The sequence below is a fragment of the Pseudomonas sp. 22490 genome, assembly GCF_052044465.1.
GTDB classification, from domain to species: domain Bacteria; phylum Pseudomonadota; class Gammaproteobacteria; order Pseudomonadales; family Pseudomonadaceae; genus Pseudomonas; species Pseudomonas aeruginosa.
This window is the reverse complement of record NZ_JBQENS010000004.1, coordinates 225,272-280,125: the sequence shown is the minus strand read 5'-3', so window position 1 is coordinate 280,125 and position 54,854 is coordinate 225,272. Positions and strand designations below refer to the sequence as shown.

At 67.2% G+C, this 54,854-nt stretch carries 59 protein-coding genes (2 of these 59 running past the window's edge); 16 read left to right on the top strand and 43 right to left on the bottom strand.

The annotated features are described in order from the left end of the window. The 5 genes from ACTJJX_RS06765 to ACTJJX_RS06745 all read left to right on the top strand — a co-directional run. Positions 1-287 carry the end of an urea transporter gene (locus tag ACTJJX_RS06765; protein ID WP_003122928.1) on the top strand. It extends 628 nt beyond the left edge of the window, so the window shows 287 of its 915 coding nt (coding positions 629-915); its start codon lies off the left edge, out of view; the stop codon is at positions 285-287. A gap of 65 nt (positions 288-352) precedes the next feature. Continuing rightward, a complete protein-coding gene (locus ACTJJX_RS06760; RefSeq protein WP_003083179.1) occupies positions 353-1,204 on the top strand; it encodes an ion transporter in 852 nt (283 codons plus the stop codon). Beyond that, positions 1,191-1,817 (top strand): HD domain-containing protein, encoded by a 627-nt coding sequence (locus ACTJJX_RS06755; protein WP_012614337.1) that lies wholly within the window; start codon positions 1,191-1,193, stop codon positions 1,815-1,817. Before ACTJJX_RS06760 ends, ACTJJX_RS06755 begins: the two co-directional genes overlap by 14 nt. 123 nt (positions 1,818-1,940) lie before the next feature. Continuing rightward, positions 1,941-3,596 carry a mucoidy inhibitor MuiA gene (muiA, locus tag ACTJJX_RS06750; RefSeq protein WP_003117788.1) on the top strand — a complete coding sequence of 552 codons (1,656 nt, stop codon included), beginning with the start codon at positions 1,941-1,943 and terminating at the stop codon, positions 3,594-3,596. Positions 3,597-3,724: 128 nt separating this feature from the next. Beyond that, a complete protein-coding gene (locus ACTJJX_RS06745; protein ID WP_003087175.1) occupies positions 3,725-4,723 on the top strand; it encodes a sulfate ABC transporter substrate-binding protein in 999 nt (332 codons plus the stop codon). Positions 4,724-4,804: 81 nt separating this feature from the next. On the opposite strand, the gene ACTJJX_RS06740 is transcribed toward ACTJJX_RS06745, so the two are convergent. Further along, positions 4,805-5,161: a DUF1937 family protein gene (locus tag ACTJJX_RS06740; protein ID WP_003083172.1), complete on the bottom strand. Its 357-nt coding sequence runs from the start codon at positions 5,159-5,161 to the stop codon at positions 4,805-4,807. A 59-nt stretch (positions 5,162-5,220) separates the two neighbouring features. Further along, positions 5,221-6,456, bottom strand: a complete 1,236-nt coding sequence (gene eutH / locus ACTJJX_RS06735) for an ethanolamine utilization protein EutH (RefSeq protein ID WP_003083171.1) — start codon at positions 6,454-6,456, stop codon at positions 5,221-5,223. Between the two features lie 346 nt (positions 6,457-6,802). Between eutH and ACTJJX_RS06730 the strand changes: the two genes are divergently transcribed. From ACTJJX_RS06730 to ACTJJX_RS06715, 4 genes are all read left to right on the top strand, one after another. Further along, the gene (locus ACTJJX_RS06730) at positions 6,803-7,579 is read left to right on the top strand and encodes a DeoR/GlpR family DNA-binding transcription regulator (RefSeq protein ID WP_016851825.1); all 777 of its coding nucleotides are present in this window, start codon (positions 6,803-6,805) and stop codon (positions 7,577-7,579) included. A 184-nt stretch (positions 7,580-7,763) separates the two neighbouring features. Continuing rightward, entirely contained in the window at positions 7,764-9,173 is a 1,410-nt protein-coding gene (locus tag ACTJJX_RS06725; protein WP_016851826.1) for an NAD(P)/FAD-dependent oxidoreductase, read from the top strand. Next, positions 9,160-10,398 (top strand): NAD(P)/FAD-dependent oxidoreductase, encoded by a 1,239-nt coding sequence (locus ACTJJX_RS06720; protein WP_003114295.1) that lies wholly within the window; start codon positions 9,160-9,162, stop codon positions 10,396-10,398. The genes ACTJJX_RS06725 and ACTJJX_RS06720 overlap by 14 nt, the downstream gene beginning before the upstream one ends. A 20-nt stretch (positions 10,399-10,418) precedes the next feature. Continuing rightward, complete coding sequence (locus tag ACTJJX_RS06715; RefSeq protein ID WP_003122935.1) at positions 10,419-11,834, top strand: glycerol kinase; 1,416 nt, start codon at positions 10,419-10,421, stop codon at positions 11,832-11,834. Positions 11,835-11,841: 7 nt separating this feature from the next. Here the strand turns inward: ACTJJX_RS06715 and ACTJJX_RS06710 are convergent, their stop codons facing one another. Both ACTJJX_RS06710 and ACTJJX_RS06705 read right to left on the bottom strand, forming a co-directional pair. Further along, complete coding sequence (locus ACTJJX_RS06710; RefSeq protein WP_016851827.1) at positions 11,842-12,942, bottom strand: DmpA family aminopeptidase; 1,101 nt, start codon at positions 12,940-12,942, stop codon at positions 11,842-11,844. Between the two features lie 13 nt (positions 12,943-12,955). Next, positions 12,956-14,323, bottom strand: a complete 1,368-nt coding sequence (locus ACTJJX_RS06705; RefSeq protein WP_016851828.1) for an APC family permease — start codon at positions 14,321-14,323, stop codon at positions 12,956-12,958. Between the two features lie 200 nt (positions 14,324-14,523). Between ACTJJX_RS06705 and ACTJJX_RS06700 the strand changes: the two genes are divergently transcribed. Then, positions 14,524-15,330, top strand: a complete 807-nt coding sequence (locus ACTJJX_RS06700) for a helix-turn-helix transcriptional regulator (RefSeq protein ID WP_003083150.1) — start codon at positions 14,524-14,526, stop codon at positions 15,328-15,330. 3 nt (positions 15,331-15,333) lie between these two features. Here ACTJJX_RS06700 and ACTJJX_RS06695 read toward each other — a convergent pair whose 3' ends face one another. The 10 genes from ACTJJX_RS06695 to ccmA form a co-directional block, all read right to left on the bottom strand. After that, entirely contained in the window at positions 15,334-15,750 is a 417-nt protein-coding gene (locus tag ACTJJX_RS06695; RefSeq protein WP_003087156.1) for a hypothetical protein, read from the bottom strand. 26 nt (positions 15,751-15,776) lie between these two features. Next, positions 15,777-17,000 carry a c-type cytochrome biogenesis protein CcmI gene (ccmI, locus tag ACTJJX_RS06690; RefSeq protein WP_003083145.1) on the bottom strand — a complete coding sequence of 408 codons (1,224 nt, stop codon included), beginning with the start codon at positions 16,998-17,000 and terminating at the stop codon, positions 15,777-15,779. Then, positions 16,997-17,464 carry a cytochrome c maturation protein CcmH gene (ccmH, locus tag ACTJJX_RS06685; RefSeq protein WP_003114292.1) on the bottom strand — a complete coding sequence of 156 codons (468 nt, stop codon included), beginning with the start codon at positions 17,462-17,464 and terminating at the stop codon, positions 16,997-16,999. Before ccmH ends, ccmI begins: the two co-directional genes overlap by 4 nt. Continuing rightward, positions 17,461-18,003, bottom strand: coding sequence for a thiol:disulfide interchange protein DsbE (gene dsbE, locus ACTJJX_RS06680; RefSeq protein WP_003083138.1), 543 nt, complete (start codon positions 18,001-18,003; stop codon positions 17,461-17,463). Before dsbE ends, ccmH begins: the two co-directional genes overlap by 4 nt. A 3-nt stretch (positions 18,004-18,006) precedes the next feature. Next, positions 18,007-19,980: a heme lyase CcmF/NrfE family subunit gene (locus ACTJJX_RS06675; RefSeq protein ID WP_003107324.1), complete on the bottom strand. Its 1,974-nt coding sequence runs from the start codon at positions 19,978-19,980 to the stop codon at positions 18,007-18,009. Further along, entirely contained in the window at positions 19,981-20,469 is a 489-nt protein-coding gene (gene ccmE, locus ACTJJX_RS06670; protein ID WP_003107323.1) for a cytochrome c maturation protein CcmE, read from the bottom strand. Continuing rightward, the gene (gene ccmD / locus ACTJJX_RS06665) at positions 20,466-20,642 is read right to left on the bottom strand and encodes a heme exporter protein CcmD (RefSeq protein WP_003083136.1); all 177 of its coding nucleotides are present in this window, start codon (positions 20,640-20,642) and stop codon (positions 20,466-20,468) included. Before ccmD ends, ccmE begins: the two co-directional genes overlap by 4 nt. Continuing rightward, positions 20,639-21,397: a heme ABC transporter permease gene (locus ACTJJX_RS06660; protein ID WP_003118689.1), complete on the bottom strand. Its 759-nt coding sequence runs from the start codon at positions 21,395-21,397 to the stop codon at positions 20,639-20,641. Before ACTJJX_RS06660 ends, ccmD begins: the two co-directional genes overlap by 4 nt. A 122-nt stretch (positions 21,398-21,519) precedes the next feature. Beyond that, complete coding sequence (gene ccmB / locus ACTJJX_RS06655; RefSeq protein WP_003083130.1) at positions 21,520-22,191, bottom strand: heme exporter protein CcmB; 672 nt, start codon at positions 22,189-22,191, stop codon at positions 21,520-21,522. After that, positions 22,188-22,889 carry a cytochrome c biogenesis heme-transporting ATPase CcmA gene (ccmA, locus tag ACTJJX_RS06650; protein WP_003161803.1) on the bottom strand — a complete coding sequence of 234 codons (702 nt, stop codon included), beginning with the start codon at positions 22,887-22,889 and terminating at the stop codon, positions 22,188-22,190. The genes ccmB and ccmA overlap by 4 nt, the downstream gene beginning before the upstream one ends. Positions 22,890-23,174: 285 nt before the next feature. Here ccmA and fliK point away from each other — a divergent pair, with 285 nt between their 5' ends. From fliK to ACTJJX_RS06630, 4 genes are all read left to right on the top strand, one after another. Continuing rightward, positions 23,175-24,653, top strand: coding sequence for a flagellar hook-length control protein FliK (gene fliK, locus ACTJJX_RS06645; protein WP_003083123.1), 1,479 nt, complete (start codon positions 23,175-23,177; stop codon positions 24,651-24,653). Then, positions 24,650-24,985, top strand: coding sequence for an EscU/YscU/HrcU family type III secretion system export apparatus switch protein (locus ACTJJX_RS06640; protein WP_003083121.1), 336 nt, complete (start codon positions 24,650-24,652; stop codon positions 24,983-24,985). The genes fliK and ACTJJX_RS06640 overlap by 4 nt, the downstream gene beginning before the upstream one ends. A 100-nt stretch (positions 24,986-25,085) precedes the next feature. After that, positions 25,086-25,640 carry a GNAT family N-acetyltransferase gene (locus ACTJJX_RS06635; protein WP_003083119.1) on the top strand — a complete coding sequence of 185 codons (555 nt, stop codon included), beginning with the start codon at positions 25,086-25,088 and terminating at the stop codon, positions 25,638-25,640. Positions 25,641-25,747: 107 nt separating this feature from the next. Further along, positions 25,748-26,089 carry a hypothetical protein gene (locus ACTJJX_RS06630; RefSeq protein ID WP_003117799.1) on the top strand — a complete coding sequence of 114 codons (342 nt, stop codon included), beginning with the start codon at positions 25,748-25,750 and terminating at the stop codon, positions 26,087-26,089. A 65-nt stretch (positions 26,090-26,154) separates the two neighbouring features. On the opposite strand, the gene ACTJJX_RS06625 is transcribed toward ACTJJX_RS06630, so the two are convergent. The 4 genes from ACTJJX_RS06625 to ACTJJX_RS06610 form a co-directional block, all read right to left on the bottom strand. Continuing rightward, positions 26,155-26,892 carry an SDR family oxidoreductase gene (locus ACTJJX_RS06625; RefSeq protein WP_003083112.1) on the bottom strand — a complete coding sequence of 246 codons (738 nt, stop codon included), beginning with the start codon at positions 26,890-26,892 and terminating at the stop codon, positions 26,155-26,157. A gap of 133 nt (positions 26,893-27,025) precedes the next feature. Continuing rightward, positions 27,026-27,748, bottom strand: a complete 723-nt coding sequence (locus ACTJJX_RS06620) for a polyphenol oxidase family protein (protein WP_003083110.1) — start codon at positions 27,746-27,748, stop codon at positions 27,026-27,028. A gap of 57 nt (positions 27,749-27,805) precedes the next feature. After that, complete coding sequence (locus tag ACTJJX_RS06615) at positions 27,806-28,222, bottom strand: hypothetical protein (RefSeq protein WP_003083108.1); 417 nt, start codon at positions 28,220-28,222, stop codon at positions 27,806-27,808. A 90-nt stretch (positions 28,223-28,312) separates the two neighbouring features. Further along, positions 28,313-29,284, bottom strand: a complete 972-nt coding sequence (locus tag ACTJJX_RS06610; RefSeq protein WP_003083105.1) for a helix-turn-helix transcriptional regulator — start codon at positions 29,282-29,284, stop codon at positions 28,313-28,315. A 108-nt stretch (positions 29,285-29,392) separates the two neighbouring features. Between ACTJJX_RS06610 and ACTJJX_RS06605 the strand changes: the two genes are divergently transcribed. After that, positions 29,393-30,079 carry a glutathione S-transferase family protein gene (locus ACTJJX_RS06605; RefSeq protein ID WP_016851829.1) on the top strand — a complete coding sequence of 229 codons (687 nt, stop codon included), beginning with the start codon at positions 29,393-29,395 and terminating at the stop codon, positions 30,077-30,079. A gap of 33 nt (positions 30,080-30,112) precedes the next feature. Here the strand turns inward: ACTJJX_RS06605 and ACTJJX_RS06600 are convergent, their stop codons facing one another. The 25 genes from ACTJJX_RS06600 to ACTJJX_RS06480 all read right to left on the bottom strand — a co-directional run bounded on the left by ACTJJX_RS06600 (position 30,113) and on the right by ACTJJX_RS06480 (position 54,627). After that, positions 30,113-30,520: a DUF2802 domain-containing protein gene (locus ACTJJX_RS06600; protein ID WP_003083101.1), complete on the bottom strand. Its 408-nt coding sequence runs from the start codon at positions 30,518-30,520 to the stop codon at positions 30,113-30,115. A gap of 30 nt (positions 30,521-30,550) precedes the next feature. Continuing rightward, the gene (locus ACTJJX_RS06595; protein WP_003083098.1) at positions 30,551-31,030 is read right to left on the bottom strand and encodes a chemotaxis protein CheW; all 480 of its coding nucleotides are present in this window, start codon (positions 31,028-31,030) and stop codon (positions 30,551-30,553) included. Between the two features lie 45 nt (positions 31,031-31,075). After that, complete coding sequence (locus ACTJJX_RS06590) at positions 31,076-31,966, bottom strand: CheW domain-containing protein (RefSeq protein WP_003083094.1); 891 nt, start codon at positions 31,964-31,966, stop codon at positions 31,076-31,078. 91 nt (positions 31,967-32,057) lie between these two features. Continuing rightward, the gene (locus ACTJJX_RS06585; protein WP_003083092.1) at positions 32,058-32,846 is read right to left on the bottom strand and encodes a ParA family protein; all 789 of its coding nucleotides are present in this window, start codon (positions 32,844-32,846) and stop codon (positions 32,058-32,060) included. Between the two features lie 94 nt (positions 32,847-32,940). Further along, positions 32,941-33,831, bottom strand: a complete 891-nt coding sequence (gene motD / locus ACTJJX_RS06580; RefSeq protein WP_003083090.1) for a flagellar motor protein MotD — start codon at positions 33,829-33,831, stop codon at positions 32,941-32,943. 12 nt (positions 33,832-33,843) lie between these two features. Beyond that, complete coding sequence (locus ACTJJX_RS06575) at positions 33,844-34,584, bottom strand: flagellar motor protein (RefSeq protein ID WP_003083089.1); 741 nt, start codon at positions 34,582-34,584, stop codon at positions 33,844-33,846. Positions 34,585-34,672: 88 nt separating this feature from the next. Then, on the bottom strand, positions 34,673-35,779 hold the full coding sequence (locus ACTJJX_RS06570) for a protein-glutamate methylesterase/protein-glutamine glutaminase (RefSeq protein ID WP_003083085.1): 1,107 nt from the start codon (positions 35,777-35,779) through the stop codon (positions 34,673-34,675). A 53-nt stretch (positions 35,780-35,832) separates the two neighbouring features. Beyond that, positions 35,833-38,094 carry a chemotaxis protein CheA gene (locus ACTJJX_RS06565; RefSeq protein WP_016851830.1) on the bottom strand — a complete coding sequence of 754 codons (2,262 nt, stop codon included), beginning with the start codon at positions 38,092-38,094 and terminating at the stop codon, positions 35,833-35,835. 200 nt (positions 38,095-38,294) lie between these two features. Continuing rightward, a complete protein-coding gene (locus tag ACTJJX_RS06560) occupies positions 38,295-39,083 on the bottom strand; it encodes a protein phosphatase CheZ (RefSeq protein WP_003083075.1) in 789 nt (262 codons plus the stop codon). A 19-nt stretch (positions 39,084-39,102) separates the two neighbouring features. After that, complete coding sequence (locus ACTJJX_RS06555; RefSeq protein WP_003083073.1) at positions 39,103-39,477, bottom strand: chemotaxis response regulator CheY; 375 nt, start codon at positions 39,475-39,477, stop codon at positions 39,103-39,105. A 101-nt stretch (positions 39,478-39,578) separates the two neighbouring features. After that, positions 39,579-40,322, bottom strand: a complete 744-nt coding sequence (gene fliA / locus ACTJJX_RS06550; protein WP_003083070.1) for an RNA polymerase sigma factor FliA — start codon at positions 40,320-40,322, stop codon at positions 39,579-39,581. Continuing rightward, positions 40,319-41,161, bottom strand: a complete 843-nt coding sequence (fleN, locus tag ACTJJX_RS06545) for a flagellar synthesis regulator FleN (RefSeq protein WP_003083064.1) — start codon at positions 41,159-41,161, stop codon at positions 40,319-40,321. The genes fliA and fleN overlap by 4 nt, the downstream gene beginning before the upstream one ends. Positions 41,162-41,299: 138 nt before the next feature. Next, complete coding sequence (gene flhF, locus ACTJJX_RS06540) at positions 41,300-42,589, bottom strand: flagellar biosynthesis protein FlhF (protein ID WP_003083061.1); 1,290 nt, start codon at positions 42,587-42,589, stop codon at positions 41,300-41,302. Positions 42,590-42,672: 83 nt separating this feature from the next. After that, a complete protein-coding gene (gene flhA, locus ACTJJX_RS06535; RefSeq protein ID WP_003083059.1) occupies positions 42,673-44,796 on the bottom strand; it encodes a flagellar biosynthesis protein FlhA in 2,124 nt (707 codons plus the stop codon). Between the two features lie 138 nt (positions 44,797-44,934). After that, positions 44,935-46,278, bottom strand: a complete 1,344-nt coding sequence (locus ACTJJX_RS06530; RefSeq protein WP_010793988.1) for a TPM domain-containing protein — start codon at positions 46,276-46,278, stop codon at positions 44,935-44,937. A gap of 32 nt (positions 46,279-46,310) precedes the next feature. Then, on the bottom strand, positions 46,311-47,579 hold the full coding sequence (locus tag ACTJJX_RS06525; protein ID WP_003118682.1) for a TPM domain-containing protein: 1,269 nt from the start codon (positions 47,577-47,579) through the stop codon (positions 46,311-46,313). 72 nt (positions 47,580-47,651) lie between these two features. Continuing rightward, positions 47,652-48,788 carry a flagellar biosynthesis protein FlhB gene (gene flhB, locus ACTJJX_RS06520; protein WP_003083056.1) on the bottom strand — a complete coding sequence of 379 codons (1,137 nt, stop codon included), beginning with the start codon at positions 48,786-48,788 and terminating at the stop codon, positions 47,652-47,654. Between the two features lie 2 nt (positions 48,789-48,790). Next, positions 48,791-49,567: a flagellar biosynthetic protein FliR gene (fliR, locus tag ACTJJX_RS06515; RefSeq protein ID WP_003083054.1), complete on the bottom strand. Its 777-nt coding sequence runs from the start codon at positions 49,565-49,567 to the stop codon at positions 48,791-48,793. Then, positions 49,567-49,836: a flagellar biosynthesis protein FliQ gene (fliQ, locus tag ACTJJX_RS06510; RefSeq protein ID WP_003083053.1), complete on the bottom strand. Its 270-nt coding sequence runs from the start codon at positions 49,834-49,836 to the stop codon at positions 49,567-49,569. The genes fliR and fliQ overlap by 1 nt, the downstream gene beginning before the upstream one ends. A 44-nt stretch (positions 49,837-49,880) precedes the next feature. Continuing rightward, positions 49,881-50,648 (bottom strand): flagellar type III secretion system pore protein FliP, encoded by a 768-nt coding sequence (gene fliP / locus ACTJJX_RS06505; RefSeq protein WP_003083052.1) that lies wholly within the window; start codon positions 50,646-50,648, stop codon positions 49,881-49,883. Beyond that, complete coding sequence (gene fliO / locus ACTJJX_RS06500) at positions 50,645-51,097, bottom strand: flagellar biosynthetic protein FliO (RefSeq protein WP_003083051.1); 453 nt, start codon at positions 51,095-51,097, stop codon at positions 50,645-50,647. The genes fliP and fliO overlap by 4 nt, the downstream gene beginning before the upstream one ends. Before the next feature lies 1 nt (position 51,098). Continuing rightward, positions 51,099-51,572 (bottom strand): flagellar motor switch protein FliN, encoded by a 474-nt coding sequence (gene fliN, locus ACTJJX_RS06495; RefSeq protein WP_003083049.1) that lies wholly within the window; start codon positions 51,570-51,572, stop codon positions 51,099-51,101. A gap of 27 nt (positions 51,573-51,599) precedes the next feature. Next, entirely contained in the window at positions 51,600-52,571 is a 972-nt protein-coding gene (gene fliM / locus ACTJJX_RS06490) for a flagellar motor switch protein FliM (RefSeq protein ID WP_003083045.1), read from the bottom strand. A gap of 7 nt (positions 52,572-52,578) precedes the next feature. Continuing rightward, complete coding sequence (gene fliL, locus ACTJJX_RS06485; protein WP_003083042.1) at positions 52,579-53,100, bottom strand: flagellar basal body-associated protein FliL; 522 nt, start codon at positions 53,098-53,100, stop codon at positions 52,579-52,581. A gap of 243 nt (positions 53,101-53,343) precedes the next feature. After that, on the bottom strand, positions 53,344-54,627 hold the full coding sequence (locus ACTJJX_RS06480) for a flagellar hook-length control protein FliK (protein WP_016851831.1): 1,284 nt from the start codon (positions 54,625-54,627) through the stop codon (positions 53,344-53,346). Between the two features lie 187 nt (positions 54,628-54,814). Between ACTJJX_RS06480 and ACTJJX_RS06475 the strand changes: the two genes are divergently transcribed. Then, positions 54,815-54,854: the 5' portion of a UPF0149 family protein gene (locus tag ACTJJX_RS06475; protein WP_016851832.1), read on the top strand. 548 nt of this gene lie beyond the right edge of the window; the window shows 40 of its 588 coding nt (coding positions 1-40); it begins with the start codon at positions 54,815-54,817; its stop codon lies beyond the right edge, outside the window.

The window sequence follows — 54,854 nt, the reverse complement described above, 5'->3', positions numbered from 1 at the left end:
CGCTGGCCTGGCTGCTGGGCTACGACTGGGCGAGCGCGCTCGCCGGGTTCTACGGCCTGAACGCCGCCCTTGCCGGGCTGGCCCTGGCCTTGCGCTACCGCAGCGTCTGGCCGCCACTGCTCGGCATGGGCCTGGCGGTGGCGCTGCAACCGCTGTTCGGCCTGCTCGGCCTGCCGGCGCTGACCGCACCGTTCATCCTCGCCTGCCTGCTTTGCATCGGCGGCGAGCGCCTGTACCTGCGCCTGGCCGGCAGCCTCGGCGCGCGCCTCGGCCGGCGACGCTCCTGAGCGGGGGAACGCTGGCGCCGGCGGGCTAGTCTGGTAAGGTGCCGCATCCATCATCAGGAGCCACGATGAGCGCACCCGACAGCTGGCGCGAACGCCTCTACATCGTCATCTTCCAGACCGACACCCGCGACGGCCGGCGCTTCGACAGCGCGCTGCTGCTGGTGATCCTGGCCAGCCTGCTGGTAGTGATGATCGACAGCATCGACGAAATCCACCAGGACTACGGCGACCTGCTGGCCTACATCGAATGGGGCTTCACCGGCATCTTCCTGGTGGAATACCTGCTGCGCCTGTACTGCTCGCCCAAGCCGCTGCGCTATGCCTTCAGCTTCTACGGCCTGGTCGACCTGCTGGCGATCCTCCCCGGCTTCCTCGCCCTGCTCTACCCCGACGCCCAGTACCTGCTGATCGTCCGGGTGATACGCATGCTGCGGATCTTCCGCGTGCTCAAGCTACGCCAGTACCTGAGCCAAGCCAATTTCCTGCTCACCGCCCTGCGCGGCAGCAAGCAGAAGATCATCGTGTTCTTCCTCACCGTGATGACCCTGGTCACCGTGTTCGGCGCGCTGATGTACGTGGTCGAAGGCCCGGAGCACGGTTTCACCAGCATCCCCCGCGGCATCTACTGGGCGATCGTCACCCTGACCACGGTCGGCTTCGGCGACATCACCCCGAAGACCCCGCTCGGCCAGGCCATCGCCAGCCTGGTGATGCTCACCGGCTACTCGATCATCGCGGTGCCCACCGGGATCTTCACCGCCGAACTCGCCACCGCGATGCGCCAGGACCCGGCCAACCTGTTGCAGCGGGATTGCCCGGTGTGCCGCAAGGCGACCCACGAAGTGCAGGCGGCATTCTGCTGCCGCTGCGGCAACCCGTTGTTCCCTCGCGAGGAAGGCAGCCATGGGAAGTCTTGACCGGCAGCGCTGGGACGCCCTCTGGCAGCGACTCGGCGGCAACCCGCCGGCGGATGCCTTCGACGCGCTGCTGGCGGCCTATGGCGGGGCCGACCGGCACTACCACAGCGATCGCCACATCCTCGCCTGCCTGGAGCACTTCGACCGCTGGCGCCAACTGGCGCGGCGGCCGGACCTGGTGGAGCTGGCGTTGTGGACCCACGACCTGGTCTACGACACCCAGCGCCAGGACAACGAGGCCGCCAGCGCCGCCAGCACCGAGCGCTGGCTCGACCAGGCCGGGCTGGCGGCGCTGCGGCCGGCCCTGCGCGAACTGATCATGGCCACCTGTCACCAGGCGCCGCCGGGAGACGCCGACGCAGCCCTGGTGGTGGATATCGACCTCGCCATCCTCGCCGCGCCGGCGCCGGTCTACGCGCGCTACGAGGCGGACGTCCGCGCCGAATACGCCTGGGTGCCGGAACCGCTGTTCCGCGCCGGGCGCGGCAAGTTGCTGCGCCAGTTGCTGGAGCAACCGGCGCTGTACCACTGCGAACCGCTGCGGCAACGCTGGGAGGCCGCCGCCCGCGCCAACCTGCGCGGTGCCCTGGAGCGCCTGGAACAGCCGGCCTGAGCCGCACGGGAAAATTTCTTCGCGCCGCTTAACCCGTCTTTCGCCGCGCTTGCGTCTCAGGCAGCAGGAAGGGACCGCACGCACGGGTTCCTCGCCCCTCCATCCGCCCAAGGAAGAGATATCGTGAATCGACTCGCCGCCTCTCCGCTCCTGTTCGCCGGCCTGTTCGCCAGCGCTCCGTTGCTGGCCGCGCCACAAGCGGTCGACAGCCGCATCAGCGCGGTCACCGTCTACGCCGACCGTGCCGTGGTCACCCGCACCGCCCGCCTGCAATTGCCCAAGGGCCAGCATGAGATCGCCCTGGAGCAACTGCCCTTCCAGCTCGACGACACCAGCCTGCGCGCGTCCCTCGGCGCCAGCGCCGCCGCCACCCTGCTCGACGTCAGCAGCGCCGCGCAACGGGTCGAGCGCCCGGACGACAATCGTGTGCAGCAGCTCGACCAGCAACTGCGCGAGATAGACCGGCAACTACGGGAAATCCATGACCGCGGCAGCGTGCTCGAAGCGCAGAAGAAGTTCCTCGCCGACATCCAGAGCGGCAGCACCCAGCCCGGCAAGGATCGCCCCATGCCCGGCATCGACGAGCTGAAAAGCCTGCTGCAACTGACCGAAGGCAACCTCGAACGCCTGCTCGCCGAGCAGCGCCAGCTGGACGACCGCGCCGCCGAACTGGAACAGCGCAAGCAGCAGTTGCAGGAGCAGCGCGGCACCCTCAACGGCGACGGCAAGCGCTTCAAGCGCGCGGTCCTGCGGGTCGCCCTGGAGCAACCGGCACAGGTCGAGGTGAAGCTCGACTACACCCTGCGCGACGCCTCCTGGCAGCCGACCTACGACGCACGCCTGCGCGACGGCGCGAAGACCATCGAACTGACCTACCAGGGCCTGGTCCGGCAGAGCAGCGGCGAAGACTGGACCGACGTCGACCTGACACTCTCCACCGCCCGTCCGGCCCTGGGCGGCAACGTACCGCGGCTGAATCCCTGGATCGTCGACATCGACGCGCCCAACGCCTACTACGGTGCCGAGATGGCCATGCAGGACGTTCCGGCGCCCATGCCGCAAGCCGCTCCCATCGCCAGGACCTCGGCGAAGATGGCCATGCCGGCCCCGGCGCCGAAGCTGGCCGAGGCGCGGCTCGCCACCGCGGAGGTCAGCAGCGGCGCCGCCAGCGCCTCTTTCCACATCCCCGTGCCGGCGACCCTGAACAGCGACGGCAGCGCGCAGAAGGTCACCATCGCCCGCCTGGAAATGCCGGCCAAGCTGCGCTATCTGGCGGCCCCGGCCCTGCGCGAAACCGCCTACCTGGAGGCGGAGACCCGCAACGACAGCGACTACCCGCTGCTCCCCGGCACCCTGAATACCTTTCTCGGCAACAGCTTCGTCGCCAGCGGCCATCTGCGCGGGGTGATGCCCGGCGAGAGCTTCGAACTGGCACTGGGCGCCGACGAGGGCATCGGCATCGAACGCAAGCTGGTCAAGCGCTATACCGACAGCAGCGGCCTGATCGGCAACCGCACGCGGGTCAACTACGAATTCCGCATCGACGTGCGCAACAACCACAAGAACGCCGAACGCGTGCAGTTCGAGGACCAGTTGCCGGTCTCGCGCAACGAGCAGATCCAGGTCACCTTGCTGGAACCCAAGGCGCAGGAAGTCAAGCGCGAGGACGACGGCAAGCTGAAGTGGGACTGGACCCTGCAACCCGGCGAGAAACGCAGCGCCACCCTGAAGTTCAGCGTGGAGTATCCCAAGGACCTGGCGGTCAGCGGCCTCGACTAGCGCTGGCCAAAGCGCCGGCTGCGGCATAGGCTCGAGCGGGTAATAAGCAAAGCAGTTTTTGATATTTACCCTGCATATAACCCGACGTTATAGTCGAGCCACTACAACATGCTCAAAGGAACTGCCCTGTGAAACGACTGTTCAGCGCCTCCCTGCTGGCCGCCGGCCTGGCGCTCGGCGGCGCCGCTCACGCCGCCCAGCCCCTGCTCAACGTCTCCTACGACGTGATGCGCGACTTCTACAAGGAATACAACCCGGCCTTCCAGAAATACTGGAAAGCGGAGAAAGGCGAGAACATCACCATCCAGATGTCCCATGGCGGTTCCAGCAAGCAGGCGCGCTCGGTGATCGACGGTCTGCCCGCCGACGTCATCACCATGAACCAGGCCACCGACATCGACGCCCTCGCCGACAACGGCGGCCTGGTGCCGAAGGACTGGGCGACCCGCCTGCCGAACAACAGCGCGCCGTTCACCTCGGCCACCGTGTTCATCGTTCGCAAGGGCAACCCCAAGGCCCTGAAGGACTGGCCGGACCTGCTCAAGGACGGCGTCCAGGTAGTGGTGCCGAACCCCAAGACCTCCGGCAATGGCCGCTACACCTATCTCTCCGCCTGGGGCTACGTGCTGAAGAACGGCGGTGACGAGAACAAGGCCAAGGAATTCGTCGGCAAGCTGTTCAAGCAGGTACCGGTGCTCGACACCGGCGGCCGCGCCGCCACCACTACCTTCATGCAGAACCAGATCGGCGACGTACTGGTGACCTTCGAGAACGAAGCCGAGATGATCGCCCGCGAATTCGGCCGAGGCGGCTTCGAGGTGGTCTACCCGAGCGTGTCCGCCGAGGCCGAGCCCCCCGTGGCGGTGGTCGACAAGGTGGTCGAGAAGAAAGGCAGCCGCGCCCAGGCCGAGGCCTACCTGAAGTACCTGTGGTCGGACGAGGGCCAGACCATCGCCGCCAACAACTACCTGCGCCCGCGCAACCCGGAGATCCTCGCCAAGTTCGCCGACCGCTTCCCGAAAGTCGACTTCTTCTCGGTGGAGAAGACCTTCGGCGACTGGCGCAGCGTGCAGAAGACCCACTTCATCGACGGCGGCGTATTCGACCAGATCTACAGCCCCAACTGATCCCTCGCCGCTTGACGAAAAAGCCGGAAGCGCTCGCGCTTCCGGCTTTTTCATTCGGCTTGCAGTTCAGCCACTGCCGCCTCAGCGAAACTCGTGCTCCACCTCGGACCAGAGGCTGACCCGCTGTCCGCCGGCCTCGAAGAACTCCATCTCGCGGCGGATGCCGGCGCTGTCTCGCCAGCCCGGCAGGTCGAGGACGATCAGCTCTTCCAGGTGATCCATGTAGAAGGCGTCCACCGGCGCCCACAACCTGCCGATCGCCGCGCGGTCGAGCTCGGCCAGGCACAGGTTGATCGGGTGGGACATGGAGACCTGGCTGAATACCACGTGGCCGGCGCGGACGATGGTCGCCGCGACCTCGTTGCAGGCACGGAAGCGCTGCTCGACCACCTCGGCGTCGGCATGGCTGTAGGGACAGGCTAGGAATATCTTGCGCATGGTTACCTCGTTGCGGAAAGCGACGCCGCGATGGCTCGCGGCGCTCGTCGGGGGATGTTTCAGGCTGCGTGCAGGGCGCTTTTTTCCGCCTCGTCATGCTCCTGCTCCTGCCGCGCATAGCGCTCGGCGGCAGGCACCGAGATGCGGATGGCGATGAATACCGCCAGCAGGCCGCCGAACAATTTGCCGAGCAGGATCGGCAGGATCAGCGTCGGCTGGAAGTTGGCGGTGAATGCCAGGTGATCGCCGATGGTGGCCTGGGCGCAGACGCCCAGGGCCACGCAAAGCACCTTGTCGCGAGCATTCATGTATTTGAACAGGTGGTAGGTGGCGATGATGTTCGCCAGTACCATGACAAAGGCGGTGGCGCCCGGCTGGGACAGCCCCAGGTAACGGCCGAGGACCGCCATCGGGCGCTTGCAGTAGCGCTGGAACAGGTAGCAGATGGGGAAGGTCCCGGCCAGCATGATGCCGATGTAGCCAGCGATCTCGATGGCGCGGAACAACTCTTTCTCGTCGGCGAACATCGGGTCGAAGCCCCAGCCGCCGAAGACCTTGGTGAAGACTCCGGTGAAGTGCTGGACGATGGAAAGCGCCAGGGCCATCTTGATGAACGCGTCCATCACCTTGCCGAATACCAGGAACCCGGTGACCATCGCCGTCGCCCGGTACTTCAGGCCGGCGGCCAGCAGGAAGCAGAAGACGAACAGCGGCGCCAGCAGCCGAAGCATGTCGAGGAAGTCCAGCGACAGGTAGTGCAGGGCCGGCGAACCGGTCGATACCAGTTCGCGCACCGGGATGTGGTTGAGGGTAATCAGCAGCAACGCCGCCAGCACCGCGAACGGAATGCTGATCAACCCGGCCATCGCCCCCAGCGCCAGGTACTTGTGGTCCTTGCGCTCGAGCATGGTCAGGCCGACCGGGATCAGGTAGACGATGGTCGCGCCGGAGGTGTAGCCCACCAGCATGGCAGTAATCCACATGTCGCGGTTGGCGGTCAGGGCATCGGCCAACTGGTAGCCGCCCATGTCCACCGCGATGATCGACAGCGCGGCGATGGATACGTCGGAACCGAGGGTCTGGAAGAACGGGCCGAGGGCATGGGAAATCGCCTTCGACAGATAGGGAATGGCTACCATGATGCCGGCCTGGGCGAGGAACACCGGACCGATGGCGTGGATGCCGTTGACGAACTCGCGGCCCAGACCGCTTTCCGGGCGCAGGATGGAAGCCAGCGCGCCAAGTACCGCACCCAGCATGATCAGGTAAATCACATAGTTTCCGAACTCGGCCATCTGCGTCGTTCTCCCCTCGGCAGGCTCCCGTAGCGGGATGCGTTCTTCTGGTTGTCTGGTCGGGAGGCCGGCCACGCCGGTCGCTCCGCCGAAGCGAACACTCGCATTTCGCGTGCCACAATTTGGTTTTCGTGTTGATTTGAAGGTTCGTTTTACCTAAATTGGTCACCCATACGGTCAAGTAGGCGGCCAATCCAAGAGCGTACCTGCCTTACGGACCTGTGGGATTTTCCGCCGGGCCTGCGCAAAGCCTCGCCCCGCCCCCTTCCGCCCAGCGCCGCCAGGCGCTACCGGGCGATTCACGGTAACAATCGCCGCACCAGGATGCGGCCCATGGGAGAACACGATGCGCCCCGAGGAACGCCGCCGCCACATTCTCGAATTGCTGCGCCAGCGCGAGCGGATCTCGGTGGACGAACTGGCGCGGACCCTTTCCACCTCTCAGGAAACCATTCGCCGCGACCTCGCCGCGCTGGCCGAACAAGGCCTGGTCAGCAAATTCCACGGAGGGGCCGCCCTGCCGCCCAGCGGCGAGCACGAGAACGCCTTCCAGACGCGAATGAACGAGCACGCCCAGGAAAAACGCGCAGTCGCCCGCTACGCCGCCGGCCTGTTCGGGCGCGGTGACAGCATCTTCATCGACACCGGCACCACCACCCTGCTGTTCGCCCGCGAACTGGCGCGCCAGAGCCATCTGACGGTGATCACCAACTCGCTGTTGATCGCCGGCAGCGTCGGCGCCTCCGGCAACCGCGCATTCATGATCGGCGGCGAGTACCGCCCGGAATCCGAACAGAACGTCGGCGCCCTGGCCATCGATCAGATCGCCCGGTTCAACGCCGAGCATGCGGTGATCACCGTCGGCGCGCTGAACGGCGATGGCGCCATGGATTTTTCCATCGAGGAAGCCGAGATCGCCCGTGCCATGATCGCCCAGGCCCGCCAACTGACGGTTATCGCCGACTCCTCGAAGCTCGGCCGGCGCGCCCTGTTCCAGGTCTTCCCGCTGAGCCGGATCAACCGCCTGGTGGTCGACCGCAAGCCTACCGGGGAACTCTGGGAAGCCCTGCAACAGGCGCGGGTGGAAGTCCACGAAGCCCCCCTGCGCACCCCGCAGGCCTGACTCCCCTCGCGGGCAGCCCCGGAGACAGGCCGGGGCTGTGCCGGTGGCTGCCCGTCGATTAATCGATTGACTGTTTCTCTTTCAGTTGCCACATTAAAACAACAAATTTCACATAGAATTCTGTGTGAAAAATCAGTGTTACGGTCAAAAAGCAAACTGATACCAAAAGAAACAGGCAGAAACGATGACTGAGCCGCTTGCGACAAAGACCGCGATCTTCGACGTTGCAGTGATCGGCGCTGGCGTGGTGGGTTGCGCCATGGCCCGCCGCTTCGCCCTGGAAGGTGCGCGGGTGGTCCTGCTGGAAAAAAGCACCGACATCCTCTCCGGTGCCAGCAAGGGCAACAGCGCGATCCTCCATACCGGTTTCGACGCGCCGCCCGGCAGCATCGAACTGGCCTGCATGCAGGAGGGCTATCGCGAATACCGAGACATCCATGCGCGCCTCAACCTGCCGCTGCTGGAAACCGGCGCCCTGGTGGCGGCATGGAGCGACGAGGATCTGGCGCGCCTGCCGGCTATCGTCGAGCAGGCCCACGGCAACGGTGTCGATGACGTCCGCCAGGTCGGTCGCGACGAGGTCCTGGCGCTGGAGCCGCAGTTGGCCGGCAACGTGCTCGGCGCGGTGCGGGTCCCCGGGGAACATCTGGTCGACCCTTGGTCCGCGCCGCTCGCCTATCTGCAACAGGCGCTGGCCCATGGCGCCGAGGCCTGTTTCGACGTCGAAGTGCTGGACGGCGCCTTCGACGGCGGCGAATGGCTGTTGCATACCCGCCGCGGCGATCTGCGCGCGCGCCAGGTAATCAACTGCGCCGGACTCTTCGGTGACCAACTGGAACAGCGCCTGCTCGGCGCGGCGAGCTTCGCCATCCATCCGCGCAAGGGCCAGTTCGTGGTCTTCGACAAGGCCGCCGCGGCGCTGCTGCGGCACATCCTGCTACCGGTACCCAACGAGCTGACCAAGGGGGTGGTATTCACCCGTACTGTCTTCGGCAACCTGCTCGCCGGCCCCACCGCCGAGGAACAGGACGACCGCGAACAGGCACGGGTCGACAGCGACACCCTGCAGCGACTGATCGACGCCGCCGTCGAGCGGATCCCCGGCCTGCGCGGCATGCCGGTCACCGCCACCTACGCAGGATTGCGACCGGCCAGCGAAAAGAAGGAATACCGCATCCGCCAGGTCGACGGACGCAACTGGATCAGTGTCGGCGGCATCCGTTCCACCGGTCTCACCGCGGCGCTGGGCATCGCACGCCACGTCTATCGTCTCTACCAGGGCGAGCGCTTCCACGAAGCGGTTCGCGAGCCGCTCTGGCCACAGGTACCGAACCTCGCCGAACACCTGCCGCGCGATTGGCAGCGTCCCGGCTACGACGAGATCGTCTGCCACTGCGAGATGGTCACCCGCCGGGAAATCCTCGCCGCCCTGGAAGGGCCGCTGCCAGCCGGCGACTTCGGCGGCCTGAAGCGTCGCACCCGCGCCTGCATGGGACGCTGCCAGGGTTTCTACTGCAACGCGCGGGTCGCCGAGCTGAGCGCCGGCCGCCTCGCCCAGCCCCTCGCCACCGGGAGTTGCCATGAGCATCACTGAACAGGTCGACGTCGCCATCGTCGGCAGCGGTCCCGCCGGATTGGCAGCCGCCATCGAACTACGCCGCCAGGGCGTCGCCCGGGTCTGCGTGCTGGAGCGCGACGGCGAGGCCGGCGGTATACCCCGGCATTGCGCGCATCCGCCGTTCGGCCTGCGCGAACACGGCCGCCTGTTGACCGGCCCGGCCTATGCACAGCGTAACGTCGAACAGGCCGAACGGGCCGGGGTGGATATCCGCCTGCGCCATAGCGTGGTTGCTCTCGCCGCCGCCGGCCTGCTGCAACTGGCCACCCCGGAAGGCCCGCGCAGTCTGCGCGCGACACGCGTGCTGCTGGCCACCGGCGCACGCGAGACGCCGCGCTCGGCGCGCCTGCTGGGCGGCGACCGGCCACTGGGCGTGATCAATACCGGCGCGCTGCAAGCCTATCTCTATCTGCAAGGCCTGAAGCCGTTCGAACGGCCGCTGATCGTCGGCACCGAGCTGGTCAGCCTGTCCGCCGTGATGAGTTGCCGGCGTGCCGGCATCCGCCCGGTGGCCATGCTCGAACGCAACGCACGGGCCACTGCGCGTTGGCCGCTATCGTTGTTTCCCAGGCTGTGCGGAGTACCGATGCACTTCTCCAGCGAGCTGCTGGAGATCGAAGGCCGCGGCCGGGTCGAGGCGGCGCGGGTACGCCTGGGCGACGGGCGCGTCGAACGGATCGCCTGCGACGGCATCCTCCTCAGCGGACGCTTCGTTCCCGAATCGAGCCTGGTCCGCCTCAGCCACCTGGAACTGGACCCGGCCAGCGGCGGCCCGCGCATCGATCAGTTCGGCCGCTGCTCCGACCCCGCCTATTTCGCCGCCGGCAACCTGCTCCGGCCGATCGAGACCGCCGGCTGGTCGTTCCGCGAGGGACGAAGGATCGCCGGCCTGCTGGCCGCCGACCTGCGGGCCGAACTGCCGAGTGCCGCACCTGGCATAGCCATCGATTGCAGTGGTCCGCTCAAGCTGTGCGTGCCGCAGCGGCTGCTGGCCGACCCGACACCCGGCCTGGCGCATCTGCAGCTACGCGTAAGCGAGGCCGCCAGCGGCCGCCTGCGGATCCTGGCCGATGGTCGCCCGGTGTGGGAGCGTGCCCTGTCCTGCCTGCCGGAGCGCCGCCTGCTGGTGCCGCTGGCCGCCCTGCGCCTGCCGCCGGACACCCGGCGCCTGGAAGTCGCCTTCCTCACCTCTGGCCACTGAACCCGCGAAGAGAACCGACCATGCGAATCGCCGCCCTCGACCAGGGAACCACCAGTACCCGCGTGCTGGTCGCCAGCCAGGACGGCAGCGCCGATATTCAGTTGGCGCTGCGTCACCAGCAACACCATCCGCAGTCCGGCTGGGTCGAGCACGATCCGCTGGAACTGCTGGCCAACCTGCAACGCTGCCTGGAGGCCAGCGGCCGGGTCGACGCCATCGGCCTCGCCAACCAGGGCGAAAGCTGCATGGCCTGGGACGCCCGCAGCGGCGAGCCGTTGTCGCCGCTGATCGTCTGGCAGGACAACCGCACCACCCCGCACATCGAGCGTCTACGCGCCAGCGGCGCCGAGGCGCTGGTCCTGGAACGCAGCGGCCTGCCGCTCGACGCCTATTTCTCGGCCAGCAAGCTGGGCTGGATCGTCGAGCACCTTCCGGCCGCTCGCAGGGCTTTGAAGGCAGGCCGCCTGCGCCTGGGAACCAGCGATGCCTGGTTTCTCGACCGCTTGTGCGGAACCTTCGCCACCGACGTCACCACCGCCTCGCGTACCGCATTGATGAACCTCGCCGAGGGCCGCTGGGACCCCGACCTGTGCGCCCTGTTCGGCGTGCCGATCGAGTGCCTGCCGGAAATCCGCGATACCGTCGGCCATTTCGGGGTGATCGGCAACACCCCGCTGACGGCCTCGGTGGTCGACCAGCAGGCCTCGCTCTACGGTCACGGCTGCCGCCAGCCCGGTGATGCGAAGATCACCTTCGGCACCGGCGCCTTCGCCCTGACTCTCAGCGGCGAGCGGATCATCCGCTCGCCGGAGACAGGCCTGCTCGCCACCATCGCCTGGCAGATCGATGGCAAACCGGTGTACGCCATGGACGGCGGGGTCTACGACGCCAGCGCCGCGGTCGAGTGGGCCGGGCGTCTCGGCCTGTTCAGCGACTTCTCGGAACTGGCCGGCTTCGACCGGCCGCCGGCCATCGAGCGCGGCCTGGCCTTCGTCCCGGCCCTGTCGGGACTCGCATGCCCGCACTGGGACCGCAGCGCCGGCGCGATGTGGCTGGGAATGGACGCCGGCACCCGCCGCGAGGACCTCTGCCAGGCCCTGCTCGAAGGCGTGGTGCTGCGCAGCGCCGAGGTGATCCAGGCGATGGACGGCTACCTGAAGGTCACCGACCGCCTGTCCATCGACGGCGGCCTGGCGCGCAGCCCCTACTTCGCCCAGTTCCTATCCGACAGCCTGCAACGGCGCATCGTCACCCAGCGCTTCGACGAACTCACCGCCTTCGGTTGCGCCGCCCTTGCCGCGCGTGGCCTCGGCTACGAGCTGGCGGAGCCGCGCAACACCCGCACGGAGTTCCAGCCGCGGGTCGACGCCGGCACCGCCCGGCGCTGGCAGGTGCGTTTCAGCGAAGCGGTGGCGCGCACCCGCGGCTGGCGCTGAGCCGCTTTCAGCGTCCCGGCCAGCCGGTCTCGCGCAGCGCCGCCAGGAGCCTCTCCCCCTTCAGCGCGGGCACCAGCCGGCCGTCCTCGGTGCGCATGTCCTCGCCGGCCAGCAGCACGTTGACGATGGCTTCTTCCACCGCCTCCGCCGCCGCGGCGAACAACGGCGAGATGTGGTCGTTGTTGAACATCCGCAGCGGCGTGCTCTGCGGCAGGTCCTTGCGCGCATAGTCGGCTGGCGGCAGGTCCTGGTTGCCGGTGGCGAAGGCGAGGAACACGTCGCCGCTGGAGTCCTCGGTGCCACCGCCGGTGCGAGCGATGCCGATCGAGGCGCGCTGCGCCAGGCGCTGGCACTGGTGCGGCAACAGCGGCGCATCGGTGGCCAGGATCACCACGATGGAGCCCATACCCGGGGTGCCTTCCTCGCTGAACGGCGAGGGGATGTCGCCCAACCGGCGGCCGACCGGATAGCCATCGACCCGCAGCTCGCGGCGCTGGCCGTGGTTGGCCTGGACCAGCGCGCCCACCGTCCAGCCGCCCTGCTCCGCCGGAAGCCGCCGCGATGCGCTACCGATGCCACCCTTGAACTCGTGACAGATCATCCCGGTACCGCCGCCCACCGAACCTTCGCGGACCGGTCCGGACTCGGCGCAGGCCAGCGCCTCGCCGACCTGGCGGGCGCCGACATGCTGGCCCCAGATATCGTTGAGCAGGCCGTCGAAGGTCTCCATCACCACCGGCATGCACCAGTACAGCCCGCTGTCGCCGAGTTCGGCGCGCTCCTCGGCGATCAGCGCGTCGCGCACCGCGCCGACGCTGTGGGTATTGGTGATGGCGATCGGGGTGGTCAGCAGGCCGGCTTCGCGGATCCACTCCAGGCCCGTGGCGTCGCCGTTGCCGTTGAGCACATGGCAGCCGGCGAAGCAGGGTTGCAGGCGCGCCGCACCGGCGCGCGGCTGGACCAGGGTGACGCCGGTGCGAACCTGCCTGCCGTCGATCCGCTGGTTCAGGGTGCTGTGGCCGACGCGCACGCCGGGAACGTCGGTGATCGCGTTGAACGGGCCGGGAGTGCCCAGGCCGAGGGTGATGCCAAGTTGTCGAGCGCGCATGCGGACTCCTGTTTCAAAGCTTCTGGAACGCCGGACTGAGCTTGCCGTAGGTGCAGTAGAGAATCACCGACACCGCCAGCAGTCCGACAATGATCATCACGTCCCTGGCCGAGGCCGCCAGGAACAGGTTGAGCAGCAGGTATCCCGCCCCGCTCACCGCCAGCAGCGCCGGCAGCGGCCACAGCGGCATCCGGTAGGGATGCTCGCGGTCGCGCCGCAGCACCCGGCTGAACAGCGCGCAGAGGGCGACGATCAGGTAGACCATGACGATCAGCAACACGGTGAACGAGGTCAGTTCGGCCAGGTTGGAGCTGAAGCTCAGCGCCGCCGAGGGAATGGCGAGGAACAGCGTGGCCAGCCAGGGCGATTCCCAGCGCGGATGGATACGGGTGAAGGCACGGTTCAACGCCGGCATCCAGAGCGCGTCGCGACCGCTGCTGAAGATCACCCGGGCGCTCTGGATGACGATGGCGACGATGGCGTTGAACACCGAGAGGAAGATCCCGGCGCTGACCAGGCGCGACAGCGTCTCGTTGCCATGGCTGTTCAACAGGTAGCCGATCGGGTCGGGGCTGGCGAGCATCGCCGGGAGCGACGGCGCGCCGATCAGCAGCGCGGCGAGCGGGACGATCTCGATCAGTACTACCAGCGCCAGCGACCAGAGCACCGCGCGATGCACGCTGTGACCGCCGTCCTTCATGTCCTCGGCGAGCAGCACCGCGCCGCCGAAACCGTTGTAGGAGAACAGCGCGGTACCGACCGCTCCGATCACCAATGCCCAGGGTGCGATCGCCAGCAGCCCGCCGTCGCCGACTACCTGCGGCTGCAGAAGGACGCTCGCCGGTTGCTGTGCATGGCCGAAACCGAGGCCGACGATCACCAGCAGCGCCGCCACTTCCAGCAGCAGGCAGGTACCCGTGACCCAGGCGTTGACGCGGATGTTGAGGATGCCCAGCAGGTAGCTGAAGGCAACGATCGCCAGGGCCACGGTCTGCGCATCGAAGTGGGTGCCGAGGGTAGCGTTCAGGTAAGTCGCCGCGCCGGTGGCGAGCACCGGCGGGATGAACAGCAGCATCGCCAGCACCGTGAGGAAGGTGGCGTAGCCGGCCAAGCCGCCGAACACCCGCTTGGCGTAGACATACTCGCCGCCGGCGGTGCTGTGCGCCCTGCCCAGCTCGGCATAGCACCAGGCGAACATCAGCGCCAGCACCCCGGCCAGGGCGAAGGCCCAGAAAGCGCCGGTGCCGGCCTGCTGGATGGCGAAGGGGGCGATGACGAAGACGGAACTGGCGGGAGTGACTGCGGAAACGGTGATGGCGACCACGTCGAACACGCCCAGCGTGGGTTTCAGCGCACTTTCGGGCGCGGGGGAAGAGCTCATGTCGTTGTCCTCTGATTGTTATTGAAGTTGAGGCAGTAACGGAGACTCGCGGCGGCCCCTTGCCGGGGCGCTGGTTATGCGCCGACTCTAGGAGCGCGGAACCGGCGGGCCAATCACCCTTTGGGGTTACGCCCCTTGACGCGGCGGGTGGAAAAGCCGCAAACCGGAGCCTGCGAAAACCCACCGTGGAGCGAATACGGATGCACACCCTGTTCCGGGACATCGGCATGCACGCCAGCCTGGGCCGCGCCATCGAACAGATCGGCGGCAACCGTTTCTGGAAGCAATTGATCCTGCTGCTGCGCCAGCACCTGCCGTTCGACAACGCCCTGGCGATCTTCTACCCCGCCAACGGCGTGCCGGTGGCCCTGGAGGAATACGACGCCGAACCGCACGCCGGGCCGGCCTCGATGCTCGCCTACCTGAACGGGCTGTACCTGCTCGACCCCTTCTACCAGGCTTGCCGGGAAGGCCTGGCCAGCGGCCTGTACCGCCTCGAGGAGATCGCCCCGGACCATTTCCGGCAGAGCGAGTACTACCTCAGCTACTTCCACGACAACGTTCTGGAGGACGAGGTGCAGTTCATCCTACAGGTGCCCGGCCAGGGCGCGCTGTCGCTGTCGCTGGGCATGCAGAGGATGTTCGCCGACGAGGAATGCGGGATGCTCGGCTTGCTCTCGAGCTGGGTCCTGGCGCTGATGCAGCAGCACTGGCAGCAACGCAGCCAGCGCCTGTTGCCGGCTGCACCGCAGGAAGAGATGGCCACGCAGATACGCGACGCCCTCAGCCACTTCGGCGCCAGCGTGCTATCGGAACGGGAACTGGAGATCGCCCGCCTGATCCTTCGCGGCTACTCGTCGAAGGCCATGGCCGAGCGCCTGGCGATCTCGCCGGAGACGATCAAGGTCCATCGGCGCCACCTGTACGCCAAGCTGGACATTTCCTCGCAACCGGAGCTGTTCTCGCTGTTCATCCAGTCGCTCGGGCACGACCCGGAGAACCCCTAGGGATCATGGATTGGCGTAGCGCCGGCTGAGACCGGGCGGTATGCCGCGAGCGTCGGTCTCGGTCCATGGACCCTGCGGGCTGGTGGACCAGAACCAGCCGCCGTCCCACCGGTAGTAGGTGCGCTGGCGGTAGTAGAGATCGCGCTCGCCACGGATCACGTAGACCCCCAGGCTGCCGTCCCAGACGCCCTTGCCGCCTGGCGGCGGGGCGAACTGCGGACGCGAGCGGCTGGGCTGCGCCGGAGTCTGCGGTTGCGGGGTGATGCGCGGCGGGGTGGCGCCGGGCGCGCTGGACGGACCGGGCTGCGGCTGGCTCTGCGGCGGCAGCGAGGCCGGCGGTTCGCTGGTCTGCGGCGGATGCACCACGCACCCGCCGAGACCGCCCAGGAGAATCGCCAGACCCAGATACTTCGCCTTCACCGCCGCACCTCCCCAACCGATTGTCGTTATGGCCGGGCCGCCTGGGGCTGGTCCGGGCCGTCGATGGTCAGCGCTTGCGCCGACGACTGGGCAGTAGACAACGGTTTGCCGCGTCCGATCCACTCGCCGGAGATGGCGTTGCCGGCGCGGGATACCCGTGCCACCAGCTCGACCTGCGGGAAACCGCTGAGCTTGAGCTGCGGCATCATGGCGTCGGCATCGCTCAGGCTGACCTCGGCCGGCAGGTCGGCGACGGTCAGGCGCTTCACTGCCAACGGCATCGGCGGGCCGCCGACGGCGCGGGCGAAGACGAACACGCTGTCGTCGGCCTTGACCTGGCCCTTCACCGCGTCGCTGATATCCACCTTCACCGTCAGGGTCACCCCGGCGGCAGCGGGCGCGGCCGGCGCCGGCGGAGTCTGCCCGGCCTCGGTCATGCGCTCGCGGGCGCGCTGGATGCCGCCCTGGATCGCCGAGCGTGCCGGGTCCTCGTTCGGCAACACCGACACCAGGCGCTCCCAGAAGCCGATGGCGTCGGCGTAGCGCTGCTCTTCGAAGGCGGCGATGCCGAGCAGGCCAAGGGTGGTCACTTCGGCCGGGTCGCCCTTCAGCGCCTCGTCGGCCAGGGCCTTGATCTGCGCGGTCATTTTCTTGCCACCGGAGAAATACAGTGCCTGCGCCCACTGGCCGAGCACTTCCGGCTGCCGCCCGCTGAGTTCGGCGGCGCGTTCGAAGGCCCGCGCTGCATCGGCGCCGCGTTCCTGGGTCATGTAGGTGCGACCGAGGAAGTACCAGCCCTGGGCGGAATCCGGCTGAGCCTGTACCGCGCGCTCCAGGCGCGCAGTCATCTCTTCCATGGAGTGCGGCGCCTGGGCGAATTCGCGGGCCAGCTCGACCTTGTCGCTGGCGCCCCAATGCAGGTACAGGCCGAGCGCGACCAACGGCACCAGCAGCGCCGCGACCAGCGGGACCGCCCGGCCCAGGCGCGAGCTACGCTCTTCGCCGCTGCCCTCGGTGTCGGCGAGCAGTTCGCGGGCAGCCTCGGCGCGGCCATTCTCCAGTTGCTCGGCGGTCAGCGTGCCGGCGGCCTGCTGGCCGGCCAGCTCGGCGATCCGCTCCTGATAAAGCGCGACGTTCAGGGCGGTACGGTCTTCCTCGGCCTGGGCGCGACGGCCACGCAGCAGCGGAATCAGCAGGAATGCCAGGGCCGCCAGCAGCAGCAGGCCGGCAGCGAGCCAGAAATCGATCATTTGTCGTTCTTCAACAGGTTGGCGAGGCGCGCTTGCTCCTCGGCGGACAGGGTGGTTTGCACCTTGGCAGCGGTGCGCCGGCGGCGCAGGACGATCACGCCGATCACCAGCACGCCGAACAGCAGCAAGGCGCCCGGACCGAACCAGAGCAGCCAGGTACGCTCGTTGACCGGCGGCTTGTAGCGAACGAAATCACCGTAGCGGGCAACCATGTAGTCGACGATCTCGCCGTCGCTCTTGCCCTGCTGCAACTGGCCGTAGATCTGCTTGCGCAGGTCGGCGGCGATCGGTGCGTTGGAGTCGGCGATGTCCTGGTTCTGGCACTTCGGGCAGCGCAGTTCCTGGGTCAGGTTGCGGAAGCGCTCGCGCTCGGCGTCGCTGGCGAACTCGTAGGTGTCGATGGCGGCCCGGGCCACGCCGCAGAGGGCGAGACCGAGCAGCGCGGTGGCGAGGAAACGCTTCATCGGGCCTCCGGCTCGTCCAGCAGTTGCTGGTACAGCGGCGCCAGTTGCTCGCGCCAGACTTTCTGGTCGACCACCCCGACGATCTTGTGGCGGATGATGCCCTGTTTGTCGATCAGGTAGGTTTCCGGCGCACCGTACACGCCCAGGTCCAGGCCCAGGGTGCCGTCGGCGTCGCTGATGCTCAGCAGGTAGGGATTGTGCAGCTCGTTCAGCCACTTGATGGCGGCGGCGTTGTCGTCCTTGTAGTTGATCCCGTAGATCACCACGCCCTGCTCGGCCAGTCGGGTCAGTTCCGGGTGCTCGACCCGGCACGACGGGCACCAGGTGCCCCAGACGTTGACCAGCGCCGGCTTGCCCTTGAGGTCGGCCTCGGTCAGGCGCCGGGCCGGGTCCTGCACGCTGGGCAGGTCGAAGGCCGGGAACGGCTTGCCGATCAGCGCCGAGGGCAGCTCGCTGGGGTCCAGCCAGAGGCCGCGGAAGAGGAACACCGCGACGATCAGGAAGATCCCCAGCGGCAGCAGCAGAATCGCTCGTTTCAAGACTCAGGCTCCCTGACCGGCGAGGCCCAGGGCCTCGCGCACACGTGTTTTCACCTTCACCCGGTAGCGCCGGTCGAGCGCCGCCAGGGCGCCGCCGAGGCCCATCAGCAGGCCACCGAACCAGATCCAGCGGACGAACGGCTTGACGTGCACGCGCACCGCCCAGGCACCGTTCTCCAGCGGCTCGCCGAGCGCCACGTAAAGGTCGCGGGTAAAGCCGGCATCGATCCCTGCCTCGGTCATCATCGAACTCTGCACGGTGTACAGGCGCTTCTCCGGATGCAGGGTGGCGATCTCCTTGCCGTCGCGGCTGACGTGGATGCTGCCCTTGTCCGAGGTGTAGTTCGGCCCTTCGTGGTGCTTCGCGCCGTCGAAGAGGAAGTGGTAGCCGCCCAGTTCGACGGTGTCGCCGGGCGACATGCGCAGGTCACGCTGGGCGCTGTACTGGCTGCTGAGGACGATGCCGATGGCGCACACGGCGATGCCCAGGTGCGCCAGTTGCATGCCCCAGTAGCTGCGGGTCAGGCTGCGGGCGCCGGCCAGCACGCCCTTGTGCCGGGTCTTGTCGAGGAAGTCGCGGAAACCGGCCAGGACCACCCAGGCGGACAGCAGGAACACCGCCAGCACCGCCCAGTTGAAATCGCCGAAGTACATCGAACCGGCCGCCGCCAGGACCGCGCTGGCCACCAGCACCGGGGTCAGCATGCCGAGCAGCCAGCGGCTCGGGGTGTCCTTCCAGCGCACCAGCACGCCGACCGCCAGGGCCGCCATCAGCGCCGCCATCAGCGGCAGGAACATGGCATTGAAGTACGGCGGGCCGACCGACAGCTTGGCGCCGCTGAGGGCATCGAGCAGCAGCGGGTAGAGGGTCCCGAGGAGAATCATCGAGGCCGCCACCACCAGCACCAGGTTGTTCAGCAGCAGCAGGGTCTCGCGCGACCACAGGGCGAAGCCGACCTGGCTCTTGACCACCGGCGCGCGCAGGGCGAACAGGGTCAGCGAGCCGCCGACCACCAGCAGCAGGAAGGCGAGGATGAACACCCCGCGCTCCGGGTCGGAGGCGAAGGCGTGCACCGAGGTGAGCACGCCGGAGCGGACCAGGAAGGTGCCCAGCAGGCTCAGGGAGAAAGCGGCGATCGCCAGCAGCACGGTCCAGCTCTTGAACACGCCGCGCTTCTCGGTCACCGCCAGCGAGTGGATCAGTGCAGTGCCGACCAGCCAGGGCATGAAGGAGGCGTTTTCCACCGGATCCCAGAACCACCAGCCCCCCCAGCCCAGCTCGTAGTAGGCCCACCAGGAGCCGAGCACGATGCCGATACCGAGGAAGGCCCAGGCTACCAGGGTCCAGGGCCGCGACCAGCGCGCCCAGGCGGCGTCCAGGCGGCCGCCGAGCAGTGCGGCGATGGCGAAGGCGAAGGCCACCGAGAATCCGACGTAACCCATGTAGAGCATCGGCGGGTGGACGATCAGGCCGACGTCCTGCAACAGAGGGTTGAGGTCGTTGCCGTCCATCGGGGTCTGCGGCAGCAGGCGGCTGAACGGGTTGGAGGTGATGATCAGGAACAGCAGGAAGCCGGTGCTGATCATGCCCATCACCGCCAGCACGCGGGCCAGCATGACCTCCGGCAGTTGCCGGGAGAAGATCGACACGGCGAAGGTCCAGCCACCGAGGATCAGCGCCCAGAGCAGCAGCGAACCTTCGTGGGCGCCCCAGACGGCGCTGAACTTGTAGTACCAGGGCAGCGCGCTGTTGGAGTTGCCGGCCACGTAGGCCACCGAGAAGTCGTCGCGCAGGAAGGCCCAGGTCAGGCAACCGAAGGCGAAGGCGAGGAAGGCGAACTGCCCCCAGGCCGCCGGGCGCGCCAGGCTCATCCACTGGCGGTCGCCGCGCCAGGCGCCGACCAGCGGCAGGCTCGACTGCACCAGGGCCAGGCAGAGGGCGAGGATCAGGGCCAGGTGGCCGAGTTCGGGGATCATCTACTTGCCCTCCTGGTTGTACGAGGTCTCGCCGGCGGCCTTGCCGTTCTCGTAGTGCTTCAGTTGGCCGCTGTCCTTGAGCGCCTTGGTGACTTCCGGCGGCATGTAGTTCTCGTCGTGCTTGGCCAGCACTTCATCGGCCACCAGCACGCCGTCGCCGCCCAGCTTGCCGAGGGCGACGATGCCCTGCCCCTCGCGGAACAGGTCGGGAAGGATGCCATGGTAGGCGATGGTCACTTCCTTGGCGCCGTCGGTGACCACGAAACGCACGTTCAGCGAATCCTCGCTGCGTTGCAGAGAACCCTTTTCCACCAGGCCGCCGGCGCGTATGCGGGTGTCGGTCGGCGCTTCGCCGTTGGCGATCTGGGTCGGGGTGTAGAACAGGTTGATGTTCTGTTGCAGGGCCGACAGCGCCAGGCCCACCGCGGCGCCGACACCCGCCACGATGGCGAGGACGATGATCAGACGTTTCTTGCGGACCGGATTCACTGCTGGGCCTCCCGGCGCAGACGACGCGCCTCTTCTTGCAGGTAGCGGCGCCGGGCCAGCAGCGGCTCGGCGACATTGATCGCCAGCACCAGCAGGCTGATGCCGTAGGCCGACCAGACGTAGGGACCGTGATGGCCCATGGCGAGGAAGTCGCCGAACGATTCGAAGCTCATCGTGCCTTCTCCACCAGGGCCTTCACCTCGGCTTTCGCCCAGGTGGTGCGGGACTCGCGCTTGAGCACTTCCAGGCGCATGCGCACCAGCAGCATGGCCGCGAAGAAGCAATAGAAGCCGAGGACCATGATCAGCAACGGCAACCACATCTCCACCGGCATCGCCGGTTTCTCGGTGATGGTGAAGGTGGCCGGCTGGTGCAGGGTGTTCCACCATTCCACCGAGTACTTGATGATCGGGATGTTCACCACGCCGACGATGGCCAGTACGGCACAGGCCTTGGCCGCGCTGTCGCGGTTACTGATCGCCTGGCCGAGGGCGATGATGCCGAAATAGAGGAAAAGCAGGATCAGCATCGCCGTCAGGCGTGCGTCCCAGACCCACCAGGCGCCCCAGGTCGGCTTGCCCCATACGGCCCCGGTAAGCAGCGCGACGAAGGTCATCCAGGCGCCGATGGGAGCGGCGCACTGCACCGCCACGTCGGCGATCTTCATCTTCCAGATCAGCCCGACGGCACCGGCCACGGCCAGCATGACGTAGCAGGACTGGGCGAGGAAGGCCGCCGGCACATGGATATAGATGATGCGGAAGCTATTGCCCTGCTGGTAGTCCGGCGGCGCGAAGGCCAGCCCCCAGACGCAGCCGGTGACGATCAGCAGCGCCGCCGCCACGGCGAACCAGGGCAGCCAGCGGCCGCTGATCTCGTAGAACCACTTGGGCGACCCAAGCTTGTGAAACCATGTCCAATTCATCATCAGGCTCTGTTTACAGGGCTCTTTGGAAATACCGGGCAGACCTTCCGCTGCCAGCCCGGGTCAAGCGTGGGCGGCACAGCCGCCCGGTACCGCACGCCCGCCGATGCCTTCGGCGGGCGGACTCACTCGCCTACGCTGATCTTCAGGCCGGCAGCGATGGCGAATGGCGTGAGTGTCAATGCTAGCGCCGTCAGGCTCGCCAGCCACAATAAATGTCCGCTGCTGGGCAGTCCCTGCAGCGAAGCCTGCAGCGCCCCGCTACCGAGAATCAGCACCGGGATGTACAGCGGCAGGATCAGCAGCGCCAGCAACAGGCCGCCGCGCTTGAGGCCCACGGTCAAGGCCGCGCCGACGGCGCCGAGCAGGCTCAGCACCGGCGTACCGAGCAACAGGGAAAGCAGCAGCACCGGTATGCAACGGGCCGGCAGGCCCAGCATCAGCGCGAACAGCGGCGACATCAGGACCAGGGCCAGCCCGGAAAACAGCCAGTGTGCCAGCACCTTGGCCAGCACCAGAAGAGCCAGGGGGTGCGGCGAAAGGACCCACTGCTCCAGAGAACCGTCCTCGAAATCGCTGCGGAACAGCCCTTCCAGCGAGAGCAGCACGGCCAATAGCGCCGCCACCCAGACCAGGCCGGGCGACAAGGTTTGTAGCAATTGGCTTTCCGGCCCGACCGCCAGGGGGAACAGGGCGATGACGATGGCGAAGAACACCAGCGGGTTGGCCAGCTCCGCCGGTCGGCGGAACAGCAGGCGCGCCTCGCGCGCCAGAAGCAGGCTGAAGACGTTGCTCATGCCGGATCGCCCAACGCCGGCTCGACCGTCGCGCCGCTGGCCGCCTTGAGCGCACCGAGGTCCAGCTCGCGGTAGCCGGCGGGCACCTGCTGCAGGCTGTGGTGGGTGGTCAGCACCACCATCCCGCCGCGCTGGCAATGCCCGGCCAGGTGCGCTTCCAGTTGCGCCACCCCCTGTTTGTCGAGGGCGGTGAAGGGTTCATCGAGGATCCACAAGGGCGGTGCGTCCAGGTACAGGCGGGCCAGCGCCACGCGGCGTTGCTGGCCGGCGGAAAGGGTGTGGCAGGGAACGTCCTCGAAGCCACGCAGGCCGACGTCGGCCAGGGCCTGCCAGATCGCCTCGCGGCTGGCCGGCTGGTGCAGCGCGCAGAGCCAGGTGAGGTTCTCCTCGGCGCTGAGCAGGCCCTTGATTCCCGCGGCGTGGCCGATCCACAGCAGGCTGCGGGCCAGTTCGCCGCGCTGTTCGGCGAGCGGCCGGCCGTTCAGGCGGACTTCCCCGGCGGTCGGCTGCATCAGTCCGGACAGCAGGCGCAGCAGGCTGGTCTTGCCGCTGCCGTTGGGACCCACCGCCTGCAACATCTCGCCGGCGGCCAGGCGCAGGTCGAGGCGCTCGAACAGCATGCGCCAGTCGCGCTCGCAGGCGAGCCCGACGGTTTCCAGCAAGGGGCTGGCTGTGGGGACTTCAGCAGGATCGGACATCGAACAACATCGCCAAGCGTCTCTCCTCGTCGCGGCGCCGGAGGCCTTCACGGAACAGACCCTAAAGTCGGGATAAACACGGCCGCTATACTGGTGACGACGCGGCCAGCCTGTTTGACAGGCGCGGCATTATACACGCCCTTCCCCAGCCTCCGCAGGGTCGTTTAAGACAGGTTGTTACCCATGCCAGCCGAGATAGGCGCTTCCCCGCCACTACCCCCGGTCTCCGCCCCACGCCCGCTGCCGCCGGCGCAATCGCAGGGCAACGCCCAGGCCGACGCCGAGATGACCCTGAAGCTGGTGCAGACCCTGGCCGGCCTGCTGGGCGAAGGCGAGTCGGGCAAGGCCGAGGTGCTGGCGGTCAAGGAAGGCCTGGCGAACAATTTCCAGGTCCTGCTCAAGCTGACCCTGGCGAACAGCGGGCAGAGCCTGGTGGAAGTGCAGAGCAATCGGCCGCTGGTGCCGGGCAACCTGCTCAACGTCAGCGCCACCAGCAACACCAGCGTGGTTGCAACCCTGCTCGACAGCATGGCCGGCGCTGGCCCGCTGAGCAGCCTCGACCTGGAGCAACTGCCGCCCGGCACCCTGCTCCAGGGCAAGGTCCTGTCCAGCACCGCGCTGCCGGCGGACAAGGCCCAACAGGTGGTCTACCGGGTCCTGCTGAACCTGCTCAACACGCCGCTCGCCGGCAGCAAGCTGAGCCTCGACTCGCCCCAGGCGCTGCCGGTCGGCAGCCTGCTCACGGCGCTGGTGAAAAACAGCCAGCAGATCGACTTCCTGCCGCTCAGCGGACGCCTCGACCAGCTTGCGCTGGGCCAGCAACTGGCCGGGCAGAGCGCCCGCCAGGCTTCCCTGGAAGGCCTGTTCGCCGCCCTGCAGGGGCTGAACGGCCGCAACGACCTGCCGGACAGCCTGCGCCAGGCCGTGGAGCGCCTCTTCGCCGGCCTGCCGGAGGCGCAGAAGATGGGCGATTCCAAGCTGCTCGGCCAGGCCCTGCAGCAGAGCGGCCTGTTCCTCGAGGCGCGCCTGATGCAGGGCGCCACCGATCATCTCGGCCAGGACCTGAAGGCCAACCTGTTGCGCCTGTTCGCCCAGCTGTCGCCGCTGCCGCCGACCGGCGCCCAGGCGCCGGGCATGTTCGCCGGCAACACGGCGAACCTGGCCCAGGCGCTGCCGGCCTTTGTCCGCAACGCCCTGGGCAACCTGGGACAGAGCGCCAACAAGACCCAGGCACTGAACTTTCCCCTGCCGAGCAAGGTTCTCCAACTGTTCGACGAGGACATGGAACTGGAGTCGCTGCTGCGCCTTGCCGCCGCGGCGATCTCCCGCCTGCAGACCCATCAGTTGTCGAGCCTGGCGCAGACCAGCACCCTGCCGGATGGCACCCAACTGGCGACCTGGCAGATGGAGGTGCCCATGCGCCATCAGCACTCGGTGGTACCGTTGCAGGTGAAGTTCCAGGAAGAACAGCGCAAGACCGGCGAAGAGGCCCGCGAAAGCCTCTGGCGCGTCGAACTGGCCTTCGACCTGGAGCCGCTGGGACCGCTGCACGCCCAGGCGACCCTGCTACGCGGCAGCCTGTCCAGCCAGCTTTGGGCCGAGCGCGACGCGACCGCGCGGCTGGTCGAGCATGAACTCGGCCACCTGCGCCAACGCCTGCGCGACGCCGGCCTGACCGTTGGCGAGATCACCTGCCAACGCGGCCGCCCGCCCCAGGGCCCGCGAGCGACCATCGAACAACGCTGGGTAGACGAAACCGCATGAACAGAAAGCAGTCACCCGCCCCGCGCCAGGCCATCGCCCTGAGCTACGACGGCCAGGCCGCGCCGACCCTTTCCGCCAAGGGCGACGCCGAACTGGCCGAGGCGATCCTGGCCATCGCCCGCGACTACGAGGTACCGATCTACGAGAACGCCGAGCTGGTCCGCCTGCTCGCCCGCCTGGAACTCGGCGACGCCATTCCGGAAGCGCTGTATCGCACCATCGCTGAGATCATCGCCTTCGCCTGGCACCTGAAAGGCAAGTGTCCCGAGGGATTCGCGCCGGACGCCGCGGATGGCAACCAGATGCTGCTACTCGGCGGTCCCGGCGACTGAGCCAGCCCGCACGGCGAAACATCCGCACGCACATCAGCTCCAGGACCTCGCCGCTGCGCGCTAAGCTGCGCAGCCTCCGACCTCGGCAAAGGAGCGCCCGATGAACTTCGTCTTTCCCCACCCGTTGGACACCCCGCGCCTGCGGCTACGCACTTTCCGAGAGGAAGACGCCGCGCCGCTGTTCGCCATGATGTCCGACCCGGAAGTCATGCGTTACTGGAACACACCGCCGTGGACGACCCCTGCGCAGGCCCGCGAGGCGATCCTGCGGGACAGCCAGGCGCTCGTCGACGGCGAATACCTGAACCTGGCCATCGAGCGTCGAGAAGACGGCCAATTGCTCGGCAGTTGTATCCTCTTCCATTTCGAGAAAGGCTCGCGCCGCGCCGAACTCGGCTACTGCCTGGCACGTGCAGCCCAGGGCCGGGGTTACATGGGCGAGGCGCTGCGCAGGCTGCTGGCGTTCGCTTTCGATGAAATCGACCTGAACCGCCTGGAGGCGGAGATCGATCCGCGCAACCGGCCTTCGGCCGCCAGCCTGGAGCGCCTGGGCTTCCGCCAGGAGGGCCTGCTCGCACAACGCTGGATCGTTTCCGGAGAAGTCTCCGACTCGGCGCTCTACGGATTGCTCGCCGAGCACTGGCGCAACCGCTGAAGGAGGAACCACCGGCAGGGCCCGCCATCCGTCGCTTTCCACAGAACCTGTCGTTCGCGCAACGGTCTTTAGACGGCACACCACATGCCTGCGGAGGCATCCCTCAAATGAAAAAACATACCCTGTTCGCCGTAGCTGCTCTCGGCCTGCTGTTCGCGGGCAGCACCCTGCTGCCTGGCGAGCTTTCTCCTGTCGGCTCCGCCTATGCCAAGGGCGGAAATGGCGGCGGCAACGGTGGCGGTCATGGCGGCGGCAAGGGCGGCAGCCATGGCGGCAACCTCGGCGGCCACTCCAGCAAAGGCCATGGTTCAGCCACCTCCGGCATCGCCAGCTCCCGCGACAGCCGCGGGCTGTCGCAGGCCAGCGCGATCTCCGCCACCACCCCCGGCGATCACAACAGCAAGGGCTTGAGCAACGCCATCGGCTCCTCGACCAAGAACGACCGCTGACCGCCAGTGGCGACCACGAAAAAGCCGGCCTTCGCGCCGGCTTTTTCGTGCCCCGCCCACACGGCTCAGGCGAAACCGCCGTTGACCCGCAGCACCTGGGAATTGACCCAGGCCCCGTCCGGCCCGGCGAGGAAGGACACCGCCGCGGCGATCTCGTCCGGCTCGCCGAGACGCTCCAGCGGCGCCAGCCTGGCGATCTGGTCGATCTGTTCGGCGCTCTTGCCGTTGAAGAACAGCTCGGTGGCCACCGGGCCGGGCGCCACCGCGTTGACCCTGATGTCCTGGCCGCGCAACTCGTTGGCCAGCACGTGCACCAGCCCCTCGACCCCGGACTTGGACGCGATGTACGGACCGTAGCTGGGCAGCGCCCGGGCGATCACGCTGGTGGACAGGGCGATGATCCGTCCGCCGCGCTCGACATGCCGGGCAGCCAGGCCGAGCACGATGAAGGCGCCGCGCAGGTTGGTGCGGATCACCCGGTCGAAGCCCTCCAGGTCACCGTCGGCGATCTTCAGGTAGGGCATCGTGCCGGCGCTGTTGACCACCACGTCGATGCGGCCGAAGGCGCCCCTGGTGGCTTCGAACAGCTTGTCCATGTCCTCCGGGCTGGCCACGTCGCCCTGTACGGCGATGGCCGTGCCGCCGGCGGCGACGATTTCGGCCACGACCTCGTCGGCCATGGTCTGGTTGCCGGCATAGTTGACCGCGACCGCGAAACCGTCGGCGGCCAACCGCCGGGCAATGGCGCGACCGATGCCGCGGGAGGCGCCGGTGACGATGGCGGCTTGGGTGATGTCAGGCATGCTGGGACTCTCCTGGAATGAGCGTGGCGACAGCCACGCATCGACAGGGAAAGTCTAGAAGCCGGGTATTGGCGGATAAACAGCAGACAACCGTCATGACTATCCAGGATTTCCGGACAATACCGATACGCGGTCACGGCTTGCGCGCGATCCAGGCGTACTGCTGACGCTTCTCCTCGCCCAGGCGCTGGCGTCGGCGATGACTGGCGAACGCATCGCCGGAACAGTAGGTGCAGACGGCGCTGGCTTCGATCTGCGCCGGCCCGACGCCGGCGGCCTGGAACAACTGGCGACAGAAGGCCACCAGGTCCAGCCAGGCGCCCTGCTCCGCCTGCCTTGGCTCGGGCGGAGCGAACCGGGGTGGCCGCTCGGGGAGCGGACGACGCTGGCTCCAGGGCGGCACCGCGCCCTCCCAGAGGCGGCCGTGGCCGACCTGCAACGCCTCGATGAACCCGGCACTCACCTCGTAGCAGCAGGCTTTGATCCCGGGACCGATGGCGACCCGGATGTCCGCGCTGGCGACGCCGCGCGCATTGAAGCGCGCCACCGCCGCGCCGACGATACCGGCGACCAGCCCCTGCCAGCCGCCGTGCAGGGCGGCCACCACCCGACCGTCGCGACTGCTCATGAGAATCGGCAGGCAGTCCGCGGTGACCACCGCGACCGCCAGCGGCCCTTCGCTGAAAACGCCGTCGGCGGCATGCCGTCCCGATTCCGACAACGAGCGCGCGTCGACGATCTCGGCGCCATGCACCTGCCGGCAATGGAATATCCGTTCGGAGAGTGCCTGGCCGGCTTGCTGGAAGCCATGCTCGATGCCTTCGATCGCCTTGAGGATGTCGGCCTGGACGGTCATGCTGTCTCGCCATGGAAGGTTGGAAAACGACCTTACCTCATCTTCCCGGAAGCCGCCTCAGGCGATGCCGCGCAGGAGGTCGGGGCAGCCACGATCACGCTTGATCAACGCAGCCAGGGCGACCTGGCCCAAAGGCCGGTCGGACACCGCGCCGATGCTCAGGCCATGGCCTCTGCTCCACTCGAACAACAGGCGCTTCTCGCGGCAATCGAGTTCGCCCACCAGCAGGAAGCGCCGGATGCTGCCGCTGCGTCCCAGCATCGCCAGCGTGCCCTTGCAGCCCTGGTCCAGGCGGAATCCGTCGTAGAGGCAATAGTCGTACGGGTAACCCTGGTCCAGGGAGCGCCGCAGCTCCCGTCGGTCCAGGCACAGGCTCAGGTGGAAGTAGCCGCAGCGGTTGAACAGCGCTCCGTACCTGAGCAGACGGCCGGGGTTGGCGCACAGCACCATGGCGCGCAGGGGTATTGCAGGCATCCTTGTGGCCTCCTGGAAACGTGCGGGTTGACCAGGACCGATTCTAGAAAGCGACAGCCGCGCAATTAATAGGACTTTTCCTCTAAATGCCTACCTGTGATCCGAAGCTTCCTCCTGGCCCAGGTTACGCAGGACACGCTCGGCCTGGCGCCTCAACGGCTCGCGCAACTCCAGCGGCTGCCTGACCTCGAAGTCGAACGGCAGGCCGCACAGGCGCCGGGCGAACCAGTCCAGGTCGTCGGTGCTGGCGCGCAACAGCGTACCGCCATCGACCTCGGCGAGCAGACCGAGGGGCTCGCCGAGCACCGCGACCACCTGCTCCCTCGCCGCCCGCATCAGGATTTCCACCGGGTAGGCGCGCGGCATCCGGGCGAAGCTCTCCCGCAGGTGGCGGAGGGTATCGAAATCCGCCGGTCGCTCGAAGCGCTCCGCCAGCATGCGCGGCGCGTCCAGGCGATCGAGACGGAACGAGCGCAACGCCTGGCGCAGGTGGCAGAAACCGCTGACGTACCAGCAGCCGTTGCGATAGGCCAGGCCGTAGGGATCGAGTTGGCGGAGGGTTTCGGCGCCCTGCGGGTCGCGATAGCGGAACTCGACCCGCGCACGGACCTGGGCGGCTTCGGCGAGGGTCGCCAGCGCCGCCACACTGGTTCCCGCCCGGGCGCGGGCCAGGTCCAGGCTGGCGGTCTCGCGGAGCGCCACGAGGCGCCGCCGCAGCGCAACGGGCATCACCCTGCTCAGCTTGGCCTGCGCACTTTCCAGGGCCAGCTCGCTTTCGCCCAGGCCGAGACTGCGCACCGCCAGCAGGCCGAGGGACACGGCCAGGGTTTCCTCCGCGCTGAACATCAGCGGCGGGAGCTTGAAACCGGCCACCAGGCGGTAACCGCCATGGCGTCCGCGCTCCGCCGAGATGGGAATGCCCAGCTCCTCGAGGGCGACGATATAGCGACGCAGCGTCCGTCCATCCACCTCCAGGCGCCTGGCCAGCTCGCTACCGCTGAGTTGGCCGTGGCTCTGCAGCAGTTCGAGCAGGGCGAGCACGCGCACCGTGGGCTTGGACATTTTTCGATCCGTCGGAAAAAACAGGACCGAATATAGCCTATATCCCCTCTACCCTGCGTTCAGCCCGGTTGCGATGCGCAACGTGCGTTACCTGAACGGAGATGGAAAATGGAACCTGTACTGTTTTATGGCGTACCCCACGGCTGTTCCTTCGGCTCGATCGTGGCCCTCGAGTGGCTCGGCCGCCCCTATCGCCTGTGTCGGATCGAGATGCCGCTGGAGACCGGCGAGCGCACCTACGTGCGCCTGAACCCGGCTCGCCAGACGCCCACCCTGCTCCTGGAGGACGGCCGCGCGCTCAGCGAAAGCCTGGCCATTCTCCAGCACCTGGCGGCGCGCGACCTGTGCAGGAAGCTCGGTTATCCGCAGGGCAGCGCCGAGTTCGACGAACTGAACTTCGCCCTCGCCCTCCTGCATACCGAATGCCATTCGGCCTGGGGAGCCCTGTTCTATCTGGAGGACGCCGACGCAACCACGACGGCAAGGGCGCTGACGCGCGCGGCGCGAGCCTATGGCCGGATCGACAAGCTGCTCGGCGACCGCAAGTGGCTGGCCGGCGAAGGGCCGAGCGTGGCCGACGCCTACCTCGCGGGTACCGCTCGCTGGGGACGGGAGCTGGGCTACTTCGACCTGCAACACGACTTTCCGCGCCTGCATCGACACCTGGAGAAGCTGGAGCAGGACCCGGCGGTGCGCTTCGCCCATGCCATCGAGGATCGCCTGCCGGCGCAGAGCTGCGGGGAGTTCAGGGGAGAGGCGACACTGGCAGAAGTGGCGAGCCGCCTGCTCGCCTGAAAAGCGCCAGCGCCAGCGCCGGGCCGGCGACCGTCACTTGCCCTTGGCTTCGTGCAGGCGCGCCACCAGCTCGGCCTCGGCCTGCGACAGACCGCAGGCCTGGGTCAGGTCTTCGGCGCTGGCGCCGAGCCCGACCAGGCGTGCGGCCTGGCTGAACGACAGCGTGGTCGGATCGCGCTGCTCCAGGCGCGCGACCCGGTCGGGAAGCGGCGCGAGTTGCTTGCCGAGGTCCTGCAAGGCCTCGCCCATGCGCACGTTGACCTGCTGGTAGGACTCGATGCGCTTGCTCAGCTCCTTGAGCCGGCGCTCGCGCGCGGCGCCCTCCTCCGCCTGCTGCGCCAGCGCAGCTTGCAGGCGGCGCAATTCACGGCGCAGCCACAGGCACGCCGCCGCCAGGCCGAGGCAGGCGGCGAGCGCCAGTGCCAGCGCGACGACCTCCATCTCAGCAGGCCCTCGTGTCGGTAGAACGCATCAGATGCTGCCCAGCTCCGACCATTCTTCCTCGGTCATCATCTTGTCCAGCTCGACCAAGATCAGCAGCTCGCCGTTCTTGTTGCAGACACCCTGGATGAACTTGGCCGACTCTTCGTTGCCGACGTTCGGCGCGGTCTCGATTTCCGACTGCTTCAGGTAGACCACCTCGGCGACGCTGTCGACCAGGATGCCGACCACCTGCTTGTCCGCCTCGATAATGACGATCCGCGTGTTGTCGCTGACCGGCGCAGGGTCCAGGCCGAAGCGCTGGCGGGTGTCGATCACCGTGACCACGTTGCCGCGCAGGTTGATGATGCCCAGCACGTAGCTCGGCGCGCCCGGCACCGGGGCGATCTCGGTGTAGCGCAGCACCTCCTGGACCTGCATCACATTGATGCCGTAGCTCTCGTTGTCCAGGCGGAAGGTGACCCACTGCAGGATCGGATCTTCGGCGCTTTGCGCGGTGGCTTTGCTCATTCCCCTAACCTCTCGAAAACCGCCGCAAGTGGCGGAAGCTGTCTATCAATGGTCGCCGTGCAGGCGCTTGACGGCGCCGCTGGCGATCAGTTCGGCGAGCGCCGCCACATCCAGCAGCGCACACATGTGTTCGATGACCGTGCCGGCCAGCCAGGGCCGCTGGCTACGCTGGCTGCGCCATTTCACCTCGGCCGGGTCGAGGCGGATCGAGCGGCTCACCTGGTGCACCGCCAGCCCCCACTCGTAGCCCTGGACCGAGATCACGTACTTGAGGCCGTCGCGATAGTCGTCGCGGTAGCGTTCGGGCATCACCCAGCGTGCGGTGTCCAACACCTTCAGGTTGCCCGCCTGCGACGGCAGGATGCCGAGGAACCAGTCGGGCTGGCCGAACAACGGGGTCAGTTCCTGGTTCTCCAGCGGATAGATCGAGCCGAGGCACACCAGCGGCACCGCCAGGGTCAGCCCGGCGACGTCGAACAGCAGGCACTCGAAGGGCTCCGCCGCCCAGGCCGGACGACCGTCGTCGAGCAGCGGCAGGTCGAGCAGCGGCGGCTCGCCGACGCTCGCCGGGGCGCTCGGCACGCGCAACTCGATGACTTCGTGGGGCCGTGGCTCGACCGGCAGCTCGCGCAACGTCGTCGGTTCGTCGAGCAGGGCCGCCGGCGCCGGCGGAACCAGGCGCGCATCGCGGACCTGCTCCTCGAGCACCGCGGCCTCGAACTCGTCGAACCCGTGGTCGACCGGCAGCGTTTCCAGCGCCGGGGCCGGTGTCGCCACTTCGGCGACCGCCAGCGCGACAGGCTTCAACGGCGCGGGCGCAGGCGCTGGCGGCGTCTCGACGAGAGGTTCCAGGTCCTCGAAAGTGGCCTCCTGGAGCAACGCATCCAGGTAGGACTGCAAGGCCAGTTGCGAACGGGTGGCGGTGGCGGCGCTCATGTGGGTATTCCGCGACAGGGGTCTACAACGGTTATCGGCCGCACTCCGGTGCGGCTTGAATGCGCCTGTCGGCGCGGCGACCGGCGCGCCATCAGGCCACCCGGGTGGCCGGCTGCTGCGCCAGCAGATGCTTGAGCAAGGCGCGGTAGGCGATCACCCCGCGACTCTTGCCGTCGTGCTGCGACGGCGTGACCCCGGCCCGGCTGGCATCGCGCAGGCGGGTATCGATGGGAATGAACGCCTGCCACAGGTTGTCCGGGTAGTTCTCGTTGAGAATCCGCAGCGTGCTCAGCGAAGCCTGGGTCCGCCGGTCGAACAGCGTAGGTACGATGGTATAGGGCAACGCCTGTTTGCGCGACCGGTTGATCATCGCCAGGGTGTTGACCATCCGCTCCAGCCCTTTCACCGCGAGGAACTCGGTCTGCACCGGGATCACCAGGTGCTGGCTGGCGGCCAGGGCGTTGACCATCAGCACGCCGAGCAGCGGCGGGCTGTCGATGATCGCATGGTCGAAATCCTGCCAGAGCTGCGCCAGGCTCTTCGAGACCACCAGGCCGAGACCGCTCTTGCCCGGCGACTGGCGCTCCAGGGTGGCCAGCGCGGTACTCGACGGCAGCAGGGAAATGCGTTCGTTGCTGGTGCTGCGCAGCAGCGAGGCCGGCAGCCCCTCGGGGACGTTGCCCTGGTGCAGGAACAGGTCGAAGGCGCTGTGCTCGAGGGTGTCCGGGTCATAGCCGAAATAGCTGGTCATCGAGCCGTGGGGGTCCAGGTCGACCACGACCACGCGCTTGCCGGCATCCGCCAGCAGGCCGGCCAGGGCGATGGACGAGGTGGTCTTGCCGACCCCTCCTTTCTGATTGGCGACTGCCCAGACTTTCATTGCTCTACTCTTCCTGGCATGGGTCCACCCGGTTGGGGCCGCACTACTGGCCAGTTCGGCCCCGGCGCCCGTACGCAAACCATGTTTCGCGCGCTCATGGCGAAGGCGACGGGGAATTGACGGTTGCCGGCGCGGGCGCCGGCGTACCGCCAGTATCTGCAGCTTGCGTGCCAGCTGCCGAGCCTGCGTGGCGGAGCGCCGAATCCGGCTGCGCCTTGCCGCTGCCGACCCCGCTGACGCTGCGCCGTACCTCCAGGTTGCGCGAGATCACCAGCACCACCCGGCGGTTCTTCGCCCGCCCTTCGGCGCTGGCATTGTCTGCCACCGGTTGAAATTCACCATAGCCCACCGCAGCCATCCGCGACGGCTCGACCCCATCGTTGCCGAGCAGGCGGACGATGCTCGCCGCCCGCGCCGCCGACAGTTCCCAGTTGGTGGGATAGCGCGGGCTATGGATCGGCACGTCGTCGGTGAAGCCCTCGACATGGATCGGGTTCTTGTAGGGCGCCAGGATCTTGGCGACCTTCTCGACGATATCGAAGGCGGCATCGTTGGGCAGCGCATCGCCGCTGGGAAACAGCAGGCTGGAATTGAGAGTGATCTCGATCCACAGCTCGTTGCCGCGCACGCTCAACTGGTCGGAGGCGATCAGGTCACCGAAGGCATCGCGCACGCTGTCGGCGATCCGCTCCAGCGAGTCGGCGCTGGCCGCGTTGTCGCTGGGCTGCTCCTCGACGCTGGTGCGCTCCGGCTCGGTGGTGCGCGGCCGCTCGTCGCCGATGGGAATCGGCTTCAACGAGCGGTCGGGCTGGTTGAACACCCCGGTGAGGGTCTCCGAGAGGATCTTGTACTTGCCCTCGTTGATCGAGGAAATCGAATACATCACCACGAAGAAGGCGAACAACAGGGTGATGAAATCGGCATAGGAAACCAGCCAGCGTTCGTGGTTCTCGTGTTCCTCCTGGTGGCGACGGCGACGCTGCATGCTCGGCTCCGGTCAGTCCATGAAGCCTTGCAGCTTCAACTCGATGGAACGCGGGTTCTCGCCCTCGGCGATGGACAGCAGGCCCTCCAGGAGCATCTCGCGGTAGCGCGACTGGCGCAGTACCAGGGTTTTCAGCTTGTTGCCGATCGGCAGCAGGAGCAGGTTGGCAAAGCCGACGCCATAGATGGTGGCGACGAACGCCACGGCGATGCCGCTGCCGAGCTGCGCCGGGTTGGCCAGGTTGCCCATCACATGGATCAAGCCCATTACCGCGCCGATGATGCCGATGGTCGGCGCATAGCCGCCCATGCTCTCGAACACCTTGGCGGCCTGCAGGTCGCGACTTTCCTGGGTGAACAGGTCGACCTCGAGGATGCTGCGGATGACTTCCGGCTCGGCGCCGTCCACCAGCAGTTGCAGGCCCTTGCGCGCATAGGGATCGGGCTCCGCATCGGCGATGCTCTCCAGGCCGAGCAGGCCTTCCTTGCGCGCGGTCATGCTCCAGGAGACGATCCGGTCGATTCCCCCGGAAAGATCCTCGCGCGGCGGGAAGAACACCCAGCCGAGCATGCCCAGGCCGCGCTTGAGCACGTTCACCGGGGTCTGCAACAGCGCCGCGGCCAGGGTGCCGCCGATCACGATCAGCGCCGCCGGACCGTTGAGCAGGGCTCCGGCGTGGCCGCCCTCGAGAAAGTTGCCGCCGACGATGGCGACGAACGCCAGGATGATCCCGACCAGGCTGAGCACATCCATCAGCGCGTCCCCTCGGCTCGGCGAAGGCGCGCGCAGCTCGTCACGTGGGTGGCCATCGAAGGCAGTCTCCTCATTCCTGCACGCACGCTTACTGGCACGCCTCGACCAGGTGCCGGCCGATGTCGTCGAGCCCGTACACCGCGTCCGCCAGGTTGGCCTTGACCACGGCCATCGGCATCCCGTAGATCACGCAACTGGCCTCGTCCTGCGCCCACACCTGGCTGCCGCCCTGCTTGAGCAGGCGCGCACCCTCGCGCCCGTCGGCGCCCATGCCGGTGAGGACCACCGCCAGGACCTTGTCGTTGTAGGCCTTGGCCGCCGAGCCGAAGGTCACGTCGACGCAGGGCTTGTAGTTCAGGCGTTCGTCGCCGGGGAGGATGCGCACCGTGCCGCGGCCGTCGACCATCATCTGCTTGCCGCCCGGCGCCAGCAGCGCCAGGCCGGGACGCAGGATGTCGCCGTCCTCCGCCTCCTTGACGTTGATCCGGCACAGCTTGTCGAGGCGCTCGGCGAAGGCCTTGGTGAAGGCCGCCGGCATGTGCTGGATCAGTACCAGCGGCGCCGGGAAGTTGGCCGGCAACTGGGTCAGCACCCGCTGCAAGGCAACCGGTCCACCGGTGGAGGTACCGATCGCGACCAGCCGGTAGGCCTTGCGCTTCGGCGCCGCCGAGGTCGACGCCGGGGCCGGCGACGCGCCGGCACCAACACGCGCGCTCGCGCCGACGCTGGAGGACGACGCCGGCGCATGGCTGGACGAGGTGGCCGAAGGCAGCGGCGGCAGGCTGATCGAGCGACGATTGCTACGGGCGATGGTCAGGACCTTCTCGCAGAGCAACTGGCGGACCTTGTCCGGGTTGCGCGAGATGTCCTCGAAATTCTTCGGCAGGTAGTCGACCGCTCCAGCGTCCAGTGCATCCAGGGTCACCCGCGCGCCCTCGTGGGTCAGCGAGGAGAACATCAGGACCGGGGTCGGGCAACGCTGCATGATGTTGCGTACCGCGGTGATGCCGTCCATCAGCGGCATCTCGTAATCCATGGTGATCACATCGGGTCTCAGGGCCAGCGCCTGCTCGATGGCCTCGCGGCCATTGGTGGCGGTGCCGACCACCTGGATCTGTCCATCGGCGGAGAGAATCTCCGAGACACGGCGGCGGAAGAACCCCGAATCGTCCACCACCAGGACTTTGACTGCCATAGCTACTCCTCAGAGGGCGACGCTCCTGCGCCGCCGGAAACCCATACGCGGCGTCAGATGCGCCGTGCGTAACGCTTGAGCATGCTCGGCACATCGAGGATCAGGGCGATGCGCCCGTCCCCGGTGATGGTGGCGCCCGCCATGCCGGGGGTGCCCTGCAACATCTTGCCGAGTGGCTTGATCACCACTTCTTCTTGTCCCACCAACTGGTCGACGACGAAACCGATGCGCTGGGTGCCGACCGACAGGATCACCACGTGTCCTTCACCCTGCTCTTCGTGGGCCGCACTCGGCACCAGCCAGCGCTTGAGATAGAACAGCGGCAAGGCCTTGTCGCGGACGATCACCACTTCCTGGCCATCCACGACATTGGTGCGCGACAGGTCAAGATGGAAGATTTCGTTGACGTTGACCAGCGGGAAGGCGAACGCCTGGCTGCCCAGCATCACCATAAGGGTAGGCATGATCGCCAAAGTCAGCGGCACCTTGATGACGATCTTCGAGCCGGACCCCTTCTGCGAAAACACGTTGACCGTGCCGTTGAGCTGGGAAATCTTGGTCTTCACCACGTCCATGCCGACACCGCGGCCGGACACGTCGGAAATCTCGGTCTTGGTCGAGAAACCCGGGGCGAAAATCAGGTTGTAGCACTCCAGGTCGGTCAGGCGGTCCGCCGCATCGCGCTCCAGCAGGCCCTTCTCCACCGCCTTGTTGCGCAGCACCTCGGCGTCCATGCCCTTGCCGTCGTCGGTGATCATCAGGAGGATGTGGTCACCCTCCTGCTCCGCTGACAGCACCACCTGGCCGACCCGCGGCTTGCCGGCGGCCTCGCGCTCCTCCGGACTCTCGATGCCGTGGTCGACGGCGTTGCGCACCAGGTGCACCAGCGGATCGGCGAGGGCCTCGACCAGGTTCTTGTCGAGGTCGGTCTCTTCGCCCACCAGCTCCAGGTTGATCTCTTTCTTCATGTTCCGCGCCAGGTCGCGAACCAGGCGCGGGAAGCGGCCGAAGACCTTCTTGATCGGCTGCATGCGGGTCTTCATCACCGACATCTGCAGGTCGCCGGTGACCACGTCGAGGTTGGCCACGGCCTTGGCCATGGCCTCGTCGCCACTGTTCAGGCCCAGGCGCACCAGGCGGTTACGCACCAGCACCAGCTCGCCGACCATGTTCATGATCTCGTCGAGACGCGCCGTATCCACCCGCACGGTGGTCTCCGCCTCGCTCGCCGCCGGCCTGTCGGGCGCCGCCGGACGCGCGGCGGCGGCCTTGGCCGGAGCGACCGGTTTCGCCGCGGGACTCTTCGCTGCGATGTTCTTGGCTACCGCCGCGGCAGCCGTCACGGCCTCGGAGGCGCCGTTGAACTTGCCCTTGCCGTGCAGTTCGTCGAGCAGCGACTCGAACTCGTCGTCGCTGATCTCATCGCCGCCCGCGGCGGCCGGCGCCTTGCCCTGCTCCGCCGGCGCAGCCGCTGGAGCCGCGGCAGCCGGTGCGGCGGGTGTGCCGGCGGCTTCCGGGACATCGCCGAACTTGCCCTTGCCGTGCAGTTCGTCGAGCAGCGCCTCGAACTCGTCGTCGCTGATATCGTCACCAGCGGCAGCCGCGGCCGGCTCGACCGCCTCGGCGGGGACTTGCGCAGGCTCGGCCGAGACCGCCGGCGGGACGAACTTGCCCTTGCCGTGCAACTGGTCGAGCAACGCCTCGAACTCGGCGTCGCTGATCTCGTCGCCAGCGGGAGCCGCGGGCGCTTCTGCAACGGCGGAGGCCGGCGCTTCGTCGCCCTGCAGAGCATCCAGCAACTGCTCGAACTCGTCGTCGGTGATATCGCTGGAGGCACTCTGCGCGGGCGCTTCCGGCGGCGCCGCAGGCTCGGCTGGCGGAACGGCCGCCGGCGGCGCTTGCACAGGTTCCGCGGGCGCGGCGCCCTCGGGCTCGGCCAGGCGGGCAAGGGCCGCCAGCAGTTCGGGCGTCGCCGGGGTCGGTTCGGACTGCTCGCGCACTTGGTCGAACATCGCGTTGACCGTATCCAGCGCCTGCAGCACCACATCCATCAGTTCGGAGCTGACGCGCCGCTCGCCCTTGCGCAGGATATCGAAGACGTTTTCCGCAATGTGGCAGCATTCCACCAGCGCGTTCAGCTGGAGGAAGCCGGCACCGCCCTTGACCGTATGGAACCCACGGAAAATGGCATTGAGCAGGTCCATGTCGTCCGGCCGGCTCTCCAGCTCGACCAGTTGCTCGGACAATTGCTCGAGAATCTCGCCGGCCTCAACCAGGAAGTCCTGGAGGATTTCTTCATCGGCGTCGAAGCTCATTCGGCTGCTCCCAGAGACGTGTTACTCGAAAGGATCGGCAGGACCGCTGTCCTGCCGGAAATACCGGCCCGGCTTTCCGGACCGACTTCAGCCCGCCCGCCGGGATCACCGGCATGACGAAGGCTGTGCCAGCAGCCCGCGGATGCCAGCGTTCAATGCTTACTTAACGGCAGCGATGCCGCAGTCTTGAGCCGGGCGGGTTAGAAACCCAGGCTGGACAGCAGATCGTCCACGTCATCCTGCCCGGACACCACATCCTCTCGTTTTTCCGCGGCGACCTGCGGCCCCTCGCCCTTGGCCGAACGCTCCAGCGCGGCCTGGTGGCGCATGCTCACGTGGTCGTGCTCGATTCCGGCGTAACGGTCCACCTGGCCGGCCATCCAGACCAGCTTCACGAGGTTGCTCTCGACCTCGGTGACCAGCTTGGTGACACGCTTGATCACCTGGCCGGTCAGGTCCTGGTAATCCTGCGCCAGCAGGATGTCATTGAGCTGCGAGGACAACTGGCCGGCGTTCTCGCCGCTGCGCACGAGGAACTGTTCGATGCGCTTGGCCAGCTCGCGGAAGCCGTCAGCGTCGATTTCCCGGCGCATGAAGCGTTGCCACTCCTGGTGCAGCTCCCGCGAATCGTCGCCCAACTGGTTGACCAGCGGGGCGCTCTGCTCCACCAGGTCCATGGTCCGGTTGGCGGCCTTCTCGGTCATTTCCACTACGTAGGAAAGACGATCGGTGGCATCGGCGATCTGCGACATTTCCTGCGCGTGGGGGGAATGCGGGTCGATCTGGAAATCGACGATGGCGTTGTGCAGTTCGCGGGTCAGCTTGCCCACTTCCTGGTAGAGGCCACGGTCCCTGGCCTGGCTGAGCTCCTGGATCAATTGCACCGCCTGCTGGAAGTGCCCCCGTTCGAGACAGTCCACCAGTTCGCGCGCATGTTTTTTCAGGGTCGATTCGAATTCGTCGCCCGTGGAATCGTTACCAAGCACCATGACACCCTCTTGGCCGGCTTCAGCCGTTGACCCGCTCGAAAATCTTCTCGATCTTTTCCTTCAGGACCTGAGCGGTGAAGGGTTTGACCACATAGCCGTTGACCCCGGCCTGGGCCGCTTCGATGATCTGGTCGCGCTTGGCCTCGGCGGTGACCATCAGCACCGGCAGGTGCTTGAGGCGCTCGTCGGCGCGAACCGCGCGCAGCAGATCGATGCCGGTCATGCCCGGCATGTTCCAGTCGGTGACGAGAAAGTCGAAATTGCCGCTGTGCAGCATCGGCAGCGCCGTGGTGCCGTCGTCGGCCTCGGCGGTATTGGTGAAGCCCAAGTCCCGCAAGAGGTTCTTGATGATGCGTCTCATCGTGGAAAAGTCGTCCACGATGAGAATTTTCATGTTCTTGTCCAAGTAAACCTCCGTACAGACCAGAGCGCGCCCCAGGGGACGCGCCACACATTCTTTTGCGTTAACGGTTACAAGCTGCGGTCGAGGCCGGTTCAGGCCGACCGCCAATCGGCCAGGCGCGCGCGCAAACGCGCGGCGCACTGGCTGTGCAACTGGCTGACCCGCGATTCGCTGACGCCCAGTACCTCGCCGATCTCCTTGAGGTTGAGTTCCTCGTCGTAATACAACGCCAGCACCAGGCGCTCGCGCTCCGGCAACTTGGCGATGGCATCCGCCAGGGCCGCCTGGAAACGTTCGTCGAGCAGGCCGTGGATCGGTTCGTTGTGACTGAGGCTGGTGTCTTCCGGCAATCCATGTTCGCCGTCCTGCAACAGGTCGTCGAAGCTGTACAGGCGGCTGCCCTGCGTGTCGCTGAGGATGCCGTAGTAATCTTCGAGGCTCAATTGGAGTTCGGCAGCAACTTCGTGATCTTTAGCGTCGCGTCCGGTTCTCGCCTCGATCGCGCGGATCGCGTCGGTCACCATGCGCGTGTTGCGGTGCACCGAACGCGGCGCCCAGTCGCCCTTGCGGACCTCGTCGAGCATGGCCCCACGGATGCGGATGCCGGCATAGGTCTCGAAGCTGGCGCCCTTGCCGGCGTCGTATTTCTTCGCGGCCTCGAGCAGGCCGATCATGCCGGCCTGCATCAGGTCCTCCACCTGCACGCTGGCCGGCAGGCGGCCGAGCAGGTGATAGGCGATGCGCTTGACCAGTGGTGCGTAACGCTGGATCAGTTGCTCCTGGGAGTTCTGCGCTTGCGCCTTGCTATACATACGCACTCCAGAGGCCGCTGTCATACGGCCGAACCTGTCGCGGGGTGTTGGACCAGTCGTTCGACGAAGAACTCCAGGTGCCCGCGCGGGTTGGCCGGCAGCGGCCAGCTATCGACCTTCTGCGCGACCGCCTTGAAGGCCAGGGACGCCTTCGAGCGGGGGAATGCCTCGTATACGGCTCGCTGTTTCTGCACGGCCTTGCGTACCGACTCGTCGTAAGGGATGACACCTACATACTGTAGTGCGACGTCGAGGAAACGGTCAGTGACCTTGGTCAGTTTGGCGAACAGGTTGCGTCCTTCCTGCGGGCTGTGGGCCATGTTGGCCAGGACCCGGAAGCGGGTCATGCCGTGGTCGCGGTTGAGCAGTTTGATCAGGGCGTAGGCATCGGTGATCGAGGTCGGCTCGTCGCAGACGACCAGCAGCACCTCCTGCGCGGCGCGGACGAAACTGACCACCGAATCGCCGATCCCAGCGGCAGTGTCGACGACCAGGACATCGAGGTTGTCGCTGATATCGCTGAACGCCTGGATCAGCCCCGCATGCTGCATCGGCGAGAGGTGCACCATGCTCTGCGTGCCGGAGGCCGCGGGAACGATGCGCACGCCACCGGGACCGAGGAGGAGGACATCGCGCAGTTCGCAGCGTCCCTCGATCACGTCGGCCAGGGTGCGCTTGGGCGTGAGTCCCAGCAGGACGTCGACGTTGGCCAGGCCGAGGTCGGCATCCAGCAGCATGACGCGACGGCCGAGATCGGCCAGAGCCAGTGCCAGGTTCACCGACACATTGGTCTTGCCGACGCCGCCCTTGCCGCCAGTTACTGCGATCACCTGTACGGGATGCATGCTACCCATCTGCTTCATACCTTGTGTTGTCGTCTTCCCGGAACGCCCCTTCCAGCGCTCTCCGGTATTGGCGGGAACGATGCGCCATCGCTCCCGGCCCGGCGGAAGCCACCTTCGCTTCCGTCACCCGCGCCACGCGCGGTTCTTCCCACGTCCTCAGCCGGCACGCCGCGCCGGTTGCTGGTAGAGCCCGGCGAACATCTCGGCCATGGCGTCCTCGCTGGGCTCTTCCGGTGCCTGCAGGCTCACCGCCCGGCTGACCAGTTGGTGACTGCGCGCCACCTGCAGGTCGTCCGGAATCCGCGGCCCATCCGCCAGATAGGCTACCGGGAGACGCTGGGCGATAGCCAGCGCCATCGATTCACCGAGGCTGCCCGCCTCGTCCAGCTTAGTCAGGATGCAACCCGCCAGCCCGCAGTGCCGATAGGTCTGGTAGGCCGACTTGAGCACCTGGCTCTGGCTGGTGGTGGCCATCACCAGGTAATTCTTCACGTTCAGGCTCGGCGACGCCAGTGCCTCGAGCTGCATGCGCAATGCCGGGTCGCTGGCCGGCAGGCCGGCGGTATCGATCAGCACCATGCGCTTGCGCGCCAGCGGCGCCAGGGCCTGGATCAGCGACTGGCCGGGATCGACCAGGGTCACCGGTACGTTGAGGATCCGACCGAGGGTCTTGATCTGCTCCTGGGCGCCGATCCGGTAGCTGTCCATGCTCACCAGCGCCAGGCTCTGGGCGCCGTACTTGAGGACGTAGCGCGCGGCCATCTTCGCCAGGGTGGTGGTCTTGCCGGCACCTGCCGGGCCGACCAGGGCCAGTACGCCGCCCGCGTCGAGCGGGTCCTGCTCGGGGGTCTGCACGGCACGCGACAGGTGCGCCAACAGCATGCGCCAGGCCTGGCGCGTATCGCCCACCGCGGCGACCCGCTCCAGCAACGGCTTGCTCAGCTCCGCCGGCAAGCCCATGCGCTGCAGGCGCCGCCAGAGATTGGCCTGCTGCGGACGCTGGTGCTGCAACTGGCCCCAGGCGATGGAACCCAGTTGTACCTCGATCAGCTCGCGCAGGCCGTTCAGTTCGAAACGCATTGCCTCGAGGGTCTGGCCGCCCGCCTGGGGCTTGGCCTGCGCCGCCGTCATGGACTCGGCCAGGGACGGACGCGCCGGCTTCTCCTCGGCGAACAATTGACGGTCCTTGCGCTGGGTTTCCGCCGGACGCGCCGTCAACTCGGCGCGCGCCTCGGCGATCCGCGCCTGGGTCTTGCGCAGCTCCACTTCCAGCGCCGGGTTGGGCTTGCTCGGCGCCGGCGGGGCCTGGTAATCCAGCGCCGCGGTCAGCTCGATGCCGCCGGCGACCCGGCGGTTGCCGAGAATCGCGGCGTCCGGACCCAGTTCGTCGCGGACCAGTTTCATGGCCTGGCGCATATCGGCGGCGAAGAAGCGTTTGACTTGCATTGCCCGAACCCCTCAGTTCAGTAGTCTTGCCGGCAACCTCAGGTTGCCCGGTGTGCCGGCCCTGGAGCCGGCGCAGCCCTCGTTCAGTTCTGTCCCACCGTCGCGACGATGGTGACTTGCTTGTTGTCCGGGATTTCCTGGTAGGCCAGCACATGCATGCTGGGCACCGCCATCCGCGCGAAGCGCGACATCATCGAGCGGATCGGTCCGGCAACCAGCAGGATCGCCGGCTTACCGAGCATCTCCTGGCGTTGCGCGCTCTCGATCAGCGAGCGTTGCAGCTTCTCGGCCATCCCCGGCTCCAGCAACATGCCGTCCTCGGAGCCTTGTCCGGCCTTCTGCATGCTGTTCAGCAAAATCTGTTCCAACCTCGGCTCGAGCGTGATCACAGGCAGCTCCGGCTCAAGCCCGACAATGCTTTGCACGATTGCGCGGGACAACGCGACGCGAACCGCGGCGACCATCGCGCCGGGATCTTGACTCCGTGGAGCGACGTTGGCGATGGCCTCGGCGATGGTACGGATGTCGCGCACCGGCACCTGCTCCTGGAGCAGCGCCTGCAGGACCTTGAGCAGGGTGGACAGGGAAATCAGCCCCGGCACCAGCTCTTCCGCCAGCTTCGGCGAGCTGCGCGCGAGCAATTGCAGGAGCTGTTGCACTTCTTCATGGCCCAGCAGCTCGTGGGCGTGCTTGTGCAGCACCTGGTTCAGGTGAGTGGCGACCACGGTGCTCGCATCCACCACGGTGTAGCCCAGCGACTGCGCCTGGTCGCGCTGGCCGGGCTCGATCCATACCGCCTCCAGGCCGAAGGCCGGGTCCTTGCCGGCGATGCCGTTGAGGCTGCCGAATACCTGGCCGGGGTTGATCGCCAGCTCGCGATCGGGATAGATCTCCGCTTCGGCCACGCTGACCCCCATCAGGGTCAGACGGTAGGCGTTGGGCAGCAGGTCGAGGTTGTCGCGGATGTGCACCGAGGGCATCAGGAAGCCCAGCTCCTGGGACAGCTTCTTGCGTACGCCCTTGATCCGCGCCAGCAGTTGCCCGCCCTGGTTGCGGTCGACCAGCGGGATCAGCCGGTAGCCGACTTCCAGGCCGACCATGTCCACCGGGGTGACGTCGTCCCAACCCAGTTCCTTGACCTCCTGGGCGCGCTGCGCCGGCAGCAGCTCCTGCTGGCGCTGCACCTCCTGCTCGGCGACCTGCTTGGCCTTGTTCTGCCGGTGCCAGATCCAGTAGGCGGCAGCGCCGGCCAGGGCGCCGAGGCCGATGAAGGAAACATGCGGCATGCCCGGCACAGCGCCCATGGCGATCAGGATCGCCGCGGAAATCGCCAGCGCCTTGGGCGAGGCGAACATCTGCCGGTTGACCTGCTGGCCCATGTCCTCGGAACTGGAGACCCGCGTCACCATGATCGCCGCCGCGGTCGACAGCAGCAGCGACGGCAGTTGTGCCACCAGGCCGTCACCGATGGTCAGCAGGGCGTAGACCTTGCCGGCATCGCCGAAGGACATCGAATGCTGGATCATGCCGATGGCGACGCCGCCGATCAGGTTGATGAAGAGAATCAGCAGGCCGGCGATGGCGTCGCCGCGGACGAACTTGCTGGCACCGTCCATCGAACCGTAGAAGTCGGCCTCCTGGGCCACCTCGCTGCGGCGCTTCTTGGCTTCCTCCTGCTCGATCAGGCCGGCGTTGAGGTCGGCGTCGATGGCCATCTGCTTGCCGGGCATGGCATCCAGGGTGAAGCGCGCGCTGACTTCGGAAATCCGCCCGGCGCCCTTGGTCACCACCACGAAGTTGATGATCATGAGGATCGCGAACACCACCACCCCGACCACGTAGTTGCCGCCGATCACCACTTCGCCGAAGGCCTGGATCACCTTGCCTGCGGCGCCATGGCCGTCGTGGCCGTGGAGCAGCACCACGCGGGTCGAGGCAACGTTCAGCGCCAGGCGCAACAGGGTCGCCACCAGCAGGATGGTCGGGAACACGGCGAAGTCCAGCGGCCGCAGGGCGTACACGCAGACCAGCAGGACGACGATGGACAGGGCGATGTTGAAGGTGAACAGCACGTCCAGCAGGAATGGCGGGATCGGCAGGGTCATCATCGCCAGCATGGCCAGCAGCAGGACCGGCACGCCGAGGCTGCCGCGCCCCAGTCCCGCCAGGTTGCTGCGCACATTGCTGATCAGTTGCGTGCGATCCACTCTCGACTCCCCTGCCCTGCGTATGGCGCCCGTAGGTGGGCGCCGAACAAACTTTTGACGCCGGAATGCGCGTCGGGCGGGTCATTGCAGGAACCGTTCCAACTTTTCAATTCATTGATTGAAAAGGGTTTTCGCCAATCACCAACTACCGGAGGCGCCACCGCCGCCACTCGAGCCTCCGCCGCCGGAGAACGAGTCCGAAGACGAACTGGACGAACTGGACGACGAGGAACCCGATGAGCTAGCGTAATCGCCGCCGCGTCGACGCCCTCCCCCCGAGCCGCCGGCGCTGAAATTGCAACCGATGAGCAGCGGCAGGCAAGCGGCGGGCAGGATGATCAGCGCCTCGATGCTGTTCAGCGGGTCGTCCACCAGCAACAGCAGGCACTCCAGGGCCAGGGTCAGCAGCAGGCCGAGCAGGCCCGGCAGGTAGGCCCAGCGCCGTCCTCTGCGCAGCCCCTGCCAGGCACCGGCCAGCATCAGCAGGGTCAGTCCCAGCGAAAGCGGCACGGCCAATCCGTAATGGAGCACCGGCAGGCCATAACGGCGGTAGGCCCAGAACAGCCCCAGCGCATAGAGCACAAGAATGGCGAAGAACCAGCGGGCACCGCGCGAATACTTGAGCAACGCGCCGAAGCCGACGCCCAGGACCGCCACCATCTCCGCCAGCGCCACCATCGCCCCTGCCGGCCAGTGCCGCCCCAGTGCCAACGCCGCAGCGAGCGCCACTACCGCCCCCAGGGTCCAGTACCAGGCGCGCGGACGTACCAGCAGCGCCACCCCGCCGAGAGCGCCGAGCAGGAATGCGATAGCCAGGGTCTGCCGTACCGCGCCGGGCTCCAGCGGGTCGCGCGGCGGCGGCGGCAACGCCTCGCCGTCGATCAGTCGTACCAGGCGCTGCGCCGCCGCTTCCAGGCCGCCGGCGTAGTCTTGCTGACGGAACGCAGGGGTCATGTATTCGCGGATGATCCGCCCGGCATCGATGTCGGTGATCGTTCCTTCCAGGCCATAGCCGACTTCGATGCGCATGCGCCGGTCGTCCTTCGCCACCAGCACCAGGACGCCGTCATCGATCCCCTTGCGCCCCAGCTTCCACGCCTCGAAGACCCGCGTCGCATAGGCCTCAATGCTGTCCGGATAGGTGCTGGGCACCATCAGGATCGCTACCTGGGCACCCTTCCGGGCCTCCAGCGCGGCCAGCGAAGCTTCCAGGCGGGCACGCTCGGCGGCGTCGAGGGTCGCGGTAAGGTCGGTCACCCGCCGCGCCAGCGCTGGAACCTCCGCGGACTCGTAGCCCGCATCGCGCGCTGCCTCGGCCTCGGCGCCGACCGCCGATGCCTCCACGGCCTCCTCCTCGACATCGGACGCTGCCACCGCGACGGTGACCGGCACCGTCGCGGTGGCAACGGAGGGAATCGCGGCGGCGCAGAGCAGCATGCCGAACAGGCGAAGCATGGCGAGATAACGCGTGATTGCAGACATCCTTGTCTCCGAATGAAATGAACGGGAACCCATTACCAACTGCCCGACGCACCGCCTCCGCCGCTGGAACCACCGCCCCCGGAAAAGCCGCCGGACGACGAGGAGGAAGAGGAGGAAGAGGAGGAGGAACCGCCGCCGGAGCTTCCCGACGAGCCTCCACCACCCCCACTCAGGCGTACCTGGCCGAACACCAGCAGCCCGAGCATGAGCTGGAACGGTAGCAGGGCCAGCCAGACCAGCGGTGCGTCCAGGCCACCGGACAGCAATCCGAGCAGCAGGTAGGCCGCCAGCAACGCCCACAGTCGGCGGTGGAAACTTTTCCGCCGCTCACGCCATAGCGAGCGCATCAGGCGGTAGTTCGACCAGCAGAGAACCGCCAGCATCAGCACCCCGGCCGGCCACAGCAGGCCGTAGATGAAGGACACCGCGCTGAACCAATGCGCCGCCAGCCCGAGCAGGGCTACATAGACCAGTACGCCGATCACCAGGTAGAAGGCCGGGCGCACCGTCCACAGCGCGCCGAAGGTCGCGCCGCCGACCAGCATGCACAGCGGAGCGACCAGCAGCACGCTCATCCATTCGCCGGAAGCGCCGGCCAGCGTGCCCAGCAGCCAGCAGAGCAGCGCCCCGCCGAGCAGCCAGGGCCAGCGCAGCGCCCGGGCACTCAACAGCACTCCGGCCAACGATCCGTAGATGAAGGCGACCAGCAGCGCCCAGGCTTCCGCCGGCAATTGCCCCAGCGAGACTTTCGGCGCACCCGACGACGCGGCCGCCGGCAGCGTTTCGCCGTCGACCAGGCGGATCAGCTCGTCCACCGCGGCCTCGATCCCGCCGGCGTAGTCGCCCTCGCGAAATGCCGGGGCCATCCGCTCGCGAATGATCCGTCCGGCGACCACATCGGGCACCGCACCCTCCAGGCCGTAGCCGACCTCGATGCGCATGCGCCGGTCATCCTTGGCCACCACCAGCAGCAGACCGTCGTCGACCGCCTTGCGGCCGAGCTTCCAGGCCTGGAACAACTTGTCGGAGAAGGCTTCGATATCGAGGGTACCGGTAGTCGGCAGCATCACCACCGCGATCTGCGCACCGCGTCGCCGCTCCAGCGCCTCGAGCTTCTCCACCAGGCGTTGGCGCGTCGCCTCGTCCAGCGTGTGGGTGGCATCCACCACCCGCTCCGACAGGGGCAAGGCGACCCATTCCGCCGGCGCTTCGGCGTGCGCAGGCATCCAGGGCAGCAGCCAGGCCAGGGCGAGCAACAGGAGGACAGGCGGGAAAATACGATCAGACAAGGTTCGATCCATGAACGGCAAAGCTCTCATCCCAAGCGAGTATCGGCCAAGGCTGCCACAGCGCGGCGCGTAGCTCCAGCCAGGTCACTCGTCGCGACGCAGGTCCGGCGGGATCGGCAGGTCCTTCAACGGGCTCGGCCGCTTGCCCTTGCCGGCCTGGTACTGCTTGAGCTGGTAGACATAGGCCAGCACCTGGGCCACGGCGAGATAGAGCCCGGCGGGAATCTCCTGGTCCAGCTCGGTGGAGTAGTACACCGCTCGCGCCAGCGCCGGCGACTCCATGACCATCACCTTGTGCTCCTGGGCCACCTCGCGGATCTTCAGGGCCAGGAAATCGTTGCCTTTGGCCAGCAGCAGCGGCGCCCCGCCGCCCGCCGGGTCGTACTTCAGGGCTACGGCGAAGTGGGTCGGGTTGGTGATCACCACGTCGGCCTCCGGCACCGCCGCCATCATCCGTCTCTGCGCCATCTCGCGCTGCATCTGGCGGATCTTCGACTTGACCTCGGGCTTGCCCTCGGAGTCCTTGTATTCGTCGCGGACTTCCTGCTTGGTCATCAGCAGCTTCTGGCGGTTGTCCCAGATCTGGTAGGGCACGTCCACCGCGGCGATCAGCAGCAGGCTGCAGGCCATCCAGAAGGCGCTCCAGCCGACCACCCGCACGCTGTGCAGGATCGCCTGCTCGAGCGGCTGGTGCGCCAGCGCCAGGAGGGCGTCGCGGTCGGCGGAGAGCACCAGCAGGGCCACCGCCAGCACCACCAGGAACTTGATCAGCGCCTTGCTCAGTTCGAGCAGCGACTTGGCGGAAAACATCCGCTTCAGCCCCGACAGCGGGTTGAGCCGGCTGAACTTGGGTTGCAGTGCGTCCATCGAGAACAGCCAGCCGCCGAGGGCGATCGGCCCGACGATCGCCGCCACCAGCAGCATCAGCAGGATCGGCCAGAGCCCCTGGGCAGCCAGGTAGGCCGAAGCGCCGAGCAATTGCAGCATGCTCTCGGTATTCATCGCGGTTTCCCGGGACAGCTCGAAATTGCTGCGCATCAGGCGCAACAGGGCGCCCGCCAGGTCGGCGCCGTAGATCAGCAGGCCGCCGGCGCCGGCCATGAGGATGGCCAGGGTGTTCAGCTCCCGCGAACGCGGCAACTGCCCTTTCTCGCGCGCCTCGCGGCGGCGTTTCTCCGTGGGTTCCTCTGTCTTGTCCTGCCCGCTTTCGCTCTCGGCCATGGCTATTTCGCCCGCACCAGTTCACGGAGGAATTGCAGGGCCTCGCCGGCCAGCACCTGGTACTGGCTGAGCAGGTCGGCGGTGCCGATCCAGAGGATCACCAGGCCCAGCACCAGGGTCAACGGAAAGCCGATGGAGAAGATGTTCAGTTGCGGCGCCGCGCGGGTCATGGCGCCGAAGGCGAGGTTCACCACCAGCAGCGCGGTGATCGCCGGCAGCGCCAGCAGCAGTGCCGCGCCCATCACCCAGCCGAGCTTGCCGGCGATGATCCAGAAATGGTTGCCGCTCAGGCCCTCGCCCACCGGCAGGGTGACGAAGCTCTCGGCGATTACCTCGAACACTACCAGGTGTCCGTTCATCGCCAGGAACAGCAGCGTCACCAGCATGGTGAAGAACTGGCCGAGCACCGGCACCGAGACGCCGTTGGCCGGGTCGACCATGGAAGCGAAGCCCAGGCCCATCTGCATCGAGATGATCTGCCCGGCGATCACGAAGGCGTGGAACAACAACTGCAGGGAAAAGCCGAGCAAGGCGCCGACCAGGATCTGCTCGCCGATCAGCAGCATGGCCTTCATGCTCAGCGCGTCCACCTGCGGCATCGGCGGCAGGTTCGGCACCAGCACCACGCAGACGCCCAGCGCCAGGTACAGTCGCACCCGCACCGGCACCAGCTGGGTGCCGATCACCGGCATGGTCATCAGCAGCGCCGCGACCCGGAACAGCGGCAGCACGAAGCTGGCGATCCAGCCGCCGATCTGCGCGTTGGTCAGCTCCAGCATCAGCCGATCAGCAGCGGGATGTTGCCGATCAGCGTCTGGGTGTATTCCATCAGCTGCCGCAGCAGCCAGGGACCCAGCACGATCAGGGTGAGCAGGATCACCATCAGGCGCGGCAGGAAGCTCAGGGTCTGTTCGTTGATCTGGGTGGCGGCCTGGAACATCGCCACCACGAGACCGACCAGCAGGCTCGGAACCACCAGCACGCCGACGATCATCGCCGTCAGCCACAACGCCTCGCGGAACAGGTCGAGTGCCACCTCAGGGGTCATGTCTCTCTCCAGCGCGCCAGCGGCGCGTCAAGCCGGCGGCACCGCTAGACGGTGCCGAAACTGCCCGCCAGCGTCCCGATGATCAGCGCCCAGCCATCCACCAGGACGAACAGCATGATCTTGAACGGCAGGGAAATGATCAGCGGCGACAGCATCATCATGCCCATCGCCATCAGCACGCTGGACACCACCAGGTCGATGATCAGGAACGGGATGAAGATCATGAAGCCGATCTGGAACGCGGTCTTCAGCTCGGACGTGACGAAGGCCGGGACCAGGATGGTCAGCGGCGTCGCCTCCGGGCTGCCGATGTCGGTGCGCTTGGACAGGCGGACGAACAGCTCCAGGTCGGAGGTGCGAGTCTGCGCCAGCATGAACGCCTTCAGCGGTACCTCGGCCTTTTGCAGGGCTTCCTGGGCGGGAATCTGCTCGTTCAGGTAGGGCTGCAGGGCCTGGCTGTTGATCTTGTCGAACACCGGGGCCATGACGAACATGGTCAGGAACAGCGCCAGCCCCACCAGCACCTGGTTCGACGGCGTCGATTGCAGGCCCAGCGCCTGGCGCAGGATGGAGAAGACGATGATGATCCGGGTGAAGCTGGTCATCAGCATGACGAACGCCGGGATGAAGCTCAGCGCGGTCATGATCAGCAGGATCTGCAGGCTGACCGAATACTCCTGCTGGCCCTGGCCGTTGGTGGTCACGGTGATCGCCGAGATCGATGTCGGGTCGGCGGCCAGCGCCGGCCACGGCGCCAGCAGCAGAAGGCAGAGCGCGGCGAGCGCGCCGGCCAGGGAGATGCGCGGAGTCATGGCTTGCCCTTGGGGTCCTTGTTCAGCAGCTCCAGCAGGCGCTGGGCGAATTCCGGCGTGGCCGGCTCGCCGTCCGGCAGGTGTACCGGCTCCTTGAGCACGTGCAACGGCGTGATCCGGCCGGGCGTCAGGCCGAGCAGGATCTGCTCCTCACCGACCTGCACCAGCACCAGCCGGTCGCGCGGACCCAGCGGCTGGCTGGCGAGGGTGCGGATCAAGCGGTTGCCTCGCGGACCGGCCTGTTGCACCCGGCGCACCAGCCAGGCGAGCAGGAAGATCAGGCCGATCACCAGGCCCAGGCCGAGCACCAGTTGGGCCAGTTGCGCGGCGGCGCCGGAAGCGGCGCCCACCGTCGGCGCGGCGGCACCCGTCGTCCCCTCCGCGGCGCACAGCGGCGCGCTCAGCGAGGCGAGTGCCGGCAGGAAGCCGGCGAACAGGTAGCGACGCATGTCAGCGCAGCTTCTTGATGCGTTCGCTGGGACTGATCACGTCGGTCAGGCGGATGCCGAACTTCTCGTTCACTACCACCACCTCGCCGTGGGCGATCAGGGTGCCGTTGACCAGTACGTCCAGCGGCTCGCCGGCCAGGCGATCGAGTTCGATCACCGACCCCTGGTTGAGCTGCAGCAGGTTGCGGATGCTGATGTCGGTATGCCCGACCTCCATGGAAATGGTCACCGGGATGTCCAGGATCACATCCAGGTTGGGCCCCTCCAGGCCGGAAATGGTCGGTGCCTTCGGCGAAGCGCCGAACTCTTCCATCGGCGCCCGCGGGGTACTCGGCTCCGCCACGGGAGTCGCGCCGCCCTGGGCCATCAGCGCATCGATGTCGTCCTGGCTGGCGTCGCCCGCCTCGGCCAGCGCCGCCGCCCACTCGTCGGCCAGTGCCTGTTCCTCGGTGGTCACTTTTTCTTCGTCTGCCATGGTTCGTCTTTCCTCCGGGGGAAGCGGTCAGCGCGAGCGCTCGACCGCTTCGAGAATCTGTAGCGCCAGGTTGCCCTTGTGGGCGCCCAGCTTGACCTTGAAGGCGGGCACGCCGTTGGCGCGCATCACCATGTGTTCCGGCATCTCCACCGGGATCACGTCGCCCGGCTGCATGTGCAGGATGTCGCGCAGCTTGAGCTGGCGGCGGACCACGGTGGCGCCGAGCGGTACCTGGACGTCCAGCACGTCCTCGCGCAGGGCCTTGATCCAGCGCTCGTCCTGGTCGTCGTGGTCGGACTGGAAACCGGCGTCGAGCATCTCGCGGATCGGCTCGATCATCGAGTAGGGCATGGTGATGTGCAGGTCGCCGCCACCGCCGTCCAGTTCGATGTGGAAGGTGGAGACCACCACCACCTCGCTGGGACTGACGATGTTGGCCATGGCCGGGTTGACCTCCGAGTTGACGTACTCGAAGTTCATCTCCAGCACCGCCTGCCAGGCTTCCTTCAGATCGACGAAGGCCTGCTCCAGCACCATCCGCACCACCCGCAGTTCGGTCGGGGTGAACTCGCGGCCCTCGATCTTGGCGTGGCGGCCGTCGCCGCCGAAGAAGTTGTCCACCAGCTTGAACACGAGCTTGGCGTCGAGGATGAACAGCGCGGTGCCGCGCAGCGGCTTCATCTTCACCAGGTTGAGGCTGGTGGGAACGTACAGCGAGTGCACGTACTCGCCGAACTTCATCACCTGCACGCCGCCGACCGCGACGTCGGCCGAACGGCGCAGCAGGTTGAACATGCTGATGCGGGTGTAGCGGGCGAAACGCTCGTTGATCATCTCCAGGGTCGGCATGCGGCCCCGGACGATGCGGTCCTGGCTGGTCAGGTCATAGGACTTGACCGATCCCGGCGTCGCCTCGACTTCGGTTTCCACCAGGCCATCGTCGACGCCGTGCAACAGCGCGTCGATTTCATCCTGGGAAAGCAGATCTTGCACGGCCATGGGATACCTACTGCAGCACGAAATTGGTGAACAACACTTGTTCGATAGCCAGTTGGCCGGTTTCCTTCTTGGCCAGTTCCTGCAATCCGGCGGTCGCCTGCTGGCGGAGCATTTCCTTGCCCACCGGAGTCACCAGCGAGTCGAAACTCTGACTCGAGAACAGCATCACCAGTTTATTGCGAACCAGCGGCATGTGCTCGCGCAATGCGTCCATCTGCGCCTTGTCGCGCCCCATCAACGCGACGCCGACCTGCATGTAGCGCTGCCGGCCGTTCTGGTTGAAGTTGACGACGAAGGCCGGCGCCAGGATCTCGTAGAGCGCCGGCTGCTTGCCCGGCTTCGCCGCCTCGCTGGCGACTTCCTCGGTCTTCTCGGCCTTCAGCGACTTGCTGAGGAAGAACCAGGTGCCGCCCACCGACAGGCCGATCGCCAGCAGCAGGCCGACCACGATCAGCAGGATCAGCTTCAGCTTGCTCTTGCCGCCGCTCGGAGCCCCCGCGTCGGCGGGTGTCGCCTCTTTCTTAGCCATGCCAAAAATCCGTCGCTATAGCGTCAAATGAAGGGTTTCACAGGGGCAGAGCAAGGGTTGTGCCATTTCTGCAACGCCGCCCCGCCTCCTGGGACCAGCCCTGGAGGGCTGTCCGAGATGATAGACGGCGCGGATATTACAGCCTGGCCACAGGAAATCATCCCCGTCTTTTGCGAAATTGCCCGCTCCGGAAAAAGAAAGGCCTCCCGCAGGAGGCCCAAAGGGGAAATGCAGTCGTTCGCCTCAGGCGTAGTAGTCGACCAGACCGCGCGCCGCCGACGCACCCGGCCGGCTGCGGATCTCGCTGACTCCGGCGAGGGTTTCCTCATCGCCCGAGGCCTCGCCGGCCAAGCCGCGTCCGCGCGCCGATCCGCCCTCGCCCTGCTGCTGGCCCTGCCAGCCCCGCGCCAGCGACTGGTCGGAGACGTTCACGTCGAGCTGGTTCATGCCCTGCTGGCTGAACATGTCGCGCAGCCGGTGCATCTGGCTTTCCAGGGCGTCGCGAACGCCGGCGTTGGGACTGGCGAAGGTCACCTGGGTCTGGTCGGCGGTCATGTGGATGCGCACGTCCAGGCGTCCCAGCTCGGCGGGGTCGAGCTGGATCTCCGCCGACTTCAGGTTCTGGCTGGACATCCACATCACCCGGTCCACCACCGCCTCGCTCCAGCCGTTCTGCTGCATCGCCACCGGCTGGCCGGGCACCGTGCCGTTCACCGGACGGTTGGTCAGGGCCTGTTGCGCCATGGCCTGGGTCAGCCCGTTGAGCTTGGCCGCGAAAGGTTCACCGCGGGGTTCCGCCTTGCTCTCCAGCAGGCTCTCGGAGGCGGCGCTGGCGACGGCCGGCTCGGCGGTCTGCTGCAACTGGGCCTCGAGCGCCTTGCCGTCGACGGCCTTGGTCAAGGAATCCGAGGTCAGGCCGGCAAGGGCATCGCCGAGGTTCGCCTGGCGGGGATCGGCGCTCTTCGCCGGCCCGCCTTTCGCCGTCTGCGCGGCGTCCTGGGCGCCCTGCTCCAGGGCCATGTTCACCGCCGGCACGCCGTTGAGCTTGACCAGGGTCGGGTCGCTGCTGGCTTCGGTAAGGCTGGCCGGAGCACTGCTGGCCGTCGGCACGGCCGGTGGCAGCAAAGTCGCCTGGGTATTCTCGTCGAGCAACGGTACGGCACCGCCGAGGCCGAGCAATTGCAGCGGATCGACCGGCGTTTCGACTTTATCTTCGCCGTCGGCCTTGGCCTGGCCGTCGGCCGGCAAAGGCTTGCCGTCTTCGGCAACGGCCGGCTGCCTGGCGGCATCCGTCGGCTGCGCTTCGACGGCGTCCTTGCCGGCGTCCCGTGGCTTGTCCCGCGAACCCTTCGCGGGACCGTCGGCGCACTCGGCGGGCTTCTTCGCGGTCTCCTTGGCATACATGTCGGAGAAGCTGGAAGTCTTGTCGTTACTGGGCTCAGGCGTTTTCTGCTGGCTCTTCGGCGCAGCGGCCTTGGGCTTTACATCAGGCGTCGGCGGCAACAACACACCAGGGGCGACGGCCATGGGAATTCTCCATTTGCGAAGGGATTGCATCGTGGCTTGCGCAAGGGATGGAGCAAGGTCCGGGCCAACTTCGCCGAGAGCGTCCGTGAAACGCTCGCCAGGGCGCCGCAGCAGGCACGCTCGCTTTGCCCGCAGGTCCCGTCTGGACTACAATCCAGAGCCGCATCCCTCCCGAGGTAGTACCCTGATGTCCTTCGCCGAAAAACTGTCCCGTCTGCAAGCCTTCC

Coding starts and splice junctions, on each gene's coding strand:
- ACTJJX_RS06530 (WP_010793988.1), bottom strand. CDS start 46,278: ATGTCTGCAATCACGCGTTATCTCGCCATGCTTCGCCTGTTCGGCATG.
- fliQ (WP_003083053.1), bottom strand. CDS start 49,836: ATGACCCCTGAGGTGGCACTCGACCTGTTCCGCGAGGCGTTGTGGCTG.
- flhF (WP_003083061.1), bottom strand. CDS start 42,589: ATGCAAGTCAAACGCTTCTTCGCCGCCGATATGCGCCAGGCCATGAAA.
- ACTJJX_RS06720 (WP_003114295.1), top strand. CDS start 9,160: ATGAGCATCACTGAACAGGTCGACGTCGCCATCGTCGGCAGCGGTCCC.
- ACTJJX_RS06595 (WP_003083098.1), bottom strand. CDS start 31,030: ATGAGCAAAGCCACCGCGCAAAGCGCCGAAGATCCGATCCTGCAGTGG.
- ACTJJX_RS06705 (WP_016851828.1), bottom strand. CDS start 14,323: ATGAGCTCTTCCCCCGCGCCCGAAAGTGCGCTGAAACCCACGCTGGGC.
- ACTJJX_RS06600 (WP_003083101.1), bottom strand. CDS start 30,520: ATGGAGGTCGTCGCGCTGGCACTGGCGCTCGCCGCCTGCCTCGGCCTG.
- ACTJJX_RS06565 (WP_016851830.1), bottom strand. CDS start 38,094: ATGAGCTTCGACGCCGATGAAGAAATCCTCCAGGACTTCCTGGTTGAG.
- ACTJJX_RS06620 (WP_003083110.1), bottom strand. CDS start 27,748: ATGACCGTCCAGGCCGACATCCTCAAGGCGATCGAAGGCATCGAGCAT.
- ACTJJX_RS06625 (WP_003083112.1), bottom strand. CDS start 26,892: ATGCCTGACATCACCCAAGCCGCCATCGTCACCGGCGCCTCCCGCGGC.
- fliM (WP_003083045.1), bottom strand. CDS start 52,571: ATGGCCGTGCAAGATCTGCTTTCCCAGGATGAAATCGACGCGCTGTTG.
- ccmD (WP_003083136.1), bottom strand. CDS start 20,642: ATGAGCTTCGAATCGTTCGGCGACTTCCTCGCCATGGGCCATCACGGT.
- ACTJJX_RS06760 (WP_003083179.1), top strand. CDS start 353: ATGAGCGCACCCGACAGCTGGCGCGAACGCCTCTACATCGTCATCTTC.
- ACTJJX_RS06630 (WP_003117799.1), top strand. CDS start 25,748: ATGAAAAAACATACCCTGTTCGCCGTAGCTGCTCTCGGCCTGCTGTTC.
- ccmI (WP_003083145.1), bottom strand. CDS start 17,000: ATGATCGATTTCTGGCTCGCTGCCGGCCTGCTGCTGCTGGCGGCCCTG.
- ccmA (WP_003161803.1), bottom strand. CDS start 22,889: ATGTCCGATCCTGCTGAAGTCCCCACAGCCAGCCCCTTGCTGGAAACC.
- fliK (WP_003083123.1), top strand. CDS start 23,175: ATGACCCTGAAGCTGGTGCAGACCCTGGCCGGCCTGCTGGGCGAAGGC.
- ccmH (WP_003114292.1), bottom strand. CDS start 17,464: ATGAAGCGTTTCCTCGCCACCGCGCTGCTCGGTCTCGCCCTCTGCGGC.
- ACTJJX_RS06635 (WP_003083119.1), top strand. CDS start 25,086: ATGAACTTCGTCTTTCCCCACCCGTTGGACACCCCGCGCCTGCGGCTA.
- ACTJJX_RS06715 (WP_003122935.1), top strand. CDS start 10,419: ATGCGAATCGCCGCCCTCGACCAGGGAACCACCAGTACCCGCGTGCTG.
- fliP (WP_003083052.1), bottom strand. CDS start 50,648: ATGACTCCGCGCATCTCCCTGGCCGGCGCGCTCGCCGCGCTCTGCCTT.
- ACTJJX_RS06675 (WP_003107324.1), bottom strand. CDS start 19,980: ATGATCCCCGAACTCGGCCACCTGGCCCTGATCCTCGCCCTCTGCCTG.
- ACTJJX_RS06610 (WP_003083105.1), bottom strand. CDS start 29,284: ATGTCCAAGCCCACGGTGCGCGTGCTCGCCCTGCTCGAACTGCTGCAG.
- ACTJJX_RS06615 (WP_003083108.1), bottom strand. CDS start 28,222: ATGCCTGCAATACCCCTGCGCGCCATGGTGCTGTGCGCCAACCCCGGC.
- ACTJJX_RS06640 (WP_003083121.1), top strand. CDS start 24,650: ATGAACAGAAAGCAGTCACCCGCCCCGCGCCAGGCCATCGCCCTGAGC.
- ACTJJX_RS06590 (WP_003083094.1), bottom strand. CDS start 31,966: ATGAGCGCCGCCACCGCCACCCGTTCGCAACTGGCCTTGCAGTCCTAC.
- fliA (WP_003083070.1), bottom strand. CDS start 40,322: ATGACAGCGGCCTCTGGAGTGCGTATGTATAGCAAGGCGCAAGCGCAG.
- ACTJJX_RS06660 (WP_003118689.1), bottom strand. CDS start 21,397: ATGATGAATTGGACATGGTTTCACAAGCTTGGGTCGCCCAAGTGGTTC.
- motD (WP_003083090.1), bottom strand. CDS start 33,831: ATGCAGCGTCGCCGTCGCCACCAGGAGGAACACGAGAACCACGAACGC.
- ACTJJX_RS06525 (WP_003118682.1), bottom strand. CDS start 47,579: ATGGATCGAACCTTGTCTGATCGTATTTTCCCGCCTGTCCTCCTGTTG.
- fliO (WP_003083051.1), bottom strand. CDS start 51,097: ATGCGTCGCTACCTGTTCGCCGGCTTCCTGCCGGCACTCGCCTCGCTG.
- ACTJJX_RS06740 (WP_003083172.1), bottom strand. CDS start 5,161: ATGCGCAAGATATTCCTAGCCTGTCCCTACAGCCATGCCGACGCCGAG.
- ccmB (WP_003083130.1), bottom strand. CDS start 22,191: ATGAGCAACGTCTTCAGCCTGCTTCTGGCGCGCGAGGCGCGCCTGCTG.
- ACTJJX_RS06725 (WP_016851826.1), top strand. CDS start 7,764: ATGACTGAGCCGCTTGCGACAAAGACCGCGATCTTCGACGTTGCAGTG.
- fleN (WP_003083064.1), bottom strand. CDS start 41,161: ATGAAGCAGATGGGTAGCATGCATCCCGTACAGGTGATCGCAGTAACT.
- ACTJJX_RS06585 (WP_003083092.1), bottom strand. CDS start 32,846: ATGAAAGTCTGGGCAGTCGCCAATCAGAAAGGAGGGGTCGGCAAGACC.
- ACTJJX_RS06710 (WP_016851827.1), bottom strand. CDS start 12,942: ATGCGCGCTCGACAACTTGGCATCACCCTCGGCCTGGGCACTCCCGGC.
- fliL (WP_003083042.1), bottom strand. CDS start 53,100: ATGGCTAAGAAAGAGGCGACACCCGCCGACGCGGGGGCTCCGAGCGGC.
- ACTJJX_RS06555 (WP_003083073.1), bottom strand. CDS start 39,477: ATGAAAATTCTCATCGTGGACGACTTTTCCACGATGAGACGCATCATC.
- ACTJJX_RS06755 (WP_012614337.1), top strand. CDS start 1,191: ATGGGAAGTCTTGACCGGCAGCGCTGGGACGCCCTCTGGCAGCGACTC.
- eutH (WP_003083171.1), bottom strand. CDS start 6,456: ATGGCCGAGTTCGGAAACTATGTGATTTACCTGATCATGCTGGGTGCG.
- flhB (WP_003083056.1), bottom strand. CDS start 48,788: ATGGCCGAGAGCGAAAGCGGGCAGGACAAGACAGAGGAACCCACGGAG.
- ACTJJX_RS06575 (WP_003083089.1), bottom strand. CDS start 34,584: ATGGATGTGCTCAGCCTGGTCGGGATCATCCTGGCGTTCGTCGCCATC.
- ACTJJX_RS06700 (WP_003083150.1), top strand. CDS start 14,524: ATGCACACCCTGTTCCGGGACATCGGCATGCACGCCAGCCTGGGCCGC.
- ACTJJX_RS06480 (WP_016851831.1), bottom strand. CDS start 54,627: ATGGCCGTCGCCCCTGGTGTGTTGTTGCCGCCGACGCCTGATGTAAAG.
- ACTJJX_RS06570 (WP_003083085.1), bottom strand. CDS start 35,779: ATGGCAGTCAAAGTCCTGGTGGTGGACGATTCGGGGTTCTTCCGCCGC.
- fliR (WP_003083054.1), bottom strand. CDS start 49,567: ATGCTGGAGCTGACCAACGCGCAGATCGGCGGCTGGATCGCCAGCTTC.
- ACTJJX_RS06560 (WP_003083075.1), bottom strand. CDS start 39,083: ATGGTGCTTGGTAACGATTCCACGGGCGACGAATTCGAATCGACCCTG.
- fliN (WP_003083049.1), bottom strand. CDS start 51,572: ATGGCAGACGAAGAAAAAGTGACCACCGAGGAACAGGCACTGGCCGAC.
- ACTJJX_RS06605 (WP_016851829.1), top strand. CDS start 29,393: ATGGAACCTGTACTGTTTTATGGCGTACCCCACGGCTGTTCCTTCGGC.
- ACTJJX_RS06730 (WP_016851825.1), top strand. CDS start 6,803: ATGCGCCCCGAGGAACGCCGCCGCCACATTCTCGAATTGCTGCGCCAG.